Consider the following 57,671-nt stretch of genomic DNA (forward strand, 5'->3'; position numbering starts at 1 on the left):
CGAACTTCGTCCAACTGGGCGCTGGTGCTGACCGCGTTGTCCTGCTGGGTAACTATGTTGCCGGTACGTACAACGTTGTTGAAAACGGTGTGAACCTCAATACACAATCCACAGCAACTGCTGTTGCTCGCGTTGTGACAGACACGATCAATCTGGGTGCAGGTAACGATACACTGGTGACTTACGGTGCGATCAATCTGGCTGGTGCGACTTTGTCTGGTATCGAAACAATTCAGGCAAACTCTGCTGTTGTGATCACTGCATCTCAGTACGCTGCTCTGGTTGCTGCCCGTGCTGCTCTGTCCCTGAGCACGCCAGTTCTGGTGTTCTCTGGCAATGTCCCACATCAACTGACGATCGTTGATGACATCGCTGGTGCAAACAACATCGATCTGTCTTTGATCTCTGTTACAAGCGGTACTTTGGTGATTGACACAGCGTCTTCTTCCAATGCAACTGGTGGCGGCGTGAACAACACAACGACATCCAATGCAGTGACTGTATCTGGTGGCGCAACAGTAACAACAGGTGTTGTCGGTACATCTCCAATCAACGGTGGTGGTTCAGCATTGACCCCTATCACGCTGACTGCAGGTGGCATATTCAACAGTGCGGCCAATGTCAATGATAACTTCACAGGTAATGCGGCTGCTCTGGTTGGTACTACCATCAACGGCAATGCCGGTGATACAGACGTGATTACCTTTACTGGGGGCGGCAGTATTGTTATCGGCGGCGGTAATACCATCACTAATATCAAGACTGTGACAACAGACAATACGTCCAGCGACGTGTATTTCAATGTTGCTACTGCTGGCGTGACTACCATTAACGGCGGTACAGGTAATGACCGCGTCTTCCTGGCCAACTCTGGCAGCTCCATGCTGGCTGGCAACATCAACCTCGGCAATGGTAATAACCAGCTGACACTGGAAGGGAAGACTTATAGCGGTACTTTTACTGCCGGCTCTGGTACAACTGACTTGCTGATATTTGCCAATGGCAGCAATATTTCTGCAGCCAATATCACTGGTTTTGAGCAAGCATTGTTCACAACAAATGGTTCATTCACGATGACCGCCGCGCAGTGGGCTGCTTTCGCTACGGTGACTGCCGCAGGTACAGAAACCCTCACACTGACAACAGCGGGTACGGTTACAGCTCTGCCTAACACTGAAAACTACAACCTGGCTAACGGTACCAATACATTCACCGCTGCTATTAATACAACGAGCGTTGTTGGTGGTACAGGCGATGACACACTGAACATCAGCGAAGCAATCTACAATGCTACCATCGCTACTATCAACGGTGGCCTGGGTAATGATGTGCTGAACGTTGGTGCAGTAACAGCATCAATCAACTTGAGTACAAAAACAACTGGCATTGAAACTGTCAATGTCACTGGAGGCACCAATGCTGCATGGACAGTGACAAATGAAAACGGTGCTGGCGTGACTTTGAACTTCACTAAATCTGCTGCTACTAACATCAGTAATGTTGTTCTGGGCACAGGTGGTCAGACTCTGAATATTCTGGGGGCTGGTACAGGTAACACAACCATCACTGGTGGTTCTGGTGCTGATACGATCAATTTGTCCACCACTGCAACTGGTGCTGATGTGATTGCTTCTGGTTCTGTATTGGCTAACATCGATACAGTGGCAAACTTCAAAGTCGCTGGTGCTGACGTATTCAAAACTGGTACAGCAGCAACTACATTGAACTTGTTGTCCATCGCTACTGCTGATGTATCCACTCTGGCAGCAGCAATTGCTACAGCAGCAACGGCCGCTGGAGCAACACTGGCAGCCAATACCCAGGCCTACGTGATCACGGTAGCGGCAGGTACAGCAGCTGGTACTTATGCCTTCCAAAACATCGGTGGCACTGTAGGTACTGTTGATGCAACTGACTTTATCGTTAAACTGGTTGGCGCAGGTTCCATCGTTGCCGGCGACTTCATCGCTTAATTCCGTAGCAAGCAATATACCGCGGTAGCCCGCTACCCACTGGCAAAAAACCACCTTTATGGTGGTTTTTTGTCTTTATGACCAGGTTGAGAAAATGCAGAAATCAGTCAATCATTGTGAATAGTCGTGAAAAAGGAGGGGAAAAGGTAAAATGCCGGTATTCCGTCACTTCGAGCCAACATGACTGCCTCTACTACTGATTTCTCCCCGCAACAGATCACGATTACCCGCCCTGATGACTGGCATCTGCATGTACGCGATGGTGCTGCCCTGGCCAGCGTACTGCCACATACGGCAGCGCAGTTTGCCCGCGCCATCATCATGCCTAACCTGAAGCCACCTGTGACTACAACAGTACAGGCCGCAGCGTATCGTGAGCGTATCCTGGCTGCCTTGCCAGCTGGTATGCAATTTGAACCACTGATGACGCTGTACCTGACCAATAACACGCCGCCCGATGAAATCCGCCGCGCCAAAGACAGCGGCTTTGTCCATGCGGTGAAGCTGTATCCGGCCGGTGCCACGACGAATTCCGACGCGGGCGTGACTGACCTGAGAAACTGCTACAAGACGCTGGAAGTCATGCAGGAAGTTGGCCTGCCATTCTTGGTGCATGGTGAAGTGACGGATCCTGGAATTGACTTGTTCGACCGTGAAGCGGTGTTCATTGAGCGCGTGATGCAGCCTTTACGTTACGACATGCCCGAATTGAAAGTCGTGTTTGAGCATATTACCACGAGCGATGCGGCTGCTTATGTGGCGGAAGCGTCCGGCCCGATCGCAGCAACTATTACCGCCCACCATTTGCTGTATAACCGCAATGAAATCTTCAAGGGCGGCATACGCCCGCATTATTATTGCCTGCCTGTACTCAAGCGGGAAACCCATAGACAAGCGCTGGTGAAGGCGGCTATTTCTGACAGCAAGCGGTTTTTTCTTGGTACGGATTCTGCACCACATCCCAAGGGCTTGAAGGAACATGCTTGTGGATGCGCAGGTTGTTATACCGCGCTGCATGCAATGGAATTGTACACACAGGCATTTGAACAAGCTGGTGCGCTCGACAAGCTGGAAGCCTTCGCCAGTTTCAATGGCCCGGATTTCTACCAGTTGCCACGTAATACGGGCACAATCACCTTGCAGCGTGAAGATTGGCAAATGCCGACAGAACTGCCATTTGCTGACAGCACCATTGTGCCCTTGAACAGTGGCGAGACCTTGCACTGGAAGATGCTGGCAGCCTGAGCGGATGTTGATGAAGCCGCGTTTTTTTGATTCGATTGACTGGTCGCATGCCTGGTTTGCACCCGTGCATCAGGCTGCGCAAAAACTGCTCACTGCGGCCGACTGGCGACAGCAACTCAATCAACTGGCTAGCCAGGCAAGACTACAAAATCACCTGGGTTTGCCCTTGCAATTCATTCCGCAGGAAGCACTGCCTGAAGGCATCGCTTACGAGGCGCATATCAGCGTCAGCGGTCAAGTGCCAACCAGAGATAATCTGCATGATTTTTTTAACGCCCTGGTATGGTTGACGTTTCCGCGCATCAAACGTCAGTTGAATGCCTTGCAGGCAGCGCAAATTGCCAGCCTGGGCATAGGTAAATCACGCGGCCCGGCGCGTGATGCTGCTACCATCTTTGATGAAAATGCGGCTTTGCTGGTGGTGGAAAATTCCGTAGAAGGTTTCGCCTTGCTCGACGCCTTGCGTGCCCACGAATGGCAATCTGTCTTTGTTGTGCAGGCAGATAAATTCGAGCGCTGCGCTGAGGTCTGGAGCTTTGGTCATGCTTTGATGGAAAAACTGGTACAGCCGTATAAGGCGATTACCGCCCATACCTGGGTAGTCGTCGTAGAGGCCGATTATTTTGTTTTTGACCGTGCTGACAAGTGTAATTATCTGGATCAGCAAGTTGCCACCCAATTAATGCATCACCAATTGACAACAGCAGATTACACACCATTGCCGGTATTGGGTATACCCGGCTGGTGGTCGCAGCAAGACCCTGCTTTCTACGCCGACCAGCAAGTGTTCAGACCCAAGCGCAGGGTTTAGCAGGTGCCGGGCAATGAGCATTTCTCAATCAGGTTAACTCAGGGTTTTTCTGCGTGTCCTTGCAAAATTTGAAATAGCTGATCTTTCAGACTGATACGAACTTTTTTCAAGCCTTCCAGTACAGCGTCACCCAGATGATCCAGGTCGTTTTCTGCACGAGTGATGTTCTTGTCTGTCACTTCATACTCAGCCAGCAGTTTAGAGAAATGGGCGTTGTCCAGCTTCAATGTATGGATAAGTTCTTTGAATTCGGGGAAATCGTTGGCTAGCGGGTGGGTTTCAACTTGCATGAGGACTCCTGATGTGAGGAAGGGATTTTCCTTGTCTCGATACTAAGCCTATACTGCCGATGCTTCCTGATATAAATCAAACCATTGTCAGGAATGCGGTGTAAAAAACAATTTTTCAATTTATTTGAAGCTGGGGGACACAGTTAAATGTTTCGCTCGTGCAAGACAAGCTTTAATTTCAGGTAGAATAATTGTGCATCGCGATGTATCTGGTCGCGCCTATCTGCTCCCCATGAAGTCTGATCGGGTATTGGTGCCTGGTCTAAAATGCCAGGGCAGGTAGCTGATATTCGCCTGTTGTGAACATTACCTGATTGATTACAATCAAATATTCATGGATTGCCCTGGCTACAAATTCGGGTAAATTCTGCCAGTTAGCCGCTGAAGCCTTAACCCTGGGATTAGCAGTAGCGATGCAAATCAAAAAAGTTCATCCACCTGCCGCGCCGGCCAGTCGTGCTGGCACCTTGTCGCTGCGAAATGCGATAGTGTTGGGTATCGCTTTGGGTATAGTCGTGCCTGCGCTCTTGCTGGGATCTCTGCTCGCGCGTGACAGTTATCAACGTGATCTCGATGTGCGCGTGCGTGGCCCATTGATGCAATATGCGAGCATGCTGGAGCAGACCATGCCCATCCCGCTGTGGCAGGTCGATGCCAGTGCTGCCCAAAGCTTTGTCAATTCCGTCATGCTGAACCCTGATGTCAGACGTATCGTCGTCGAAGATGCGGCTCTCGGCCGGTTTATTCAGGCAGGGCAGCAGCAACTGCCGAAAGAAGGTGTGATCACCGAGAGCCGTGATATCCACAAGGATGGTGCAGTCATCGGGCGGGTGACAATATCGATGAGCAGCCAACTTGTTGAGCAGGAATTCATGCACAAATTGCTGCGCGCCGGTACGGCCATCATGCTGCAATTGCTGATTTCATTTTTTCTCTTGTGGCTCTTATTTCAAAGACGCATGATGCAACCTCTGCGGCAATTGCAGCATGATGTTGATCGCCTCGGTGAGGGGCAGTTGACTGAACCGGTCAGGGTAGATCGTCCAGATGAACTGGGCAGTCTGGCGCTGGGGGTGGATTCCATGCGGGTGCGTCTGGGCGAATTAATGAACCTGCAAGCCAGTCACAATACAACTTTGGAGCAGCGGGTGGATGACCGTACCCGCGAATTGCATGACTCCAACCAGGAACTGCGTACCGCACTGGAAAACCTCAACAATGCGCATATGGAAATTCAGCGTACCGACCGCCTGGCGGCACTGGGTTCTTTGGTGGCAGGGGTGGCGCATGAACTCAATACGCCTATAGGTAACTCAGTGACCGTCGCCAGTACTGTGCAGGACTTGAGTAAGGAATTCAAAAGAAAAATGGAAAAGGGTGTGACCCGTGCCTACCTGCAAAGCTATGTAGAAAACAACTTGCAGGCCAGTGATATCCTGCTGCGCAACCTGCACAGTGCAGCCGACCTGATCGGCAGCTTCAAGCGGGTAGCTGTCGACAGAACCAGTGCGCACAGGCGTGAATTTCTACTGGATGAAGTTGTCCGTGAAACGGTGCTGACCATGGGGGCCAGCATCAAGCGTAGTGTGCAGGATGTACGTATTCAGATACCCGAAGGCATCTCGATGGATGCCTATCCCGGCTTGCTGGGGCAGATTATCAGTAACCTCATCAATAATGCCGTGCTGCACGGATTTGAAGAGCGCGATAATGGGGTGATTGAGATTCAGGCACACTTGCTCGATACCCTGCCAGCCTCAGTCGAGCTATGCGTCAGGGACAATGGTGTTGGTATTACGGAGATCAATATGGGACGTATCTTCGACCCCTTTTTTACCACCAAGTTGGGGCAGGGTGGTAGTGGGCTGGGGTTGAATATTGTCTATAACCTTGTACGCGATGTGCTTGGGGGCAGCATACGGGTAGACAGCAAACCCGATCACGGGGCCAGTTTCATCATGATACTGCCGCTGAATGCGCCGCGTGATGCCGCGACGGAACAAGAGCAAAGCGCATACTGATGCCCTGTCAGGTACTACTCTTTTGTCTTGGCCACGTCCGACCAGCCCTGGGGGCAGTTTACCTGCGCCAGCAATTTCTGATATTCACCTGATGCCCTCAATTTTTTCAGGCCATTGTTGAATGCTGCTATCCGCACGGCACTGGCAGGCAAACTGCGTGGCAGCATCAGATGAGTGGTAAAGCTTTCCGTCATAAGTTTGGGATGGGCCGACAGCTGTGCAGCCTCTGCTGGTGAAAAATTACGGGCCAGCAAATCGCAGGTGACATTGCGTTCCATCGGCGCGACATCAACCCGCTTTAACAGCAGCATGCGCAGGGCCGCCATATCATTCGGTAATTTCTCAGCCTTGAATTCTGCCTTGTTGGCCATTGCCCAGATTTCGGGCGTGTACGTATAGTCCTGTATCATCGCCACACGGTAGGCTTGCAGATCGCTGAGCTGCTTCCATTTGAAGTCCAGCGCAGTCCGGTAGACGAACACCCATTGCTCGGTGATGACATTGTCACTCAGGAAAAAACTGGTGTCATGCTCAGGCTTGTGGCCCCAGTATGCCGTACCATCCCACTTGCCATTACGACTCTCTGCCAGTGAACGTGACCAGGGCAAAAATGTGAATTCAACCTGATAGCCTTCGAGCTCAAAAGCCCGGCGCACGATGCTTAAGGCAATACCTTTGTCAGGACGGCTTTCAGTGGCATAAGGTGGCAGCTCGCCGGTGGCGATGCGCAATACCTGCGGTGCCGATTTTTGCGCCCCGGCAAGGCTGGAAAACATCCAAAGAAATATCGTGAACAGGCAAAGCCAGGTTTTTTTCATGATACTGCTTCCATAAGGAGGGCAACAGACCCTGGTGACAATGGGTGAGGGGCTGCAACTATCATGTTCCTTATTGATATTTCTGGCAAGCCAGCTGTGGCGCAAAGACTTCAGTGCGGTTGGTATATATGTATTTCTCATAAGAAATGAAGAAAGCCTTGGCAAAGAATTAAGAAGGGGAAAATTTTTTACATTTCAGGTATAATCCGCGGTTCTGTCCAAAATTTCCTCTTCAAGTCGTTTGATCGTTTGAATTTTCGTCTGGATTGAAAGTCCTTACGGAACAGGTTTTTGTGGATTCTTTCTCTCTTAGGTTGGTGCAAATTAATTTGGGGGGTGGGGATGTCCGATCTGGCTTCTTTGTCTACACTCGCGCGTTCTGACGCGCAACTTCCGGTTCACGTGTATTTTGATGAGACGCTTTTACAGCGTGAAATCAAAGATTTATTCCAGTCTGGCCCACGTTATGTCGGCCATGAACTGATGGTGCCCCATGTCGGCGATTTTGCCACGCTTGCTTCTGAAAACGAAGGACGCATGCTGGTGCGCAGCGCCCAGGGCATAGAACTGATGTCCAATGTCTGCCGTCACCGCCAGGCGCTGATGTTCAATGGCCGTGGCAACAGCAAGAATATTGTCTGTCCGCTGCATCGTTGGACGTACGACCTCAAAGGCGAACTCATCGGTGCACCGCATTTTGCCGATACCCCCTGCCTGAATTTGCAACGCACGCCACTGCAAAACTGGAATGGCCTGCTATTCGAGCAAAACGGTTATAACGTCATGGAGCGCATGTCGCGCCTCAGCGTCACGCAAGACCTTGATTTCAGTGACTACATGCTCGACCATGTCGAAGTGCATGAATGCGATTACAACTGGAAGACTTTTATCGAAGTCTATCTGGAAGATTACCATGTCGAACCCTTCCATCCTGGCCTGGGCAGCTTTGTATCCTGCGATGACCTGACATGGGAATTCGGCGAAGATTACAGCGTCCAGACCGTTGGCGTGCACAAGGGTTTGCTGAAGTCAGGTTCACCCACTTATCAGCGCTGGCAAGAACAGGTGTTGAAGTTCCGTAATGGCGAAACACCAAAATATGGCGCGATCTGGTTGACCCTGTATCCCAATATCATGGTCGAATGGTATCCGCATGTGCTGGTGGTCTCGACACTGTGGCCAACCGCGACCGGCAAGACACGTAATGTTGTTGAGTTTTATTATCCTGAAGAAATCGTGCTGTTTGAACGCGAATTCATAGAAGCTGAACGTGCAGCCTATATGGAAACCTGCGTCGAGGATGATGAAATCGCCTTGCGCATGGATGCTGGCCGCAAGATACTGTTCGACCGTGATGTCAGTGAAGTCGGCCCCTATCAATCACCAATGGAAGATGGCATGCAGCACTTTCATGAGTGGTATCGAAGAAAAATGACTTTCTAGTAAATTGCTTATAGGGGAGGCGCGTGCCTCCCTTATTTTTTTGGAGCTCAGTTTTTATGCAGTCTTTATGGATGCTGGTTGCCAGTTTTCTGTTTTCCATCATGGGTGTCTGCGTCAAGCTGGCATCGGCCGATTATTCTACCGCTGAAATTGTCGCTTATCGCGGTGCCATAGGCATGCTGATGATCGCCATGCTGGTCAGGTTGCAGGGTGGCACTTTAAGAACAGGCATGCCTTACCATCATCTTGTGCGTGGTGGTGTTGGTGTCATCTCATTATGGTTATGGTTTTATGCCTTGGGCAAATTGCCACTGGCGATGGCGGTGACACTGAATTATATGTCCCCCATCTGGATCGCTGCCATCTTGCTGACAGGCGCATGGTGGCGCAAGCAGCGTGGGCTGACCTGGCAACCCATCGCCGCCATCCTTATGGGTTTTGTCGGCGTGGTTTTGTTGCTACGCCCCAGCATACATACTGACCAGGTCATGGGTGGCGTTCTTGCCCTGATATCGGGCATGCTCGCAGCTTGGGCCTACATGCAGGTCAGGCAAATGGGCTTGATGGGCGAGCCTGAATACCGCGTGGTGTTTTATTTTTCCACGACCTGCGCATTGGCGGGCCTGCTGGGCACGATGTTGGGAAAATTCTTCGCCAGCGAAGGCGGCCAGCAAATCATCTGGCATACGCTCAGTAACAAAGGTATCTGGCTGTTATTGGCGATAGGTCTGACAGCTGCATCGGCACAAATGGCCATGACACGGGCCTATCGGCTGGGTAATACTCTCGTTACTGCCAACCTGCAATATGTGGGCATTGTGTTTTCCAGCGTGTGGGATATGCTGGTCTGGAAAGAAAGCCTGGCCTGGCTGAGCTGGGTCGGTATCGCGGTGATTCTATGCAGCGGCCTCATCGCTACCTTTTATAATGCAAGAACCAGTCAGCCGGCAATTGCCAGCGACGCCATCAGTACGGAATAAAACTCTAATACAATAGTTTGCGGCTTATTTTCAGGAGAAAAAGATGTACACAACTTTGATCAGTGCAGCAGATCTGGCTTCTCATACCGATGATAAACAATGGGTCGTGCTGGATTGTCGCCACGATTTGATGGATACCAATGCCGGGCAGGCAGCGTATGACCAGGGCCATATTCCTGGGGCACAATTTGTCCATCTTGATCAACGCCTGTCGGCCGAAAAAGTGGGGCCAGATGGTGTTTTTCGCGGTCGTCACCCTCTGCCAGAAAAAGCTGATTTCATCGCCACGCTGCAAAGCCTGGGTATCAATAATGATAGTCAGGTCGTTGTCTATGATGCGCATGGCGGCATGTTTGCAGCGCGTCTGTGGTGGATGTTGCGCTGGGTTGGACATCGCGCTGTGGCTGTGCTGGATGGCGGCTTGCCCGCCTGGCAGGCTGCCCAACAAGCCTTGACAAGAGAGGTGCCGGTAACCAGTGCGGGTACGATCAGTGAGCTGCCTGCGCTGGTGCATACGCTGGATGTGACACAGGTGCTGAGCAATATCAGCAGTGCTGCGAAAACCCTGGTGGATGCACGTGCCGCAGACCGTTACCGCGGCGAAAATGAAACCATGGACCCGGTTGGCGGCCATATTCCCGGCGCAAAAAATCGCTTCTTCAAAGACAACCTGCAAGCCGACGGCCGTTTCAAGCCCGCCGCACAATTGCATCAGGAATGGTCACCCATCGTCAGCGATGCCAGCCAGGCCATCATGCAATGCGGTTCAGGAGTGACGGCCTGCCATAATTTGCTGGCGCTGGAAGTGGCAGGCATGTCGGGTGCCGCCCTGTATCCTGGTTCATGGAGCGAATGGTGTGCAGATACGTCACGTCCGGTAGAGCGGTGATCTGAAATCCTGCTTTTCAGGATGCCGCTGTAAGCGCCGCCCGGTTGTTGGCACCGTGGCGGCATTGTTGTATGTAAAGCCGCTATGCGGCTTAGCCAACACTGCCCGTAATAGGCAGTACTATGCCGGTGATATAGTTGGAGCAGCTGGGTGCAGCTAAAAATACATAGGCTGGCGATATTTCTTCAGGCTGGGCAGGCCGGCGCATGTCGGTATGTTTCCCAAAATTCTGAATGTCTTCTGGCGTCTTGTCTGCCGGATTCAGCGGCGCCCAGACCGGCCCTGGCGCGACGACATTCACACGTATGCCCTTATCCAGCAAATTGAGGGCCAGTAATTTCGTAAAGGCATGAATCGCTCCTTTGGTGACTGAGTAGTCGAGCAATTCCTTGTTGCCGCTAAGGCCCGTTGTCGATCCGGTATTGATGATGGTATCGCCTTTTTTCAAGTGAGGAAGCACCGCTTTCGCCATGTGAAAATAACCGTAAATATTGGTCTTCATGGTTTCATCGAAATGCTCTTCAGTCAAATCCAGCAGCTAATCTGCATGCTCCTGGAAGGCAGCATTATTGCCGAGAATATTGATTTTGCCAAATTTTTGCATGACGCTGGCCGCCACTTTTTCGCAGAACTGCATGTCCCTGACATCACCCTGTATCAACAGGCAATGCTGCCCTTCCTGATTCACATGCATTTCGGTTTTCTCAGCATCCTGTTTTTCTTCTGGGCTTAAATACACGATGGCGACATCGGCTCCTCCCTGGCAAACAGGACTGCCACTGCACGCCCAATACCCAAATCACTGCCGGTGATAATAGCAACCCGGTCTCTGAGTTTTTTACTTCCGGTATAGGTCGGTGCCAGAAAGCGCGGCTGCAATTCCATATCAGCTTCTACACCCGGTTTTTTAAATGCTGGTCTGGTAGCGGAGGCGCTGGCTGTTCGGGGCTGGTTTGTACTGCGGTTCTCTTTTCGGTTTTTCTTCCGGTAGGCCGGGCATCCTTGGCATCTTGTTGCTACTGGATGGCGCGTTGCCTCTCTACAGCAGAAATGATTTCTGTATGTGTGTTATTCGATGGCGAAAGCATGGAAATAGTCATGAGATTTCCTGTGAAACCGCCTGTGCCGATAACTAACAGGGAATGGGAATTACCATGGATGCCGGAGGCTTCGTCACAGCAATCTTTTTGAATTGCCAACCCTGTTAGTGGTACTGCATGCAAGCGTTTTACTTGCTGTTATTCATGATGAATAACGTTTTGATTAGCGATGTTTCGAATCCGAACTGGATTTGGAATCGCTACGTTGGGATTTGCCAGAGCCTGTGGAATTGCTGTTGCTGCCACTTGCCGATTTCGAATTCGAAGCAGATCCGCTACCATCATTTTTGTGACTTTGCTGACCAGCTTTAACGTGTTGTTCGTGTGTGCCGCCTTGAGTGGTGGCAGATTTGGAACCTTGGTTATTACCAGAATTAGTCGATTGTGTAGGCATAGTAAACTCCTCAAATTTTCCGCTGAATGCCGCGGTCGCATTTCACTGATTTGATGTGAATCAGTGAATTCATCATAACGACAATGGTGTGTTGAGGGAGTAGGACAGGAGTAGGAGAACACGCACAAAATACGTCAGAAAATTGACGAATGAATTTCCATCATTGTTATGTGCGCTGCAGGACTTTGCATGTGGTTTTTGATGCGCATGCTGCATTGAGCATGCACTTTTTTCAGATGAAAAAAGATCCGGATGCTGAAATGAATTCCAGCGAATGGTGAATAATTAAATGTGTTGCGGTTAATGATGACGCGTGACAAACAGCACCAGCACTACGCCCAGGGCAATCAATAAAATCTGCGGTATGGTTTCTTTCAAGGTCGCACGGCGCTGCATTTGCGGCATCAGGTCACTGACGGCAATATAGATAAAACCGGAAGATGCAAAGACCAGCACATACGGGATCATCCCACTCGCATGCTCAAGCGTGAAGTAACCGACCACGCCACCAACCACACCCATCATGCTGCATATCAGGTTATATAAATAGGCGCGCATGCGGCTGAAGCCGGCATTGAGCAAGACGATGAAATCACCAATTTCCTGAGGAATTTCATGCGCAATAATTGCCAGGCCAGTCACCAGGCCCAATTTGGGATTGGCCAGGAAAGCCGCGGCGATCAATATGCCATCAGTGAAATTATGCATGCCATCACCGACCAGTATCATCCAGCCGGCGCGACCGGCTTCATGCGCGTCATGACCGTCTTCATGATGGTGACCGTCGCCCTCGTGGTGATGTGAATGACGCAGGATAGCGAATTTTTCCAGCAGGAAGAAGGCCAGTAATCCAGCCAGCAGGCAGGCAAACAGGGTACGCGTATCTGCCTTGGATTCGAAAGCTTCAGGCAAGGCATGCAGCAAGGAAGTCGACAGCATGATGCCCACCGACAGGCTGACCATGCGTTCCACCACTTTCGACAAGAGAGAAAACGAAAAGATCGCAGCGGCACTAATGCTCAACACACCAGCAATCGTGGTGGCAAACAGGATGGATAACAACGTGGAGTGAATTTTAAACCTCGGGAATTTGCAACCAGGTTGCAAATTAGAACATATACCAGGGATTTCTGCAAATTACCAAGGGGCTGGTGCAGATGCTGCCAGCTATCTCGGCCAATCGTGCGTGTGGGTAAAACGCAGTTTCACTAAATGCCATCAGGGCGTCAAGTCAGATGCCAGGACTGCTGCGAGACGCCGCGCAGCCTGCGCAGGTCGACTGATGCCTGGCCCGATGTTTGCCAACACTGCGTTCAATATGCAGTTGCCAGAGCCTGCATACGTCCTATTGATGCATCGGAATCATTGCGATTGTCACGTGGCGATCGATTTTCAGGTATCGAAATTAGATGGTGGGCATATCGTTGCATTTTTGCAACCGCTCATATAAGAGAAATATTTATCAAATATATGACATTTCCTCTATGAACGAGGCAAACGGTCGAAGCCGTTAATCTTAATAAAAGATATATATTCAAGCTTAAGTAATTAATTTTTTTGACATATTGTTAAAGAATGTTAATAATCGGCTTTCGTTACAAAAATAACACACTGGTATTGGAACTTTTTATAGGATTTTAAATTTTTTCATAGGTAGATGATGTCTTGTATGGCGTTTTTGCATGCAAGTGGTATTTCTATTGCCTAAAAGAATTTCTATGCAGATGATTTGATCAATTGCCTGCATAGCAATAGGGAGCAGATGAAAAGGCCACGCGCAGCCTGATCAGACGTTCCAACGGTGAATTGGCTAAGCCGGCTCAAACAAACCGGCTTGTTCAATTTGCCAATCCCTGATCAATAGGGACAGGGATCAGTGACTGAGTCGATCGGTTTAATCAACCATAAAAATTAAGCGGATCACATTCTTCGAATCAAAAAAAAGAGGGAGAGAAGTAATGAGAATCAGTGGTAATTTAAAACTACTATCAGGCATCACGATGGCTCTGGCCGTGCTAAGCGGCACTGCTCAGGCTGAACAATGGGCGCCAACAGCGACCAAAGCAACGAGGATACCTGCTACCGTCTCATCGGCATCAACAGCGACACTTTTGCAGGCGGGCGCACCGACGCATGTGGTGGTGTCACTCAAATTGCGCAACAAGGCTGACCTGGATACGCTGACTGCCGGGATTTTGAGCGGCAAGAACGTTAAAACCATCTCTAATGCAGATTTTCTGAGCCGCTATGCACCAACGGCAGCCCAGGTGCAAGCCGTGGTAGATCACTTGAAGAACAGTGGTTTCATCAATGTGCAGGTATCCGATAACCGCATGCTGGTCAGTGCCGATGGTGCTGCGTCGACGGTGAAAACCGCCTTCAATACCGACTTGCATACCTACACGGTCAATGGCCGTACTGCCCAGGCCAATCTGACGGATGTTTCCATACCGCAGTCTCTGAGCGATACGGTGCTGGCAGTGCATGGTTTGCAAACCATTCATTTGCATCACACCAACCTGGTCAGACCCAAAGCGAATACGCTGGCAAATTCGGGCCACAACCCGACAGAATTTTCTGCCATCTATAACGCCACGGGTTTGCCCAGCGCGGTCAATGCCACCATTGGTATCATCACTCAGGGCAGCATGACACAGACCATTACTGACCTGAACACTTTCACCAGCCGCGCTGGTTATCCGGCTGTCAATGTACAGACGGTGACAGTCGGTGCTGCCAGTTCGGATACTGCCGGTATCGGTGAATGGAATATGGATACGCAAGATGCGCTGGCAGCTGCGGGCGGTACCATCAAGAAGATGATACTGTACACAGCCACCACGCTCAGTGACGCGGATCTGACGGCTACCTATAATCGCGTCATCAGCGACAATGTGGCAAAGTCCATCAACGTCTCGCTGGGTGAATGCGAAAACGATGCCTACAATTCAGGCATCATGGCCAGTAATGACCAGATCTTCCAGACCGCCGTCGCCCAGGGCCAGACCTTCTCGGTCTCTTCGGGTGATTCGGGTGCCTATGAATGTGGTGGGCCTGGTACTTCGCAAAGCTATCCTTCGGTATCACCATATGTGATTTCCGTCGGCGGCACCTTGCTCAATACCTCCGGTAGCACCTGGGTATCTGAATCCGTCTGGGCTTGCACGACAGCCTCAAGCTGCCAGCAAAGCGCAAACGGTGGCGCAGGTGGCGGGCCATCCCTGACTGAAGCTGCACCAAGCTGGCAAATCAGTTCCGGCGTCCTGGGTTCTTCTACCAAGCGCGGTACGCCAGACATCTCTTTTGATGCAGATCCGGCCAGCGGTGCTTTGGTGATTGTCAATGGTTCCAACGAGCAAATCGGTGGCACCAGTCTGGCAGCACCGATCTTCACCGGTTTTTGGGCCAGGGTACAATCGATGAACGGCAATGCCTTGCCTTTCCCGGCTGCTGCCATCTACCAGAAAGCGGCCAGCACTCCAGGCATGTTCCATGACATCACATCTGGCAGCAATGGTGGTTATACCGCCAAGGCAGGCTGGGATTATGCCAGTGGTTACGGTAGTCTGAACATGGCCAATTTTGCTGCTGCCATGGGTTCCACACCGCCACCAGGCAATACGGCATTGACCAAGGATGTTCCGGTGACAGGCATTGCTGTTGCTACCGGCGGCAACCTGATCTATACCTTTGCCGTACCTGCCGGTGCAACCAACCTGACGTTCAAAACAACGGGCGGTACAGGGGATGCCGATTTGTATGTACAACTGGGTTCAGCACCAACGACCACGACCTACCTGCAAAAATCAGATGGTTCCACCACGACTGAGTCCATCACCATCGCTGCTCCCGCATCCGGCACATATTATGTGCTGGTACATGGCTATACCGCTGCCAGCGGCATCAGCCTGGTTGCCAGCTATCAGGGTTCCAACCCTGGTACGGTGTTGAACAATGGCGTTCCTGTCACAGGCATCACGCTGGCATCTGGCGCTTCAACTGTCTACACCTTCGTGGTGCCTGCCGGTCGTCCGTCAGTAACGTTTAAAACCAGCGGTGGTACCGGTGATGCTGACCTGTATGTACAAGTAGGTTCAGCACCAACGACATCGTCTTACCTGCAAAGATCCAATGGTCCGACTACTGCGGAAAGCATCACCATTACATCTCCCGCAGCAGGTACTTACTATGTCCTGGTCAAAGCTTACAGCGCCATCAGCGGCGTCAGCCTGGTTGCCAGCGACTAAGTCCTTACCCATCTGGTTTCATCGCACGAAAATGTAGTGAAATCAGTGTGGCGAAGTAAAAATAACGCCCCTGTAAAGGGGCGTTATTTTTTAAGCTTGCGAATTACAAATTACGAATTACAAATTGCGTGACTACATGACCGGTGTCCGCATCGTCACAAATTCTTCCGCCAGTGTAGGATGTACACCAATGGTGGCATCAACTTGCGCTTTGGTGACGCCGCATTGCATGGCCACAGCAAAGCCCTGTATGACTTCACCGGCATCCGGGCCTACCATATGAATGCCCAGCACACGATCCGTGTCAGCATCAACGATCATCTTCATGAGGCAGCGTTCGTCAGAGCCAGACAGGGTATGCTTCAATGCCTTGAATTCACTTTTGAAAATTTTCACATGAGCGTGTTTTTCACGCGCTCTGGCTTCAGTCAGGCCAACAGTTGCCACATTCGGGTGGCTGAAAACTGCCGTCGCAATATTGTCATATGACATCAGGCGCTTGCCATGCTGGAATAGATTGGCCGCCACTACCATGCCCTCTGCCAGCGCCACCGGTGTCAGTGCCACACGGTCAATCACATCACCTATCGCATAGATATTATCGACATTGGTGGCGAAATGTTCGTTGACGATGATGGCACCGTTTTCGCGTACTTGTATGCCGACATTTTCCAGGCCCAGACCACGGGTATTGGGTTGACGGCCAGTGGCAAACAACACGCAATCACTATCCAGCGTACGGCCATCGCTCAGCTCGACTTTTTTCTTTTCGCCATCCTTGCTGATGGACAGGATTTTGCTATCGAGTACCATGTCCACGCCCTTCTTGCGCATTTCGCTGATCAGGAAATGACCGAGGTCGCTATCCATATTGCGCAATATCTGCGCGCCGCGCTGCACCAGGCTTACCTTGCAGCCCAGGCCATTCAGAATCGATGCCAGCTCAACCGCAATATAGCCACCACCTTTGACGACGGCATGCGCAGGCAGCGCAGGCAGGTGGAAGAAATCATCTGAAGTAATGCCCAGTTCACTGCCTGGCAGATCGGGTCGCGTGGGATGGCCGCCAGTTGCAATCAGGATATGGTGCGCAGTATAGGTTTTTCCGTTCACGGCAATGGTGTGGGCATCAATGATCTGTGCATGACCGTGAATGGTATGTACCTTGGCGTTGGTCAGTATCTGTGCATAAATACCATTGAGACGGGATATCTCGCGGTCTTTATGGGCCACCAGTGTGGCCCAGTTAAAATGCGGTTCTCCAGTCTGCCAGCCAAAACCTTTTGCTTCGGCAAAGTCCTCATGATAATGCGCGGCGTAGGACATCAGTTTTTTGGGGATGCAACCGGCATTGACGCAAGTGCCGCCCAGCGGCCCCGATTCTGCCAGGGCAACGCGGGCACCATATTGCGCAGCAAAACGGCTGGCGCGCACACCGCCCGAACCGCCGCCTATGGTAAATAAATCATAGTCGTAAGTGTGCATGGTTATCCTTGGAATGATGAACACTGACAGATGCAAACCCGCAGCGTTTCTGGCTGTTCAGGCAAGCGCGGTGCAAAGTGTCCGCGTCTGCCTGAACAGATGATACAAAGCGTCAAAAATAGGAGATCAAACTACGCCATTGGCCTTGAACCAGGCAAGACAACGGCTCCAGCCATCTTTGGCATCGGCTTCATTATAGCTGGGGCGGTAATCGGCGTGGAAAGCATGACCGGAATTGGGATAAATATGGAATGTCGAATTGCTATTGCCTTTTTTCAATTCGACTTGCATCTTGAAAACAGATTCTGCATTGATGCCGGTATCTTTCGCGCCATACAGGCCCAGCACTGGCACTTTCAGGCCAGCGGCAATGTCAACAGGGTGCTTGGGTGTCAGTGCGGTAGCATCACCAAGCAGGCGGCCATACCATGCCACGCCAGCCTTGACGGATGGATTGTAGGCAGAATACAGCCAAGTAATACGACCACCCCAGCAAAAGCCGGTAATGCCCAGGCGCTTGATATCGCCACCATTATTGGCCGCCCACGCGACAGTCGCATCGAGGTCACCCATGACTTGCGCATCAGGTACTTTGGAAATGATATTTGCCATCAGTTCAGCCATGCTGGCCGTATTCTTGGCATCGCCCTGACGCACAAATAATTCTGGTGCCAGTGCGAGGTAACCCTGCTTGGCGAAACGGCGTGCCACGTCGGCGATATGCTCATGCACACCAAAAATCTCGGAGATCACCAGTATCACCGGTAAATTGCTTTTGCCTTCTGGCTTGGCATAATACACAGGCACATTTTGCCCATCGACAACCAGGGTCGCTACGCCATCTGTCAGGCCAACCCGGTCGGTCTTGATCATGGTTTGCGCGCACACAGGCGCTACTGCCGCTGCAAAGCCGACACCTACGGCGGTCTGGATGAAACTGCGTCGGCTCACGCCGGCATCATCTCCATCGTGATTGATGAGGCTATTGATATCTTCGCGGTATTGCATGGCGTTCTCCTGTATGTTTTCTTCGGGGTTGTACCTGTTTGAATGAAACCTTGGACAAGCAGCGATGAATTATACAGGCAATCCATAAGATATATTTTTGATATATTAATGATAAAAAGAGATTAAGGTTCGGCCAAAACAGGTGGTGTACTGTCAGCAAAGCTCAGATAGGCCTTCCAGATATCATGGGTACGCTGCTGTGACAGATCAATCTGACATTGGGCTGACTGCCGGTAGCGTATGCTGCCCTCCGCCCAATAGGTGTACACATCGGCGCAATGGGTCGTGCGGTATTGTTCCCAGGCTTTTTGCGCCTCATCCAGATTGAGTTTGCTGTCTGAGGTTTTTGCCAGTTGTGCTCTGGCAGTTTGCAGATAGGTCACCAGTTTCTTATCTGCCTTGGCCAGTTCCGCTATCATGCATTGCTGCTCTTCCACTGTAGTTTTACTTGCCTGGCATAGTATTTCTGCGTGTGCTGGCAGGTTCAGTGTAAGGGTGCAAGCGAGGGGAAGTGCGATTGAGCGTAATAATTTCATCAGATCCACCTTGATTGGTTAAGGATGAAAACAGTGAAATTATCATAGCATGAATGGCTATCCGGCTAATTTCGCCCGCTCTGGCCGCAACACCAGCCACACTGCCAGGCCTATCAACGCACCGCCGGCGACGTGGGCAGCGGTAATGCGCTCATTTAAAAACACCGCTCCCCACAGGACGCCAAACAGGGGAATCAAAAATGTCACCGTCAGCGATTTGACCGGGCCAATATCGGCAATCAGGCGGAAATACAGGATATATGCCAGCGCCGTGCAGACCAGGCCCAATGCCGCCAGTGTCAGCCATACCGTACTGTTACCCCATGATGCAGGCGCCTGCGTTGTGCTGCTGTAGGCAAACACCGGCAGGATCAAGGTCAAGGCACCGAGCTGGCTGCCAAACGCCACCAGTTTGCTGTCCAGTCCGCCTTTTGCAGATATCCACTTCTTGGTGAGAAAACTGGCCAGCCCATAACAGGTAGTGGCAAACAGGCATTCTGCGGCAGCGATCAATAATTGCGTATTGAATTGCACAGGCCCGGTCGAGGTCAGCACGGCGACACCGGCTATGCCGATAAAGACACCCATGATTTTAAACCCGTTGGGACGCTCGGAAAAAAACAGGGCACCGATCACCACGCCCATCAGCGGTGTTGTGGCATTCAAAATCGCCGAATAACCGGCTGGCAACACCTTGGCAGCCAGGCTGAACATGACAAAGGGAATGCCCGAATTGATGACGCCCAAGGCCATTGCTGCACCCAGTTTTTTCTTGAAATCCCAGCGCACACGCATGATCAGCAAGATCAGGGCCAGCCCGGCAGTGCCAAACAGTACGCGAAAAAAAGCGGTGGGTATGGCACCCATGACAGGCACCACCATGCGCATGAACAAAAAGCTGGCACCCCAGATCGCCGCCAGACTGATGAGCCGGATAATGTCAGTAGTTTTCAAGAAGTAGTCCTTTCAAATTTGGCAGCAAACCTGTTGCCAGTGTGTGTCGCAAGAGATGGCAAGCGGCAAGAATGATAACTAAGAAATTCTTATTAAATATTGCTGCCATTCCATGATTAGATCACTGTAACATGCCATATTACAATTCATTTTTTATGTTAATAGATTAGAAAAACTAAACAATCATGAAGCGACTTCCTCCTTTGAAAGCGTTGCACTACTTTGAGTGTGTAAGCCGTCACATGAGCGTTAAAAATGCAGCTGCCGAATTGAATGTGACACCAGCCGCGGTGAGCCAGCAAATCGCCAAATTGACCGATCTGCTGCAAATCACCTTATTCAAGAAAGACCAGCGCGGTATTGCGCTGACAGTTGAGGGTGAACAGTTCTTTCTGGATCTTCGCACCGCATTCCGGCAACTGGAAGAAGCCACCAGACGCTTGCTGGAGCAAGGGTCACATGCAAAGATCACCGTCAGTTGCACGACAGGGTTTGCGATGCAATGGCTGATGCCGCAATTGCCAAAATTCCACGCTGCCCATCCCACCATTGATGTACGTATCAGCACCTCAAACAGACTGGCTGATTTTTCCCGCGACGATGTCGATTTCGCCGTCAGGCATGGGCTGGGCCGTTATGCCGGATTAAAATCTGAATTGCTGATTGACGATCCCTTGCAGCCTGTCTGTAGCCCGCACCTGCTGAAGAACAATAGACAGTTCAAGTCAACCAATGAGTTGAACAAGCTGACCTTGCTGCATGATGAAGGCAAGCAAGACTGGCGGCTATGGCTGGAAGCGACAGAGACTGAAGGCGTCGACTGGAATTCTGGCCAGGTGTTTGACGATTTGAGTGCCACCATCGCAGCGGCAAAGAGAGGGCAGGGGGTTGCCCTCGCCAGAAAAACATTGGTCAAAGAAGAATTGAAAAATAAAGAACTGGTCATGCCCTTCAAGGCCGCCATCAGGACGGGTATTGCCTATTATCTTGTCTATCCATCTGCAGTATTGCTAAGGGGCGAGGCGCAATTATTCCATGACTGGTTATGTAGTGCGGTGAAGGCGAATTGATTTGGCCGTCAGCATGTGGATAGCTATTTCTGTCGCAATTCCAGATAATATTTTCTCTGCTTGGCCAGCTCACGTTCCAGGTATTTGTCTTTCACTTCTTCACTGCCTACGCGCTTCCAGACGCTGGTGTGTTTTGTGTTGGTGGTCTCCATATAACGGAGTAAGGTGTCGCCATCAAGCTTGAATTGCTTGATTGATTCATCGCAACAGATCAAACCGCTCGCCGTGTAGATCGCCTGGACAATTTTCCCTTGCTTGATCTGATAATTTCCCATGTAGCCTATAGTACCGACGTCTTTAGTCGTACTGGCTTCCAGGAATAAGTAGGACTTGTCCGGCAAAATTTCGATGTGCAGTTTTCCTTTGACTGTCTTGCATTCAAATATACTGCCATCACGGTTTTTGGCGCAAGGGAAAGGCGATCCGTCAAGCTTGGTCATGGTTTCGCTGATGAGCCGGTAGTCACCGGCAAGATTGGCGTACTCGTCCTTGCTAGGCGCAACTGGAGGCGTATCTGCGGCCTTTGCGACAGTGGCATGGCAGATAATTGCAATAACTGCGAATATCAAGAATGTGGGAAAGCGTGCTGTCATATTGAAATCGGTTTGCAAGTAAGTGAGCAAGTAGGTAAGCAAGCAAGTAGGTAAGCAAGCAAGTGAGACATGCCAGAGTCTGGCAAATCATATACAAGAGATCATATAGTACAAATTTAGCAGGTGCGCACTGATGGTAAAAAATGGAAAACTATCCGGCTTTTCCCACGCCAATTCAGATTTGGACTAAACTGCAGATATCATGTCAGATACGAAAACCGACAAACAGCCTGAAGCACCTGTTCAGAATCAGACACTGGAAATATTTCCAGCATCACCAGCGTAGCAGGCCGATCAAATTACTGCAGGACCACAAAGTACGCCAAGACTGCAAGGTGCGCAAAGTGCTCAGGCAGCGTTTGGTGACGAAGGTAAAGCCAGCGGTCGTTCTATTGAAGAGCGACTCTGGCGCAATTTAATTGATCTGGTTTCTGCACGTTTGCGTGCCGTATCTGACAGAGCCGCGCGTGGTATGACCAAGCGTACTTTGAAGATTGGTGTATCGGCCAGAATTTTCCATCCACAGGCCGGTTCTAAAGGTTTGTCCAGCAAAACCTTGCAATATCTGGAAGAATCGATTGCACAATGGGTCATGTCACGCGATGTCATGGTTTTCATGATCCCTTCAGTCAATACCAATGGCTTGATACGCCCCAGCAATATACGCTTGCGTGATTACGCGAAGCATCTTGATGGGCTGGTTTTGCAAGGCGGTGCCGATGTGGCACCTGAAAGTTATTCGCTGCAAACCACTCGCCCTGAATGGCCGGGTGATCGCACGCGTGATATGTATGAACTGGAACTGCTGCATGAATTTATCGAAGCGGGGAAACCCTTGCTGGGTATCTGCCGTGGCTGCCAATTATTGAACGTGGCCTTCGGTGGTTCGCTATATCAGGATATTGCCAGCGAAGTACCCGGTGCTATCCGCCATGTCGATGATTTGTATGACCAGCATTTTCATGAATTGCGTTTTACCGAAAAATCAACGCTGGCAAAAATGCTAGCCATGCCTGCCGTGGCAAGGGTGAATTCCATCCATCATCAGGCCATCAAGAACCTGGGGCGCGATATGGTGGTAGAAGCTGTCGCCGCCGATGATAATATGATAGAAGCGATACGCTATCAGAAGGCTGAATTCGTGGTTGGCCTGCAATGGCATCCTGAATTTCATCAGGCGCATCAAACTGAATTGCTGGACTGCACACCGATACTCGACAGTTTCTTGCGGGCAGCGCGTCAGACCAGGTTTTGAGTTGCCCTGGCTAACTTAAGCATTGACCTGCATTGGCCACAGTCGTCACCGGTAATGGCCTGCCATGTATCAGATTTACTCTGAATCACCAGTTAGTCCGGGCAGGTCAGCAATCACAAAAAATCAGAAAAAGAGAAATGAACCCTATTGAAATTATCGGTGCTGTCATCTTTGCCTTGGCGCTGCTACATACTTTCAGCGCCAAATTTTTTGAAGTGCTGGCGCATCGCCATGCCAGTCATGCCGGCTTGTTGCATTTGTTGGGTGAAGTGGAAGTGGTGTTTGGTTTCTGGGCGTTTGTTCTGATTCTGCTCATGGCACTGGTATCAGGTGGCGACGCCGCAGTCGCTTATGCAGAATCACGCCAATATACCGAACCGCTGTTTGTCTTCGTTGTGATGGTGGTGGCGGCCTCGCGCCCCGTACTTGAAATTGTCGCAAAGATACTTGCCGGGCTAGCGCGTGTGACGCCAGTGCCCGATGCCATCGCCTTGATCTGGTTTGGCCTTGCTGTGGTGCCGCTATTAGGGGCGCTGATCACCGAACCAGCCGCAATGACCCTGGCGGCCCTGATGCTGGCACCCAAAATATTTAGACAAGACATGCCTGAATGGCTTAAATATGGCGCGCTGGGCGTGTTGTTTGTCAATGTGTCCATCGGTGGCACACTGACCTCTTATGCAGCTCCTCCAGTATTGATGGTAGCCTCTGCATGGCAATGGGACAGCAATTTCATGGCAAGCACGTTTGGCTGGAAAGCTGCGCTTGCCGTCGTATTCAATGCCAGTGTCATCACCCTGTTATTGCGCCGACATATCACTGCAGAACCTGGCAAGACCAAGCAGGATGAGCGCCTGCCCGTGCCTTTGACGGTCAGTCTGATCCATCTGGCATTTCTGGCAGGGGTGGTCATGCTTGCGCATCACCCGGTATTTTTTCTGGGTTTGTTTTTGTTCTTCATGGGTTATACCCAGGCGTATGAGCGTTACCAGAACCCGCTGATACTGAAAGAGGGTTTGCTGGTTGGTTTCTTTCTGGCTGGCCTGGTGGTACTGGGTGGGATGCAGCAATGGTGGTTGCAGCCGATTGTTTCCAGCTTGAGCCCTTTCGTGTTGTTCTTTGCAGCGCTGGGCCTGACGGCCATTACCGACAATGCAGCGTTGACGTATCTGGGGTCGCTGATCGTTGGCCTGAGCGAGCAGGCCAAATACCTGCTGGTGGCTGGTGCCGTTGCCGGAGGCGGTTTGACAGTGATAGCCAACGCACCCAATCCGGCTGGCGTGGCATTGCTAAGACGCGGATTTAATGATGAGTCGATTGGTGCACTGGGTTTGTTACTGGGGGCTTTACCACCTACTGGCGTCGCTGCTTTGGCATTTCTGGTGATGTAAAACCGGGCCGCGCTGAGGGCATGGCTAACGCGGCGAAACAGCTTTTTTGGTTTTTAAAAGTAAGGAGAGCACCATGTTAAGTACACCTGAAATACTGGATTTGGCAGCGCAGCAAACTGCGGTCATCCGCCTGACTATCAAGCGTGAAGAATGTCCGCAAGAGATGCGACCAGCCATTACCGAATTGATGGCTGCTCTGGCAGAGCAAGGCATTACCCCTGTGGGGCCGCTGTTTTCGCATCACCTGAGCATGCCTTCAGCAATCTTTGATTTTGAAGTGGGCGTACCCGTCAATGCAGTGATCACTGCCACTGGTCGCGTCATGCCATCACAATTGCCGGCCAGTAAGGTCGCACGTACCGTTTACCAGGGGTCCTATGAAGGCTTGGGAGCAGCCTGGGGTGAATTTGCCACCTGGATCAGCGTCAATGACAATATGCCAGCGCCCAGTCTGTGGGAATGCTATCTGGCAGGGCCAGAATCTGGCGGCGATGCAACGCAGTGGCGCACGCAATTGAATCGCCCTCTATTGGCTTAAATTTTTTTATCCAATCAATATTTTGAAAGGCAGACTATGACAAATTACTGGCACCCCGATATGTTTGCGAAAGCCTGGGTATTTTCATCGCGGCATCACCATGGCCAGACCTATGGCGGCACTGTCGAAGGCGAACAGGTCGAATACATCAATCACATTGCCAGTGTAGCGATGGAAGTCATCTGGGCCTTGCAGGCCAACCCTGAAGCGAACAGTGCTTTGGCCGTGCAGTGCGCGCTGCTGCACGACACGATAGAAGATACCAGCGCCAGTTATGAAATGATCGCAGCAGAGTTTGGCCAAGATGTTGCTGATGGCGTGCTGGCCTTATCGAAAGATGACAGCCTGTCAGACAAGGAAGAAAAAATGCGCGACAGCCTGCGCAGGATAAGGCAGCAACCGCATGAGATATGGATGGTGAAAATGGCGGATAGGATCACCAACCTGTATCACCCGCCGCATTACTGGAATAATGAAAAGATTCTGGCTTACCGTGATGAGGCGCAAATCATACATCGCGAATTACATACTGCCGATGCCGGTCTGGCGCAAAGACTGCAAGAAAAAATCGATGCTTATCCGCAGTTTTTACGGGTTTGAATTTAAGTTTGCCGGTACGATGAAAATCGTATCAGATTGTAGTTTTGCAGGGTACGCCCCACGTACCCTGCAAAACTCTGCTGTGTCGAACTCTGCTACGTCTGGACATCCACATCAAATTCCCGCTCCGCTGGTGTCGGGTCTGACTTGCCTAGCTGGTACCAGTCAACCTTGCGCGTCACTATCATGAAGGCAGACAACACGGCAAACAGTAACAGGCTACCCATGACCAGGGCATTGCTTTCTGATTGCAGCAAGCCAAACAGGATGCCATATAACATCGTCAGTGCCAGCCCGAAACCCAGCCCACGTTTCCAATTGTGCAAGGCATAGCTGAGGTAAAAGCCGATCAGCAATATACAGGCAATGCTGGCCACCAGATAAGCGCGCAAGAAGCCGATTTTTTCCGCCAGACTGACCAGTAGAAGAAAGAATATCGCCAACGCCAGGCCAACCAGCATGTATTGGACAGGATGTATCGGCAACTGCTTCAAGACTTCAAACAGGAAAAAGGCGGCAAAGGTTAGTGCTACAAACATCAGCCCGTATTTGACGGCGCGGTCCGCTTCAGAATAGACATTGATGGGTTCGATAAATGCCACGCTGAAAACATCAATACCTGCGATACCATCGGGTGTTGCATCTTTGGCTTTTGCGCTATTGTTATATTCGAGTTGAGTCAGTTGCTGCTGGGCGTTGCTCGACAGCGATGAGATATTCCAGCTCGCACCAAAGCCATTATCGCTACGGGTGCGCCCCTTTGGCGACGGCAGGAAGCGACCACCATATTGCGGATGTGGCCAGTTTGAACTTAGGCTGACCTGATTATTCCTGGCGATGGGTACAAAACTAAGATGTTCCACGCCATCGAGCATCAGGTCCAGTTTAAATTTGACGGTGACAGGCACATGGTTTTCATGGAAATTGCCAAGAATCGCATGTATCCCTTGCGACGCCGAACTCAGCTTGCTGCCCTGTCTGAAGTCATACGTTTTACCATCCCATTCCAGTTTGGGGAAGTTACGCAAACCACGTGTGTCGCTAAGGCCAAATGAGACATAGGCAGCTTCGTTAAACGTGATCGTAGCCTTGCTCTTGTCTTTCGATATCAGTTCGTCCGTGTCAGGCATGATAAAGTCACCGTTGATGGCATGTGTGCCTGAATACACCAATACCTTATGAATCCCACGATAGCGCTGGTCGGTCTCTATGTTTCCCTTGATCTGTAAATCATTGGGATAGACATAATATTTCTTGTTTTTATACATTGGACGTATTTTGGACACTTTGGTAGTTTTGTCTATCTCCTCCTCTTCCCATGTTTCGGTATAGGGTATGACCAGTACCGGCCCCAGTATGGTTTGTTCGCCGACAGAGTCTGCGGTGATGCTGCGTACGGCTTCTTCGCGATAACGCATGCGTTCCCAGATGGTGGATTGAATCATCATCAAGGATATATAGATCAGTATCGCCAGCAGGCCGACGATGCCGGTTTTTAACATCCAGTTTTTTTCCATGGCAGACTCCGTATTGTTGGAGTCGTCACTGTAAAAAACTTGTGTGCGTTGTTGATGTGTTTTGTGTGAAGTGCGGGCGAATTCTGTTCCCGGTTTGCCGCAAGCCTTATTCTGGCAACTGCGGTAAGCGCAAGCAGGCGCGGGTGCCGCCTTCGGGTTGATTGCTGACGGTGACAGAGCCGCCATGCAGTAGCGCTACTTCATGAACAAAAGGCAGGCCCAGTCCAGTGCTTTTGGCTGCGTCCGGGCGTGGCAGGGAATAAAAACGTTCAAAGATTTTTTCTTGCGCATAATCGGGTATGCCTGGTCCCTGATCGCAGATGCGAATAGTCAGCCAGGACAGGGTGCTGTCTGTACTTGCCTGCATGCTGATGCAACTGCCCGCAGGTGAAAAAGCAATGGCATTGTCAAGTAAATTACCCAGTGCCTGGCGCAATAATAATTCATCGCCCATGACGTGCAACTGCTTGCTGTCAGCAGGAAAATCTAATTGCAAAGTGATGGATTTTTTATGCAGGCTGGCCTGGGTATCATCCATTACCAATTGCAATAGTGCACCTACATTGAGTTGCTGTGCGTGGCTCAGGTTTTGCTGTTTTTCCAGCTTCACCAGGGCCAGCAGTTTTTCTATCAATTGTTTCTGGCGCTGGTTTTGTTCAAGAATGTTATTCAGGAAGCGTTGACGGTCTGCTGTGGGCATGTCTTCGCGCAATAGTTCGGCTGAGCCCTGTATCGCGGCAATCGGGCTTTTCAGTTCATGTGTCAATGTGTGCATCAACTGTTCTACGTATTGCTTGCCTTCGAGCTTGTTGCGCATGGCTTCCAGCGCCTTGCCAAGGCGGCCGATTTCATTATTGCCCAGTGAAGGCAGGCTGGCTTTTTCACCATTTTCTACACTGCTGGCATAACGCTGCAATTTGCTCAGGGCATTACTGAGCCACCATGAGACAGCGATACCTATCAGTAAGGACCCCAGCAGCAACCAGAAGCTGCGTTGCAAAATCTTGCGCTGGCTGCGTTCTATAAAAGGGCTGATCGTGGAGATGGCCTTGGCGACCGTCAGTGAGCCTATGATCTGCCCCTGGTGCTGGATGGGCGCAGCCACATGCATGACGCTACTGCCTTCATCGGCGGGATCATGGCGGGTACTGCGCGCACCATATTTGCCGCGCAAGGTCAGGTAGACATCATTCCAGCGAGAATAATCCTGGCCGGTGGCCAGCCCTTCGCTGTCGAAGATGACGATGCCTTTGATATCGGTGATATAGACGCGGTAGTCAAGGCTGTTTTTTCGTATGCCGCTGATTTTTACATCGACACTGCGCTGCGCATAATTGTGTATGCGGGCCATCAGTGCTGAATCAGCCAGATTACCATTGGCGACATCTTCTGCTACCAGTGTCGCCAACATTTGCGCGGTATCAATGAGGGTATCTTCGAGGGTGGCACGCACACCCGGTTTCACTTCTTCGACCACTACATTCAAGACCAGCCAGGCGGTCAGGCCCAGTATCAGGAAATAACCCAGCAATATGCGCAGGCCTATTTTCATGTGGGTGTCAGGCTATAACCCATGCCACGGTGTGTTTGTATGCCTTCGTCATTGCTGTCCTCACTTGCTGTGCCGTTCGCATTGCCCTGATGACTGAGACGTGCCTGACGCAGTTTTGCGCGCAACGACTTGATATGGGCATCCACCGTGCGTTCCAGTGTTTCAGGTGCATTCACCCAGACGATTTCCATCAGTTGCGCGCGTGAAAATAACTGGCCTGGTCGTTCCATCAAAGTTTTCAGCAGCAGGTATTCATAGCGTGTCAATGTCAGTGCCTGGCCGTAATACAAGATACGTGCTTCGTCTGCGCGCAGTTCCAGGCGTAATATTGATCTGGTGGTTGCGGGTGTGGCGGCATGCATCTGTGCCGCCTTGTCCTGGCGACGCAAGATGGCACGTATGCGCGCCACCATCTCGCGTGGGGAAAAGGGTTTGCTAACATAATCGTCCGCACCTATTTCGAGACCGACTATGCGGTCAATTTCATCATTACGCGCCGTGAGGAAAATGACAGGCACATCAGAAAACTGGCGCAACTGGCGGCAGACATCGAAGCCGCTCATGTCAGGCAAGCCGATGTCAAGCACCACCAGGGCTGGTGGGCTAGCGCTGGCGGGGTTGTTAGCTGATTCATTCGCTGAGTCGCGCAACAAACTCAGTGCACTTTGTCCCAGACTGACATGCAGAGGATGAAAGCCATCGGTGGACAGGGCATAGGCCAGGTTTTCAGCAATGCTGACTTCGTCTTCGACGATCAGTATGGTTTTCAACATAGGGCCAGACTGGTCGATGGTAAACGCTTAGTCACTTATTCTGGCTTCAGATAAAACGCATCTGGCAATTGCTCGCCGGCGGTGGTGGTTTTCAGATCACCTTTCAGGTTTGTCAGCAATACCTGCAAATCCGGCCCACCCATTTCGATGATGACCTGGCGGCAGGCGCCGCATGGAGCGATAGGGCCATCGGTATCACCAGTGACGGCAATCGCAGCAAAATCGCCAGGGCGATAGCCTGCAGCAACGGCGCTGAACAGTGCAGTGCGCTCAGCGCAATTGCACAGGCCATAAGATGCATTTTCTACATTGCAGCCATGGAAAACCTTGCCATCTTTCGTCAGCACAGCAGCACCAACCTTGAATTTGGAATACGGCGCGTAGGCAGATTCGCGGGCAGTGTTGGCAGCTTGTAATAATTGTTCTTGAGTCAGCATAATTGTCTTTCGTTAAGATAGGCGATATTGTATTCGCAAACACTGTTGTGGGCGATAGGTAGGCCTCTTGTCTCCAGCGATAATGCATTCAATGTGAGCTAACGAACTGAATAAGTATCTCGCATGTGTTCTGATGTATTTAACAGAAGTCTGATTTGCGTGGCAATACGGCTGCATGCTTAAAATCGGCTCTATGTCAGTCATGCATGAATTTATTGCATTGCAGCGTCATCGCCGCCCACAGGAAAGTCAGATTGCTTTAATTCAGGCGATACTATTTCGCGCACATGCTTACAGTTTCCCGCTTACGCGCCGATAACGAACTGTCTTGATGTTTTTCATTGCCGTTCACCAGAGGAACATAAAATGAGCGTTACTATTTCTACACTGGGTACATCTGCCCAAAGCCTGACCGCCAGCCCGCTGACACAGCGCCAGTCTGCTACCGATACTGCTGCGGCCACCAATACCAATACCAATACCAGCACTAGCGTCGCGACTGACAAAGTCAGTCTGAACAGTTCCGACAGCGACAATGTCGTTTATAGCGATCCGCGCCTGAATAAGCCAGCCCAGGCTGATTTGCAGGCATTGCTGGAAGAATCGGACCGTAAAGCCCAGGCCATTATCGATTTGATCAGGCCCTTGGTAGAGCAGCAAGGTTTACAGTTTGATAAGGTTGCCAGTGGTGAACAAAAAGTGTCTGCCAGCCCAGAAGCCATCAGTGCTGCCAAGGCCGCAATTGCTGATGGCGGCGAATTCAGTGTGCAAAAAACTGCCGAACGCATTTTAAGTTTCGCCAAGGCATCAATAGGGGATGATCCATCCAAACTTGAAAAAGTGCGTGCTGCCGTTGAGCAGGGCTTTAAAGAAGCTTCCGATATCCTGGGTGGCAGTTTGCCTGATATCAGCAAGCAAACACTGGCAGCCATACGCACAGAATTTGATAGCTGGGCAGCCAATGGCATCCCATCTGGCGACACCGTTACATTGTCTAAACCTGTGACTGTCACCGCAGCAAAGGCGGCCTGACTTCAGGTGATTGTCCTGCATGGCGCAGTAAGTCAAAGAGCATGAAGACACTCGGTGCGTCATGAAAAAAAGCCCGCAGCAGTTACCTGTTGCGGGCTTTTTCTTGCAGAATTGAACTCTAAAAAATTTACTTCTTCACACCCAGTTCACGCAAACGTTCTTGCAGATAACTACCCGAGGTATGACGTTCAGACAACACCACATCAGCCCGTGGATGCAGGAACAGAGGCAAAGAAATGCGGGACTTTTTCGCTTCTTCACCGGTAGGGTTTAGTACGCGGTGGATAGTCGATGGGTAGTAGCCAGCAGATGCTTCATCGAGCATGTCGCCAATGTTCACGATCAGCATGCCAAAATCACAAGGTACGTCATGCCATGCATCATCCTTGCCTTGTACCTGTAAGCCAGCCTGGGTTGCTGCAGGCAGCAAGGTCAGCAGGTTGATGTCGCCATGCGCCGCAGCGCGCACTGCGTCCGGCTCTTCATCGCCACGCAGCGGTGGGTAATGCAGAACGCGCAGCAGGGTCAGGTCGCTGTCGGTGATCATGTCTGACAGGGGCATGGAATACCTGGCCTTGACGTCAGCAGGAGAATGATCTTCTACCCATTGCAGCAACTCTGCTGCCAGCTTGGCACCATCGTCATAATATTTGCGAGCAGCATCCGACACTTCAGACGGATAACGGCCGGTAGGGTAGATATGATAAAACTCTTTCAGGTCACGCTTGGTCTGGCCCTTGGCTGTCTCGGAAATTTTTGGCGAAAAATAGCCATCCATTTTCTCGGCATCAAAGTCATACTTGTTTTTCGCATCGGTCTGGAAAAACTCATACCATTCCTTGTAGATGGTTTCCAGTGTGCTTTGCGACAAGGGGTGGTTGGTCAATACACCAAAGCCAGTGCGGTGCAGGCTTTCAGTGAATTTTTTCGCAGCATCGGGTGCGCGATAATCAACTGGTTCGATAAACATGATGGTCTCCCCTTATTGCGCCAGCGGTGCCTGCAACCAGTTTGACGCCAGGGTTGCATCGATCAATTGTTTACATGCTTCTGCATCCACTTTCATGCAAACGCGCGTTTCTGGTTTGCTGGCTTCCCAACCTGCCTGTGGATAAGGGATAGGCAGTTTTGCCATCATGGTCTGGCCATTGCCTATGCCCTCTTTGGCAACGCGTACGCGGCCAGAGCTGGTTTCAAAAATCTGCGGTGCCACCAGCCAGACAAATGCCAGTACATCATGACCGTAGCAGGCATGGCCCAGGTCCGGGCGTATGCTTTGGTAGAAGTTGGCATAGAAGTTGACTGCATGTGACAGGGTATCCATCGCCACGTGCTTGTGTTTTTCTGCCAGAGCTGCAAAGAAGGTCGAAGGCAAGACCACGCGGTGTGTGACATCCAGCCCTACCATGGTCAGATCCCAGCCTGCTGTGAAGACCAGGTCCGCTGCGTCAGGATCATTCCAGACATTGGCTTCTGCCACTGGCGATACATTGCCTGGTTCATCGACGGTACCTGCCATCAGCACGACCTGCTTCAGCAGTTTTGGCAGTTGTGGTTCCATCTTCAGGGCCAGGCCCAGGTTACCCAATGGGCCGACTGCAACCAGGGTGATTTCACCCGGGTGCTGGCGTGCCATTTTGACGATAAATTCTGCTGCGCTTTCTACTTCCGCCTTGCCACCGACTTCAATACGGCTGTTCAGGTTACCTAGACCATCAGCACCGTGGATGAAATCTGGCGGCATGCCAGGCGCTTTGGCGAAAGGTACAGGTACACCATGTGCGACAGGGATATGACGGCCAGCGATGCGCGTCAGGTACAAGGCATTGATGGTTGCCTGTTCAACATGGACATTACCAAAAGTAGTCGTGATACCAACCACTTCGATATCAGGATGGGCCAGGGCGAAATACAAGGCCATTGCATCATCGACGCCTGGATCAGTATCAAAGATGACTTTGTGTTTTGTTGACATGAATGCTCTCCAAAATTACATCGGCTGGCCATTGAGCAGAACCCAGTCGCGATGTGAATTGTTGCAGTTGACCCGGTTCAAGGAGGTCGAAATTATGTTGTGTAGTGCAAGACCGAAAGGCTTACCACAGAGACACGGAGAAATAGAGGAGGCGCAGAGAAAGACGGAATACTCATGTAGGTTGCAAACACGTAGGTTGGGCCGGGCCACGCATGGCTACGCTTCATCAGCCCAACACTTAGCCTACAATCGACGAATACCTTATTGAAACGCCGAGCGTTGGGCTGGTAAACCGTAGCCCAACCTACGAGAAGCCAACCTTCGTTGCTCTTCATTCGCTTTTCTCTGTGCCCTCCGTGCCCCTTCTGTGTCCCCGTGTTGAAAGGTTTTATTTCAATCAATTACCGTGACTTCACAAATGGCTGACCTATCGCTTTCGGGGCGACGGACTTTGCCATCAAGCCTGCCAATACGATCACGGTCACGACGTAAGGAATCATCTGTACCAGAGAGCCGGGTATCTTGCCTATGCCTGGAAAGATCACGCCTTCTATCTGTACCTGCAAAGCAGCGAAGAAACCAAACATCAGGCAGCCTAAAGCCGTATACATCGGCCGCCAGTTACCAAATACCAGGGCGGTCAGGGCCAGGTAGCCATTGCCAGCTGACATATCGCGCAGGAAAAAGCCGCTTTGTACGATCGACAGATACGCACCAGAGAATGAACACAAGACGCCAGCGCACAGCATGGCCATGAAGCGGGTGCGCTCAACATTGATACCTGCTGCATCTGCTGCATGCGGGTTTTCGCCAACCGCGCGCAGGCGCAGGCCAAAGCGGGTGTGATACAAAATCCAGTGCACCAGCGGTACCAGTGCAAACGCCAGGTACACCAGTGCGCTATGGCCACCTATCAGTTTCGTATAGACCCAGCCGATGAAAGGAATGCCGGCAACTGCTTCTGAACCGGGAAAGACAATGTCAAACAGGCGTGCATCTCCCAGGTCAGGCGTGCGCCCACCCTGCTGAAACAGGTACTGGGCGATAACAAAAGTCAGGCCGCCCAGCGCGATATTGAGGGCGATACCGGCCACCAGCTGATTACCCTTTTGCGTGATGCTGACAAAGCCCTGCAACAAGGCGATGGCGACGGAAATGCCGACACCTGCCAATATACCCAGCCACGGGCTTTTCGTCGCAAACGCCACGGCGGCAGAGACAAAGGCCGCGGCCAGCATTTTGCCTTCGAGTGCCAGGTCAACCACGCCGCTGCGTTCAGCAAACAAGCCAGCCATGGCCGCAAACATCAATACCGGCGCATTGCGTATGGTCGATACCAGGATGCTGGAAAATTGAAAATCATCAAACATCATTTTTCCTTACGCTTGAGCAGGGCAGACAGGGCAGGGGCATACAGGTTTTCCATCGCACCGCAGAACAGGATGATCAAACCCTGGATGAAGATAAACGTTTCTGGCGGGATATTGGCTTTTTCCAGAGACAGATCAAAGCCACCTTGTATCAATGCGCCAAACAAAATGGATGAAAGCAAAATACCGACCGGATGCTGACGCCCCATCAGCGCAATCGCAATACCGATGAACCCCGCCCCGGCAGGGAAATTCAGGTTCAGGTAGTGTGTTGAACCCATGACAGAATTCACTGCCGCCAGACCTGCCAGCGCGCCCGAAATCATCATCGTGATAATGATGGTCTTGCTGATCGAGATGCCCGCATAGTGCGCTGCATGCTGGTTCAGGCCGGTGGCGCGCAACTGATAACCCCAGGTGGTGCGCCAGACAGCCACACCATAAATCACCAGTGCCAGCAGCGCCAGGATGAAGCTGATATTGAGTGGTGTTTCACCCAGTACCGGCAAGATGCTGTTCAGCTTGGGCAACCAGGATGCATCGGCAAACTGGCGGCTGGCTGTATTTTGCTGGCCGGCCGGGATAAGGAAGCTGATGATGACAAAATTCATGAGGCAGGCAGCAATGAAATTGAACATGATGGTAGTCACCACCACATGGCTGCCACGTTTTGCCTGCAAATAACCCGGGAGGAAAGCCCAGGCGGCACCAAAGACAGCACTGCCCAGCACTGCCAGCGGTATCAGTATCCAGCCCGGCAGGCTGGAATCAAGCGCCAGCAAAACAAAGCTCAGGCCCAGACCACCGACATACATCTGGCCTTCACTGCCGATATTGAACAGGCCGGCCTGCATGGCAATCGATACGGATAATCCAGTGAAGATGAAGGTCGCTGCATAAAACAGGGTGTAGCCCAGGCCTTCTGGATTGAGCACGGCGGAATTGACCAGGATGCCCAGAGACTCTACCGGGCTTTCACCCAATAGATAAATCACGCCTGCTGCCACCAGCAGAGCAGAAAACAGGTTCAGTAGCGGCAAGGCAAAGGCGGTTGCCCAACGGGGAAGATCGGCTTGATTCATTATTGTCTGGTCGCTAGTTTTGTCACTTTTGTTTGCTTGTCTCTGGCTGGGTCTGGTCTGCGTGTCACTACGTTCAGTGTTTGTGCAGGCCGCCCATCAACAAGCCTATACGCGTTGCATCAAATTCTTCTGCCTTCAGTTCGCCGGTAATGCTGCCGCTGGACATGACCAGGATACGGTCTGCCAGGGCGCGTACTTCTTCCAACTCTACTGATACCAGCAGGATGGCAATGCCGGCATCACGCATTGCCAGCAAACGTGCATGCAGGCTTTCTATGGTGCCAATATCAACGCCGCGCGTAGGCTGGCCCACCAGCATCAATTGCGGGCTGGATGCAATTTCGCGTGCCATCACCACTTTTTGCTGGTTACCGCCAGACAGCAGGGCGATACGCAATTGCGGGTCTGCCGGGCGAACATCAAACCTCGCCAGCAGATCATTGCAATTGCTTAAAATATGTTTGTAGTCGAGCAGGCCAAAGGCCTTGCCCAGTTTTTTCTGGTAACCCAGAAAGCTGTTCATCATGACGGAGAAATTTTTGACAACGGCATCACGCAGACGGTCTTCCGGCACATGGGCAATACCCAGGTCGCGGAAGGTGGCTGGCAGGCCATCGGCGTCCTTGCGGCCCTTGCCTGGCAAATCCTTACCCTGCATTTGCAGCTTGCCACTGGTGGGCAAGCGCATGCCGCTTAAAATCTCCAGCAGTTCACTCTGGCCATTGCCCGACACACCGGCAATGGCGACGATTTCGCCAGCGCGGATTGTGAAGCTGACGTCTTTCAGCAAACTGACTTTTTGATCGTTGACAAGATTCAGGCCACTGACTTCCAGCACGGTCGCACCGGGCGCATAAGGCGCACGAGGCAGATGGGTTTCTATCGGACGGCCCACCATCAGTTCGGCCAGTTGCTCCTTGCTGGTGCCTGCGGTCGCGACTGAACCCACAACCGTGCCAGCGCGCATGACGGTGACCTGATCCGTGATATCCAGAATTTCTTGCAACTTGTGCGTGATCAGAATGATGGTCTTGCCCTGTTCCTTAAACAGGCGCAGTACTTCAAACAGGGACGCCGTTTCCTGCACCGTCAATACGGCGGTCGGTTCATCCAGGATCAGGATATTCGCGCTGCGGTAAATCTGCTTGAGGATTTCCACCCTTTGCTGGACACCGACAGAAAGGTCATGAATGGTAGCCAGCGGGTCGACATCAAGCGAATAACGCTGGCAAATCTCACGCAACTTCGCCTCGACTTCATGGCGCTTGGGTTTCAGGCGAAAGCCGCCTTCCGTACCCAGCATGACATTGTCGAGTACCGTCATGTTTTCTACCAGCATGAAATGCTGATGCACCATGCCTATGCCAAGATTGATGGCTTCCTGACTGTTACGGATATTTTGTTCCACGCCATTGATGAGCAGCTTGCCACCATCAGCGCGGTAATAGCCATACAGTATGCTCATCAGCGTGGATTTGCCGGCACCGTTTTCACCGATCACGCCATGGATGGACCCCGGCGCAATAGAAAAACTCACATCGCGGTTGGCCTGTACCGCACCAAAGCGTTTGGAGATCTGTTGAAATTCGACTGCTGGCTGCATACTTTGGCGTTCTTTAAAATGCGGTGTGCAAAAAATGGCGTGCGGGGTCTACACATCAATCAGGGCGCAAGTACTCTTTTAAAAGATACTGCGCCCCTGAGCATGACTACTTATCTGGTTTTCTGCTTGTTACTTACTCACTACTTGCTTATCACCTGCTTGCTACATCAGCTATTGCGTGACTTGTTACCCGACATCAGACTGGGCACTTATTGCCTTCACGGAAATCAACAACCTTGACCTTGCCGCTGATAATGTCCTGTTTGGCGGCATTGACGCGTTTTTCCATATCGGCGCTGACGACACTGCGGTTATCTTTATCCAGCGCCCAGTCAACGCCACCTTCTTTCAGGCCTTTGTACTGCGTGCCGTTTTTCCAGTTACCATTTTTCAGCTGCATGAAGCTGTCGTAAATGGCCTGGTCAACCCGTTTCACCATGGAAGTCAGCATGCTGCCCGGATGCATGTAGTTCTGATTGGAATCCACACCTATGCCCAGCTTGCCTTTTTCCTTGACGGCCTGCAAAGTGCCCAGGCCACTGCCACCGGCTGCGGCAAAGATCACGTCAACGCCACGTTCAAACTGCGCACGTGCCAGTTCGCCGCCCTTGGCAGGGTCATTCCAGGCAGCCGGTGTCGTACCCACCATGTTTTGTATGACTTCCAGTTTGGCATCGGTGGCTTTTGCACCCTGTGCATAACCGCAAGAGAAATTGCGTATCAACGGGATATCCATGCCACCGACAAAGCCGACCTTTTTGGTTTTGCTGGCAATTGCTGCCGCTACGCCGACCAGGTAAGAGCCTTCCTGTTCCTTGAACAATACCGAGCTGACATTGTCACCAGTGGCAATGCCATCGATCAGTACAAATTTGGTTTTAGGGAATTCCTTGGCAATGTTTTGTACTGCCTGCGCCTGGCCAAAGCCGATAGCGGCGATCAGGTCGACATTTTTACGGGCCAGGTTGCGCAAGACCTGTTCAGTCTGGGTGTCACTGGCGACCTGTACTTCCAGGAAATTCAGCTTGGTTTCTTTCTTGAAACGCTCTGCACCTTCTGAGGCCGACTGGTTGAAGGATTTATCAAACTTGCCACCTGCATCATAGATCACCGCGAATTTAAGATCCGCAGCATACGCGCTGGCGGCACCGCTGACAGCCAGCAGGGTCGCCAGGGAAAGGCAGATTTGCTTGAGTTTCATGAAAATTCCTTATTCAGATGTCGTTGTGCAAGCGAAGCGATGTATGGCGCTTCAGGCTGGCACGATTAAACTGTTCATCCGCACAATGAATCAGCCCTGGTTGCCCTGCGCTGATTCAGATACGGTAGCTTTGGACTGCGTTCGCAAGCCTAACATGGCACAGGCATTTCGTTGATGTCATGCAGGCGAAATTTTATCAAAAACCGTGTTCAGACTGGCTTGGCGCATCTTTATGCAGCGTATGCTCGTCCTGTGCACTTATTCGGGTACTGATGCTGCTGAAACCTGACGGTGTTCTCTTGTTCAGGCAGCCTTGCGTACTGCCATGAATTCCAGCACATCGTGACGGTGCGGTATGGACGTTTGCGCACCCAGTTTGGTGACCGTCAGGGCTGCCGTATATTGCGCTTCGCGGCTGGCATCCATCATGCTCAGGCCATTTGCAATGCCCACTGCAAAGGCGCCAACAAAGGTGTCGCCTGCTGCGGTGGTATCTACTACATCCACTTTGACCGCTGCAATGAACTGGCTGCCGCTGGCGTCGGTGATCAGCGCGCCATGCTCGCCCATGGTCAGCAAGACCACACTCGTGCCGCGCTTCAATATTTGTTCAGATGCTGCCTTGGCGCTGGCCTGGTCAGTCACAGTGACGCCGCTGAGTTGCGAAGCCTCGGTTTCATTGAGGATCAGGTAATCCACTTGCGCCAGCAGGCTGTCGCTTAAGTCCTGCGCCGGGGCAGGGTTCAAGATGACCTTGACACCGTTCTGGCGGGCGATTTCTATAGCACGCGTTACTGTCGCCAGGGGTGTTTCAAGCTGGCAAACCAGCAATTGTGCGTTGGCAATCGTTGCGGTTGCCGCTTCTACCTGTGCAACTGTCAGTGTCGCATTCGCGCCGGCAGCCAGTACGATACTGTTGCTGCCATTGTCATCTACCAATATGCCGGCCACGCCAGTGGCGACACCAGCCACGCTGGCGAGGTGTGTCAGTTCCATGCCTTCTGCTGCCAGGCAATCATGCGAAAAACTGCCAAAACCATCATCGCCTACTGCGCCAATAAAGCTGATGGCAGCGCCCTGGCGGGCTGCAGCGACGGCCTGGTTGGCGCCTTTGCCACCAGGAATCTGGCGAAATTCATGACCATGCAGGGTTTCACCCATGGCTGGCATGCGTGGCGTGCGAAAAACCAGATCCATATTGACACTGCCGACTACAGTTATGCGTGGCTTCATGATGCATTTTCTCGATAAAAAGGTGTCGCGCAATCGTTTGCGCAATCGATTTCGTATTTAACTATGGGCGTTCTGGCACGTCAAGCGCAATCTCGATTTTTGGTCAAAAAATGTGCAAAGACGCGGCTAGCTGGCAACCCCATAGTTAGTAATGATTTCAGTGTCCTGCGAGGTGGGCTTTATGGCGAATTTTTGTTGCGCTGCAACAGAAATGCCATCCATGAAAACCTCGGCTGATTATGATATTTATCACATTCATCGGCATCTTTGCCAGGGCGCGCTGATTGTGGGGCTGTCGCGGGTGGATGTCAAATTTGCGTGGGTAACTTAGTCATTTGGGCTAGACCTCAAAAATGCAGGGATTGCCAAAATCCCGTGCATCCACCTTGCAGTTTCACCCATAAGCCTTACTTGTTGAGTTACCATTCTCAAAACCGGAGACCCCAATCATGACTGCCCACATCGGTATCATCGGATGCTCTGCCGCAGGGGCGGCGCTGTGTTATCGCACAATTTGTGAAGAAGCTGCGCCATTGCTGGGGCCGCATGCCCATCCTGAAGTGTCCATGCATACACCCTCACTCGCTTTATATGTAGATCGCCTGGAACAAGGCGACATGCAGGGCGTGGCCGATCTGATGCTCGCGTCTGCCCACAAGCTGGCGGCAGCCGGGGCCGATTTCTTGATTTGCCCTGACAACACTATCCACCAGGCTTTTGGGCTGGTGCGGCCACATTCGCCCTTACCCTGGCTACATATCGCTGAAGAGGTGGCTAGCGTTGCAGCAGGGCGTGGCTATCGGCGGGTAGGTATTACCGGCACAGCCTGGCTGATGAACAGTGCGGTTTACCCCAGTGTGTTGCAGGAGCGGCGCATCGATTATCTATTGCCATCTGGTGACGACCAGGCAAACCTGAACCGTATCATCATGAATGAGCTTGTCTGCGGCATCATCAGGCCAGAAAGCGTGCACCAGTTCCTGCATATAATCAACAGTCTGAAAGCGGGTGGCTGTGATGCGGTGATACTGGGGTGTACTGAATTGCCCCTGATTGCCACAGACGAGAATGTCAGTTTGCCCACCTTGGATTCGACCCGTCTGCTGGCAAGGGCTGCCTTGCGAAAGGCAACCGGGACAGAATACGCTGAATTACTCTAGTGCAGGCATGACCTTGAATACACTTACGGCCTGAACCAGCGTTTGTGCCTGTTCTTCCATATCTTTTGCTCCTGCTGCAGCCTGTTCGACCAGGGCTGCATTTTGCTGTGTCATTTCGTCCATTTGCGCGACCGCCTGATTGATCTGTGCTAAACCTGTACTTTGCTCTCGGCTGGCGTTGCTGATTTCCGCAATGATGCTAGCGACACGGTCAACTGCATCAACGACTTCTGTCATGGTTTCACCGGTTTCTACCACCAGGCGATGGCCTGCATCCACTTTTTCAACTGAATCGTCTATCAGGGTTTTGATTTCCTTGGCGGCGCTGGCCGAACGTTGTGCCAGATTTCGCACTTCACTGGCAACAACGGCAAAACCGCGTCCTTGTTCGCCAGCGCGGGCTGCTTCGACTGCGGCATTCAATGCAAGGATATTGGTCTGGAAGGCGATGCCGTCGATGACAGATATGATGTCGACAATCTTGCGTGAGCTGGTTTGTATGGAACCCATAGTATCCATCACTTGCGTAACGACTGCACCGCCCCTGGCGGCAATTTTTGAGGTGGCAACCACCAGATTGTTGGCGTTTTCGGCACTCTCTGAATTTTGCTTTACCGTCCCCGTCAGTTCATGCATTGATGCCGCGGTTTCTTCCAGTGAACTGGCTTGCGATTCCGTGCGGGCAGAAAGATCTGCATTGCCGCTTGCAATTTCCCTGGATGATTGTGCGATAAGCGCCGTGTTGTTTCTGACCTGATGGACGACGGTGGTCAAACCCTGACCAATCTGGTTTATGGCTTGCATCAACTGACCAATTTCATCGACGCGTGTCACGTTCAGTGAGACGGTCAGGTCTCCACCTGCCAGTCGCATGGCAGCGGCGCTGACTTCATGCAGTGGATGGCTTAATCGACGGCGCATGGTGTAATACAATGCGGCACCCATGGTCAGCAGGACAACAATGGCCAATGCGCTGATCATGTGCATGAAATTTTTTGATTCACGCGTGAATTCATCTATATATACGTCACCTGCTATGAGCCAGTTCCAGTTCTTATTGGCTTTGTAGGCCACCATTTTTTTGCGTATGGCTGTTTCACCCAATTCCTTGTTGATCCAGGGATAGTGGGTGATGCCTTCTTTTTTCTCCAGCATTTCCTTGATGAATTCGTGTCCATCAGCATCTTTTGACGCCAGCACGTTTTGTCCTTCTTTGTCAGGATGTAGCATCAGCAAGCCATAGTCGCTGCCTTCCTTGGAGTTGATCGCATAAAAATAGCCGGTATCGCCGATTTTCAGGGGGCGTATCTGGTCCTTGATGCGTTTTGCTGATTCTGTGAAATCCGAGCCAACAAACAAGATGCCTATCACTTTGCCATCAGTACTCTTGACGGGGTCATACTGCGTCACATATTGCCTGCCGAAAAGCACGGCATTGCCGACGTAGCTGTTGCCTTCCATGATGCTTTTATAGGCGGCACCGTTTTTGTCCAGGCTGGTACCGATGGCACGTTCCCCATTTTCTTTTTTGAGTGAGGTAGAAATACGGACAAAGTCATTTTTTTGCCGTACAAAAATGGTGGCGACGCCACCAGTCTGGGCGGTAAACAAATCACTGGCTTTAAAGTCCATATTCAAGACCGTGCCATTACTCGTCATGGACGCTGTGGCCGTGCCATTGACATCGACGGTGGTAGCCTCATCAACGGCAAAGTCGCCATTGAAATTGCTTTTGAAAACTTTGGAAAACGCGCTGACCTGCACTTTTTGATCGCGGTCAAAGCTATCTATCATTTCCGCAATCAGATTGGTGCGTGCAGTCAGGTCTGCGGCGACCTGCTGTTCTACCTGTCTTGAAAGATTGAAGTCGATTAGCGTGATAAAAGAGATAAACATCAAAGTGATGAGCAAAAATATGACCAGCGTCAGCTTGGCGCCAACACTCCAGCTCTGTACGCTACGAAATTGAAATCGCATTTTTGTCCCCGAATGTATTAGTGTCATAAAAACTTGTGACTTGATGAAGAAGGATCAGTTTTTACTAATATTGCCTCCACCGTTTACTCATGCACGGGGTTTAGGTGCAAATGCATCAAGGATGCTCATGATGCATAAAGAAATGTTGATCTTACGCAAGTAAAAGATCGATAAAAAGTATTTTTCCGGTAAACCCGACAAATTCACAAGATTTGACTTTTTTTGAGGTGAAATAGGAATGCGTATCAGTTGCATGGTGATCTGAATCCGCGCCACTGAAGCGAGTATTATTTGTCCAGAGGTGACCTACGAATTTGAACGCAAATGCAGACGACTTCACTACCTTGAACATGACAATATTCCAGCGTAATCCGCCAAAAAAACTCTGCCATCTTGATTTTCTGACAGTGCCTATGCTGTAATGAAGACAATGCCTTCACCTGTTAACATCCTTTTGACACGCCATGATTAAATCGACGCTTGCCATATTGTTGTTTGCCTTAATTACACTGATGACCACTGATGCTCGGGCGCTAGATGGTTCTCTGCCAGACGAACGCGACACCATCCGACAGGCGCATGTGTATCACATTCTGCTGGATAATGAAGAAAAAGCCCTGCAATTGCTGGAAGCAATACGCGCCGTGCCAGCTAGTGGTCGCCTGCTTTCATTCAAAGCCATGGCCAGGAAAAACAGCCTGCATCAATCCGCAGCAGGGGAAGGGGACCTGGGTCTGATCAGCTCTGGTACCTATGATGACTATTTCGAGCGCGCCGTATTCTCGGTGCCACTTAATGATGTGTATGGCCCGGTCAGATCACGTGCAGGGTGGCACCTCATTTACGTGACCGAGGTACGCAGCCAGCCAGTTGCTGATCTGTGCACGGAAGGATTGGGCAAATATAAAAAATCCGCTGCAGATGGTGCTGCGTTGACGGCAGCATTGACATTAAGCCGGAATTTCCAGCGCGGGGAAAAAGCCTATTCACAAATTTCTGCCGTACTGGGGCCTGCATGGGGTGCGCACGTACAGGACAATGCCGGTGACGTGCACTATTTCAAGATCACGCCTGTCGCACAGTTGCCGGGCTTGCTGGATGCGATTGATCATACCGAATTCAACTTTGCCCGTTATGACACGTCAGAAAAAGTATGTGCACGTTCAAAACGCTCTATCTTCAGAATAGATTGCAATGCGGCCAGCATGGAAGAAAGAGAATTTTCCGTCTATGAATTACGCGGAGCAGCAGGCCGCGTGATATTTGCATCCGGCAAATTGCGTGATGGCCCGCGCAGCCGCAGCCGGATGGGCCGTATATACCAATACATGATGGATCAGGCTTGCCAGCCTGCGACCGCTTCCTGAGCAGAAGTCTTGGCTGCTTTGACAATTTCATACGTATGCGGTGGCCCTTCTTTGTCACTGTAGAGCCATATCGTCAAGCTATAATGCGGCCTTTTGCAAATTCCCCACTTTACTATGACGATGAAAATGAAAACCTTGTTACTGGCTTCGCTGTTAAGCTTGTTGAGTGCCTGCGGTGGGGGTGGCGGCGGTAGCAGTGCCAGTGTTGCAGTGGGAGGAGGCACAAGTACTTCTGCTGACAGCGGTGGTACAGGCGGCTCGCAGACCGATACGTCGAGTGCGAATGGCGTAGCGATGACTTTATTGCCTGCATCATTAAAAGCAAGCCAGGCGCAAGGTGATAGTCTGGTCCTGACCTTTGAGGCGAGAACAAATCAAATATTTGATGGCAAGAATGTATCTTTTGGCGTATTTGACAGCAATAGCATTGGGAACAGTATCTCGCAAGTAGGTTTGAGTCTGTCGAATTACCAGGTACAGATAGTTACTTCATCCAAGCTGGCGGTGGGTACATATAGCGGTGTATTTGAAGTGCGCGTGTGTAAAGACTTTGCCGTTGTGTGCGCTCAGCCTCTGCCCGGCTCACCATGGAAATTGCCATACACCCTTGAAGTCAAAGCGCCGAACCTGAAAGCCTTGCCGCCATTGCCCGGCGGCGCTGACTGGACTTCGGTGCAGGGTAATAGAGAACATAATGGATATGTACCGGTTACGCTTAATGTCAATAATTTTTCTCCACGGTTTTATCTGAGTCTCAGCGAAAGCAATAAGCAGTTCACCTTGATGAGTCATCAAAATGGCGCGGGCTATCTGGGTAGTAAATCGTTTGCTGGTGGCGACATGCTGGCGATAGATGAAAATACCGGCAAGCTGAAATGGACTTATTCTATGCCAGGTGACACAAGTCTGACGCAACCGGCGGCTGAAAATGATCAAGTTTATTTCGTTATGACCCGGTCGGGCAGTTCTTCCATCTTCCGTATCTCGCAACAGAGTGGGCAGGTACCCACCACGCAACCGCTGGGCACGCAAACCGTGACGGGCGGCACACCGACCGCGGATGCGCAAAGTGTGCATGGTAGCGACGGGGCGGGCACTTATCTGTATAGTTTCAGCCCGACATCCATCAGTTTCAATTGGCGCTATCTGGGTTCTGATACGGGTGTTCGCACAGGTACCTGGTCACCAGCGATAGATAATGATTTTGCCTACGCCTATACGGTCATCAATGACCGTGGGGATGCTTCGCTGTTCATTTTTGATCGTAAAACTGGGCGACTGGTGAAATCCATCGCCGGAAACGCGGCTAGCGTGCAGGGCAACATCAGTTCGACTTACCCGGCCTTATGCAACAGCAAAAATGTACTGACTTCGCTTGCAGGTACGACGTTAAGTATGTTTGACCTGGCACAGTCGACGGTGAAGTGGAAAGCCACGGGGTCATTCCAGAGCCCGCCTGTGTGTTCGCCGCTTGCTGTTTATGTACTCAACGAAAGTGGTATCGAGGTGCGCTCAGTCGACAATGGAAATGTGTTGTGGACGTGGCCTTTGCCAGCGGCGAATCATACGGTATATGCTTACAAGACGGGTATGAGCAAGAGCCTGCTGCTGACAAATAACCTTTTGTTTGTCAGCACTGAACGTAATGTCTATGCGATTGATGTAAATACCCATCAGTCAGTATGGGCATATCCAAAAGAGGGCCAGTTAAGCATGTCAAGAAATGGCGTTCTTTATCTCCAAAGCTTTTTCAATTCAGGCGGCGACATCACTGCAATCAACCTGCAATAATGATTGATGATCATTGATTTGGATGAGCGCTACATATGCTGCTAAATTTGCCGGCTCCTCCAGCACTGGTAAAATGTTTTATTTCGTACAGGTAGCAGAAAATTTATGAGCAGCAATACAGACAACAAATTCATATCACTGTGCCGCGCTGCGTTCAAGCGTCAGGGCAAGGGCATTATTGCGGCTGCCGTCATCGTCGGTGGCGCGGCGTTTTATCGCAGCAAGCAGTTTGAGATGGATGTCTTGCTGAAATTGTTGCTGGTGGCTGCCGGGTTTTTCCTCGTCGCGGTCGGTATTGAGTGGATAAGGGACAAATCCACCACGCCGAAAGCAGATCTGGAAAAATAGTAGCTGTGCGGATGTACAGGCTGTGCACAACAAGTTTTCCGGCTTGCCAATGAAAAAACCGCCATTGTGTTGAATGGCGGTTTTTTTTATTCATGCATGCGGGTACTTCAGGCAGCTACCATTTTATGAGCGGTAGCCGTATGCCCGGTATGATGCCAAATACCGACAATACTATGCCTATCAACAAAATAATGAACAGCACGTTCACGATCTGTGCGACTGGTGCTGGCAATGGCAGCATACCTATCAGCCACCATATGAGACCGAAGACAACAAGATAAATTATAAGATTGATGATCTGGTTCATGGTTTCTTCCTTTTCATGGTGTTTGCGTCATGTACCCATACGCGTTGATCAAAGAGGAGGCCCTTGCAGTTCAATTGCTGACCAACAAAGATTTCACTTGTGGTCAGCATGTCGGTCTGAAGCCGCTTTATCTAATTACTTGGCTGGTACGACTACGATAGTATCACCGGTTTTACCTGGTTCGCCGGTTTTGCCTTTGGCACCGTCATAGCCGGTTGCACCGGTCGCACCAGTTGCACCTTGCATGCCATCAGAACCTGCAGCGCCTGAAGCACCAACGGCGCCCGTTGCACCCGTTGCACCAGCTGAAGCAGGCGCGCCGGTAGCGCCTGTCGCGCCAGTCGCACCGGCAGGGCCAGGTACTGCCACTGGTACCGGGACGGCAACAACTTGCGCTGGCTGACGATCACAGGCAGTCATTGCCAAAACACCGAGAAGTGACAGCAAAAGAATTGAAATTTTCATGATAAGACCTTAAGTTGATTATGCAAAAACTGGGATGTGACCGCAAATGAATCAGATGTTCGATTTAGCCGAGCGCCGGATTTAGCCAGAGAATGCCCGTAAAATTTATCCCCTTCCGTGCGCTGGCAAACATATCAGGCATTAGTTTTGTTTTATATTGGCGATACCGGTAATAAAGAGTGTTGCTGAAGCAAGATGGGCGATGCATTCATTGATGAAGCAAATCAGCTTTGGCTTTCATGAATAAGATCAAACCCGCATACCGAAAGGTATGCGGGATTTTTTTGTTCCGGAAACTATTGATTGACAATGAAAAGACAAATGTTTATTGTTTTAAACAATTGTTTGTTTTTGTTTTGTATTAAAACCATGTCATGAATTCTGCCAATTCAAAAAAAGAACAGCTTTATCAACTCATCGCTGCCCAGCCTTTTATCTCTCAGCAGGAACTGGCTGATCAGTTGGGTCTGTCGCGCTCTGCTGTGGCGGGGCATATTGCGGCCCTGATCCGTGATAAACGCTTGCTGGGACGGGCTTATGTGTTGCCGGACGAGCGTGCCGTCGTTTGTATAGGTGGTGCGAATATAGACCGCAAGATGCGCACCCTGGGGCCTATGCAGATGGGCACCTCGAACCCGGTCAGCCAGCATGAAGCCTTTGGTGGTGTGGCCCGCAATATTGCAGAAAATCTGGCGCGCCTTGGCATGCCGGTTAGTTTGCTATGTGCGGTAGGGGACGATGCTGCCGGACAAAGCATTCTGGCGCAGGCGCAGTCCGTGGGTATAGATGCCAGGGCCAGCCTGCAAATCGTCGGTGCGCTTAGCGGCAGTTATACTGCTTTGCTCAATGACGACGGTGACATGGTGCTGGCACTGGCGCATATGGAATGCTGTGACGCCATGACGCCAGACTATTTGCGTAGACGTCAGCTACAACGCCATGTTGCTGCATTTACCATTCTCGACTTGAATTTACCCGCAGATAGCATAGCCTTGTTATTGCAGGATGCGCATGTGCATGCGGTACCCCTGATGGCGGTGGCGGTATCACAACCAAAGATGGCGCGTCTGCCTGAACAGTTGCAGGGTTTGCGTTGCCTGGTCCTGAACCGTGGCGAGCTGGAAACCACGGCTGGCCGCAACCTGCCGCAGCCGCAAGATATCGCAGCAGCCTGTCGCGCGTTGCAACAGCGCGGTGTGCAGGACATCATTGTCACGCTTGGTGATGCCGGGGTCTGGTATAGCAACGCTGACAGCGCAGAAGGCATCAGTCATTTGCCTGCGCCCGCAGTCAGGGTGCGTGATGCTACCGGTGCGGGTGACGCCTTTGCTGCTGGCGTGGCCTGGTCTTTGTGCCAGCATCCCAAAGATTTGAAACTGGCTTGCGAGCGGGGTTTGCATCTCGCGGCTTTAACCATACAAAGCGATGCGACGGTAGCCCCATCGCTTAATCCATCCATTTTTAGCGAGGAAACATGATGCAATCCTATTTGATCTTGTCTGAAGAAGTACGTGCGGCCAGGCTGGCAGCCACACCGGTCGTGGCGCTGGAATCGACCATCATCTCGCATGGCATGCCCTATCCACAAAATGTGCAGACTGCGCGTGAGCTTGAACAGATCATTCGTGATGGCGGTGCCGTGCCAGCGACCATAGCTGTCATGGATGGCAAGATACACATAGGCCTGTCGGATGAAGAACTGGAATTATTGGGCCAGTCACCAGATGCAATGAAGGTCAGCCGCCGCGACCTGGCCTATGCACTGAGCAATGGCAAACTGGGGGCAACGACCGTTGCCGCCACCATGATTTGCGCCGCGCTGGCAGGCATAGAAGTTTTTGTGACCGGCGGCATTGGCGGCGTGCACCGTGGTGCAGAAACCAGTTTTGATATTTCTGCTGACTTGCAGGAACTGGCACGCACTTCCGTGGCGGTAGTGTGCGCTGGTGCCAAGTCGATACTTGATATCGGCCTGACGCTGGAATACCTGGAAACTTATGGCGTGCCTGTGGTCAGTGTTGGTCAGCGGACCTTTCCGGCCTTTTTTACGACCGACAGTGGCTTTAATGCCGATTTTCAACTGGACACCGCTGAGCAACAGGCTGAGTTTATACACACCAAATGGAATCTGGGTCTGGCTGGTGGCGTCGTCATTGCCAACCCGGTGCCGGTAGAGGCCGCCATGCCGAAAGAAGAAATCGAAACCATCACGCGTCAGGCACTGGCGCAGGCCAGTGACCTCGGTATCAGTGGCAAGGCAATTACACCTTTCCTGCTGGGGCAGATCAAGCACCTGACCGGTGGGCGCAGCCTGGAAACCAATATCGCACTCGTCAAAAACAATGCAGTCGTGGGGACGCAGCTGGCGCTGGCTTTGCATCATTTACGCAAGCGGGCGGTATAGAGTTTCATGACAATGTGAGTATGTCTGAGTATGCCTTACTTGGCACCGCAGGCGAAGTTTGACCCCGTCCTGCTGGAGCGGGGTCAAATTGCTTAAGAAATCATTTGATGAGGTTTTATTGTTCGCGCAACCAGGTCTGGGTGCGGCCAAACATCGGCGCGCCAATATAGCCGCGCACATTCAGTTTCTTGTTGTTTTCTATGATGCTGAGCTTGCTGCTGTAGAGCTTGCCATTGCCCGGGTCAAGTATCTTGCCGCCCGTGTATTCATCACCGTCTTTTTTCAGGCCAGACAAAATCGTCAAGCCGATAATGGGCTGATCTTTGTTGGCGCCTTCACACTTGTCGCATTTCGGGTTTTTATCGGCGTCTGCTTCGATAAACAGTTTTTCTATTTTCCCCTGCAATTCACCTGCGGTTTCGGTAATGCGTATCAGGGCCTTGGGTTTGCCGGATTTATCATCGATGCTTTTCCATAAGCCTACCGGGCTTTCTTCTGCATGCGCCATCAAAGGCAAGCTAGCCGCAGCGATGAATGCGGATAATAGGGTTAACACAAGTGGAACGGTTTTTTTCATACTGTCTCCAATAAAAAACGCAGGTCTCTGAATTATCTGTTTTGATTGTACGTGGCAAAATTTTTACCACGTACAATATTTTTAGAGTACCTACTTTAACCCACGGTATTGCAACATCTTACGCTGGTGGCAGCTTGACTAACTGCTCCAGCAGCTTTTGCAGGGTGGCTTTGAAATTTGACAGACGCTCTTTCTCAACCGCGATTACCTGGGCAGGTGCCTTGGCGACAAAGCCTTCGTTACCCAACTTGGTCTCCAACTTGGTAATTTCACCTTCCAGACGGGCGACTTCCTTGCTGATACGTGCACGTTCCGCTGCCACGTCGATTTCCACCTTCAGCATCAGCTTCGATTCGCCAACGACGGATACCGGTGCTGGTGATTCAGGCAGAGCATCAACGACAGATACTTCAGACAGCTTTGCCAGTGCTTGCAAATAAGGTGCAAAAGATTGCAGGCGGGATTTGTCTTCTGCATTCGCAGCTTGCAACAGCAGTGGCACACGCAGGGCAGGGGACAATTGCATTTCGCCGCGCAGGTTACGACAGGCATCCGTCATGGCTTTCAGTGCCTGCATCCAGGCTTCTGCCGCAGTATCGACGTTTTCAGCGACGAACAACGGGTAAGGCTGGATCATGATGCTGTCGCCAGTCGGGTTCAGGGTCTTGCCTGCCAGCGGCGCTACCGTTTGCCACAGGGCTTCGGTGACGAATGGAATGATGGGGTGAGCCAGACGCAAGATCACTTCCAGCACGCGCAAAAGTGTGCGACGGGTGGCGCGCTGTTGTGCTTCATTGCCTTGCTGTACCTGTACCTTCGCCACCTCCAGATACCAGTCGCAATATTCATCCCAGACGAACTTGTAGATGGCAGAAGCGATATTGTCAAAACGGTAGTCAGCAAAACCTTTTTCTATCTCAGCCTCTGCACGTTGCAGGCTAGAGATAATCCATTTGTCAGCTTGTGAGTAGTCGAGGTCAGCATCGGTAACACCAGCACCAAAGCCGCAATCCTTGCCTTCGGTATTCATCAGCACAAAGCGGGTGGCATTCCACAGCTTATTACAGAAGTTGCGATAGCCCTCACAACGGCCCAGATCAAAATTGATATTGCGGCCCAGTGATGCATAGCTGGCCATGGTGAAGCGCAAAGCGTCTGTCCCATAGGCTGGGATGCCATCGGCAAATTCCTTGCGCGTGGCTTTTTCTATGCTGGCAGCCTGTTTGGGGTTCATCAGGCCAGCTGTACGTTTCGCTACCAGTTCATCTACCGTGATACCGTCGATGAGGTCGATAGGGTCAAGCGTATTGCCCTTGGACTTGGACATCTTCTGGCCACTGGAATCACGTACCACACCATGTATATACACGGTATGGAATGGTACTTTGCCGGTGAAGTGCGTGGTCATCATGACCATGCGTGCTACCCAGAAGAAGATGATGTCAAAAGCAGTCACCAAAACAGAGGATGGCAGGAAGTGTTTGATATCCGGTGTTTCTTCCGGCCAGCCCATGGTCGAGAAAGGCACCAGCGCAGACGAGAACCAGGTATCGAGCACATCGTCATCACGCTTCAATGCACCAGTGTAACCAGCAGCAGTTGCCTTGGCTTTGGCACCGGCTTCATCATGCGCAACAAAAATTTCACCATTGTCGCCATACCAGGCCGGGATTTGATGACCCCACCATAATTGGCGAGAGATACACCAGTCCTGGATATTGTTCAGCCACTGGTTATAAGTTGTTGTCCAGTTTTCCGGAATGAATTTGATCTCACCATCAGCGACTTTTTCCAGCGCCACTTCGGCGATGGATTTGCCAGGGAAATGCGTGCCTTCCGGTGCTGGTTTGCTCATGGCCATGAACCACTGGTCAGTCAGCATAGGCTCAATCACCACATTGGTACGGTCGCCACGTGGCACCATCAGCTTGTGTGGTTTTACTGATTCCAGCAAACCTTGTGCATCGAGGTCAGCAACGATTTGTTTGCGGGCAACGAAACGGTCCATGCCTTGATATTCAGCGGGTATTCCAAGATCATCTGCGAGAGGCTGCGTCCCTACTTTTCCAATTTTCACGCCATGCGCATTGGGCGCAATATGATCAAGAGAACGTTCCCCACCGGCTGGTATATTGTTGTCAATAATTTTTGCACCCAATGTGAAGATGCTAAATATTGGTAAACTATATTTTGCTTTGTTTCGTTCCCAAACCTGATAATCATTGAAATCATGCGCAGGCGTGATCTTCACGCAGCCAGTACCAAATTCCTTGTCGACATAGCTGTCGGCAATCACCGGGATTTCACGGTCTGTCAGCGGCAGTTTGAGCATCTTGCCAACCAGATGGATATAACGTTCGTCCGTCGGGTCAACTGCCACGGCCACATCACCCAGCAGGGTTTCAGGGCGGGTCGTCGCTACGGTCAGGTGGCCGGAGCCATCAGCAAACGGGTAGCGGATATGCCACATCGAACCATCTTCTTCTTCCGATACCACTTCCAGGTCAGACACCGCTGTGCCCAGGACTGGGTCCCAGTTGACCAGGCGCTTGCCGCGATAGATCAGGCCTTGCTCTACCAGTTTGACGAACACATCGGTCACGCTCTTCGAGCGCACGGCATCCATGGTGAAATATTCACGGTCCCAGTCGGCAGAGGCACCCATGCGGCGCATCTGGCCGGTGATCGTGGAGCCGGATTTTTCTTTCCATTCCCAGACTTTTTCCAGGAATTTTTCACGGCCCAGATCATGGCGCGAAATCTTTTGTGCATCGAGCTGGCGTTCCACCACGATTTGCGTGGCGATACCGGCATGGTCCGTGCCCGGCACCCAGGCCGTATTGTGACCGCGCATGCGGTAGTAGCGTGTCAGGCCGTCCATGATGGTCTGGTTGAAGGCGTGTCCCATATGCAGGGTGCCCGTCACGTTCGGCGGTGGCAGCTGTATCGAGAATGAGGGTTTGCCTTCATCCATGCCGGCGGCAAAATACCCACGTTTTTCCCACTCGCCACGCCAGGATTGTTCGATTTCTGCGGGCTCAAAAGACTTGGCTAATTCCATAATATGATCTGCGGTGATTGCTAAACCTTTGATTATAAGTGAGGTTAGTGGATAAGTCGGGTTTTACTGTTGCGATAGCTTGCTAAAAAGATAAATAAGCGAATTGATATCGTCGTTACCTGGCTGTTCAAAGCTAGCGTCCGGTTGCCTTTGCTCACCTGCTTATGTTGCTGTGGGGATTGGATTACCATGAACAGATAATAAAAAGAGACGCGATGAACGGAAGAGGAGTAAGCATTGAAGTCCATGACAGTGAGGCGCGCTTTACGAATCTGGCCGACTCAGTCACTGACACTCTCGACCCTGACCGTCTGCACAGAGGACAAAACAGTGAAGAATATCTGGCTTGTCACCACGACGTCATGTATGTGCGGATGCCGGATGGCAACCGTCCACCTTTCCAGGATTACATGACGCTGGATTTGACCATAAGCACACATAAAAAATCCGCTGGCTGGAATATCACTGGTTTTATTCGAAATATATTTAATGCTGGTGTACGTGAAACCAGCCCATTTACGACACCCTTTATCAATTTAGCAAATGACATGCCGCAGGCTGGAAGATTGGCGTTTTAACAGCTGGGTTATAAACTGTAATGGCATCCCTCAGCGTGATATTGCCATGTACTTTGTTAACAAAGATGACAAGTTGTTGTTTGACCAGCTAAACGACGGCGATGCGGCAACAGATTTTCATATGGACAACAGGCAAATCTGGTAATGTTTGCTGAAGAGAATCACGCTGTGCCTTGCTATGGAAAATTGTCAAAAGATTGATGCGACCTGATTTGTACTCGTTAACGCTTGCCAAGCCTGTTCTGCGTGCCTTGCGGTTTTGCTGTGCAGGCATGCTGCTGCTCGCCTGTGGTGCAAATATGGCGCAGGCACAAGCATGGCAAGCGGATTATGCAGAAAGTACGGCGCATGCTTTTCCTGAGATTGCCATGTTGCAAAATCAGGCCAGTCAGACCATTCATCAGACAGTGAATCAGCCACCTGCCATCGCGCAGGAACTGCGCATAGGCCGCACCTATGGCGAATACCTGGTATTTGCCGATGCTGTCAATCAGGCAAGGCGGCCGGACAGTTCGGCTACTGGCAGCCTGGCGGTGATATACCCTGATCTGGGTGAACCCTATCGTAGTATTTTCGCCAAGATCATTGAAGGCATAGAAGAAAAATCCAAATTGCCGGTGATCAGTATCCCCATTGGTCAGAAACTCGAAGCCAATGAGCTCAATGCGCAGTTAAAACGCAGTGGCGTCAAAGTCGTCATTGCGCTGGGCCGCCAGGGTATGAAACTGGCCAGTAGCCTCGACCGCGAGATCGCGATTGTGGTTGGTGGCGTGCTTAGCGTTCCGGAAAATGAAGGCCGTGCCATGACCGGTGTCAGTCTCATGCCGGATCCTGCACTACTGTTTTCACGGCTGAAAAGTATGTTGCCGAATGTGAAACGCGTGATTGTCGTCTACGACCCCAGAAATAATGAATGGCTGATCAAGCTGGCGCGTGATGCCGCCAAAGCCCAAGGGTTGGAACTGGTGACCTATGAGGCAAAAGACCTGGCGACAGCCGCGCATCAATATGAAAACGCTTTTGCCAATGCTGACAAGCGAGATGCCTTATGGCTGCCGCATGACGCCACTACGGTAGAAGAGGGTAGCATTATTCCGCTGGTTTTGCGCGAATCGTGGAGTCGTGGCATTCCCTTCTTTTCCAGTAGTTTTTTGCATGCAAAAAAGGGGGCCTTGTTTGCCCTGTATCCGAATAATCTGGAACTGGGCCATAGCCTGGCGCAGGCAGCCTATGGTGCGCTGACCGGTGATGGCCGCAAATCTGGTGTGTCGCTTTTGCGCGAAGTGCTGGTAGCCGTGAATTTGCGTACCGCCAGCCATATTGGCCTGAACATCGATTATCAAAGTCAGCGCAGTTTTGATTCTATTTTTCCAGAGCCATGAAGTCATGATAACAATGACTTCCCACGCAGCAGAAAGCCCTGGCCTTCAAGCATGCCTTATACCGCCCCGACGGGATAAGGTATGAGCTTGACTATTCTGAAACGAGTTGCTTTCATTGCTTTTATCAGCGCCAGCCATCAGGAACTGGCACGATATGGCAAGTCAGCAAGTATTTTGGTTAAAGCATGACTTTTTTTCGTAATTATTTCCGGCGCACGGGCTTTAGCCGCCAGTTGACCGTCATCATTACTGGTGCCATCCTGGTGCTGGCGGTGTTTTCGTCCATCATGAATTCCTGGCAGGCGAGCCACCGTATGCGCGCCTATTTTGTCGTACAGGGGCAGCAGGTAGCTGAAAATCTGGCACGCCAGAGCCGCCTGGCTTTGCTGTATCACTCGGCAGACAATGCGCGGGAAGTGGTCTCTACCACCCTGGCTTTCCCCGATGTGCTGCAAGTCGAAATTGCCAATGCCGATCACAAGATACTGCTGTCGCAAAGCAAACAGGGCGTGGTCTTGCCGCCCTTGAAAACACCACCTGTCAATTCCTTGCAAAGTGCCAGACTGGAACAGGAAAGCGATGAAGACTGGCGTTTCAGCGCGCCCGTGTTTGGAGGCGAAACCGAAGCCTCGCCTTTTGAAGTACAGGAAAGCAAGCCCCAGTTGCTGGGCTATGTGCATGTTGTGGTCGGCAAAAATACGCTGGATAAGCTGGTCTGGTCATTATTGGCCGGCAACCTTGCCATTACCCTGTCGTTTGCCTTGATACTGCTGGCAGTGATACGCCTGATGTCACGCCAGATGATACGGCCATTGAACGACTTGTCACGCCTGATGGGGCGGGCAGAAGCGGGTGAATCCGGCATGCGGGCGAAGCCGCAGGGCTCACGCGACATCATCGAAATGGCCAGTGCATTCAACCAGATGATGGCAGTGCTGGAAGAGCGGGAAGCCGAACTGAAACTGTCACGCGATCAGGCCCTGCATGCGGCAGTCATGAAGGCGCAGTTTGCTGCCACCGTCAGCCATGAGGTGCGTACTCCCTTGAATGGCGTCGTCGGCATGCTCGACATGCTGAAGGAAATGCGTCTGACCAAACCGCAGCGCGAATGTGTCGACGTGGCCTGGAGTTCTTCTCAGTCCTTGATCGAGTTGATCAACGATATTCTGGATTTTTCCAAAATGGAAGCAGGCAAGGTCGAGGTCGAAGAGATTGAATTCGACCTCAACAAACTGCTGGCAGAAGTCATCGAATTACTGGCCAAGTCGGCGCAGCAAAAAGGTTTGGAGCTGTCTTACCTGATCGCGCCTGAAGTGCCGCTACGCATCAAGAGTGACCCTTTGCGTTTGCGCCAGATACTGATCAACCTCATCGGTAATGCCATCAAATTTACCGAGCGTGGTGAAGTGGCTGTACGCGTCACGGCCAATCGTGATGATCAGCAACTGCATCTTCGCTTTGATGTCAGCGATACCGGCATAGGCATGACGCCTGAAGCTGTCGACAATGTCTTTGAATCTTTTGCACAGGCTGATCGTTCCACCACCCGTAAATATGGCGGTACCGGCCTTGGGCTGGCGATCTGCAAACAGCTGGTAGAATTGTTGCACGGTGAAATCGGCGTCAACAGCAGCCTTGGTAAGGGCAGCAATTTTTATTTCTCCATGCAATACGAGACCGTCATTCAGGACAATCCCGCCAGCGTCGTCAGTGATTTGCAGGATGAAAGGGTACTGGTAGTTGACGGCAGCGAGATCGTGCGCCGGTTTCTGGAGCAAAACCTGTCACGCCATGGCCTGATTTGCCGCACCGTTAATGACGGTCAGCAAGCCCTGCAAGAACTGGAGTTGTCTGCCAGAGCCGGTGCACCGTATTCGTTGTTGATCATGGATGTGACGGCGGTCGATGAAAATGGTGAGGACCTGGCGCAACGTCTGCGCGCTGACCGCAAGCACAGCGGTACGCGCTTGCTGGGGCTGGATCGCTATGGGGCACCGGTGGCAGAAAATACTACCACTGTCGAAATATGTCTTGGCAAGCCCGTACATATGGAGCGCGTGCTCGAAGCCATCAGGCATTTGCTGCTGGCGCAAGAAGTCGTTGGCTTTGTCGATACCGCATCTGCATCTGTGCTGTTGCAAGGCCAGCGCAGTCTGCATCACCCAAACACACAAGCCAGCCAGACCAGCCAACTCAGTCTGCCAGGTCTCCAGCATCAACACGGTCAGCGCGGTCATAATCAGCATAATCAGCCGGCCACCTGGCGTGTTCTCGTGGTGGAAGACAACCGCACCAACCAAATGGTTGCAGCGGGCATGCTGTCCCTGAATGTCTGCCACTGTGAATTTGCCGCCAATGGCCGTGAAGCGGTGGAAGCTGCCCGCCGTAATCGCTATGACTTGATATTGATGGATTGCAGCATGCCGGAAATGGATGGCTATGAAGCTACCGTCCGCATACGCAGTTATGAAGATGGCCTGGGGCGCCGCACACCCATCGTTGCCATGACAGCCAACACCCAGCGCGGGGATGCTGAGAAATGCCTGGCAATCGGCATGGATGATTATCTGGCAAAACCGATTACTCTGGTAGAACTGCGGCAAAAACTGGATCGCTGGCTGATACACGGCGGTGCCGCTGGTCGCGCCCTGAATGCAGAAGTCAGTATGCCTGCGCTTGACAACAGCCCGCTGGATCGCGTCGTGTTTGACAAATTGCGTGAAATTCTTGGACCTGGCTTGCAACAAACCGTCTCACTGTTTTTGGAAGATACGCCGCTGTACCTGGTGCAACTTGATCAGGCCTTGCAAAATGGTGACGCCGAACTGGTACGCGCGA

At 51.4% G+C, this 57,671-nt stretch carries 48 protein-coding genes and 1 pseudogene (1 of these 49 running past the window's edge); 23 read left to right on the forward strand and 26 right to left on the reverse strand.

Going from position 1 to position 57,671, the window contains the following annotated elements; genetic code table 11:
- From ACO0LH_RS08200 to ACO0LH_RS08210, 3 genes are all read left to right on the forward strand, one after another.
- Positions 1 to 1,973, forward strand: a 1,973-nt coding sequence (locus tag ACO0LH_RS08200) for a beta strand repeat-containing protein (protein WP_422940584.1), incomplete at its 5' end; no start/stop codon positions are given.
- 180 nt (positions 1,974 to 2,153) lie between these two features.
- Entirely contained in the window at positions 2,154 to 3,218 is a 1,065-nt protein-coding gene (pyrC, locus tag ACO0LH_RS08205) for a dihydroorotase (RefSeq protein ID WP_422940585.1), read from the forward strand.
- 10 nt (positions 3,219 to 3,228) lie between these two features.
- Positions 3,229 to 4,029 (forward strand): DUF3025 domain-containing protein, encoded by an 801-nt coding sequence (locus tag ACO0LH_RS08210; protein WP_422940586.1) that lies wholly within the window; start codon positions 3,229 to 3,231, stop codon positions 4,027 to 4,029.
- A 38-nt stretch (positions 4,030 to 4,067) separates the two neighbouring features.
- On the opposite strand, the gene ACO0LH_RS08215 is transcribed toward ACO0LH_RS08210, so the two are convergent.
- Positions 4,068 to 4,319, reverse strand: a complete 252-nt coding sequence (locus tag ACO0LH_RS08215; protein ID WP_422940587.1) for a YdcH family protein — start codon at positions 4,317 to 4,319, stop codon at positions 4,068 to 4,070.
- Between the two features lie 413 nt (positions 4,320 to 4,732).
- Here ACO0LH_RS08215 and ACO0LH_RS08220 point away from each other — a divergent pair, with 413 nt between their 5' ends.
- Positions 4,733 to 6,340, forward strand: coding sequence for a sensor histidine kinase (locus ACO0LH_RS08220; protein ID WP_422940588.1), 1,608 nt, complete (start codon positions 4,733 to 4,735; stop codon positions 6,338 to 6,340).
- A 14-nt stretch (positions 6,341 to 6,354) separates the two neighbouring features.
- On the opposite strand, the gene ACO0LH_RS08225 is transcribed toward ACO0LH_RS08220, so the two are convergent.
- On the reverse strand, positions 6,355 to 7,158 hold the full coding sequence (locus tag ACO0LH_RS08225) for a substrate-binding periplasmic protein (RefSeq protein WP_422940589.1): 804 nt from the start codon (positions 7,156 to 7,158) through the stop codon (positions 6,355 to 6,357).
- Between the two features lie 342 nt (positions 7,159 to 7,500).
- Between ACO0LH_RS08225 and ACO0LH_RS08230 the strand changes: the two genes are divergently transcribed.
- The 3 genes from ACO0LH_RS08230 to ACO0LH_RS08240 are packed head-to-tail and all read left to right on the forward strand — an operon-like array spanning position 7,501 to position 10,470.
- Positions 7,501 to 8,601: an aromatic ring-hydroxylating oxygenase subunit alpha gene (locus ACO0LH_RS08230; protein ID WP_422940590.1), complete on the forward strand. Its 1,101-nt coding sequence runs from the start codon at positions 7,501 to 7,503 to the stop codon at positions 8,599 to 8,601.
- Positions 8,602 to 8,657: 56 nt separating this feature from the next.
- Positions 8,658 to 9,581, forward strand: coding sequence for a DMT family transporter (locus ACO0LH_RS08235; protein ID WP_422940591.1), 924 nt, complete (start codon positions 8,658 to 8,660; stop codon positions 9,579 to 9,581).
- A 43-nt stretch (positions 9,582 to 9,624) separates the two neighbouring features.
- Positions 9,625 to 10,470: a sulfurtransferase gene (locus tag ACO0LH_RS08240; RefSeq protein WP_422940592.1), complete on the forward strand. Its 846-nt coding sequence runs from the start codon at positions 9,625 to 9,627 to the stop codon at positions 10,468 to 10,470.
- Between the two features lie 91 nt (positions 10,471 to 10,561).
- On the opposite strand, the pseudogene ACO0LH_RS08245 reads toward ACO0LH_RS08240, so the two are convergent.
- The 3 genes and pseudogenes from ACO0LH_RS08245 to ACO0LH_RS08255 form a co-directional block, all read right to left on the reverse strand.
- A pseudogene (locus ACO0LH_RS08245) lies at positions 10,562 to 11,570 on the reverse strand (SDR family oxidoreductase).
- 163 nt (positions 11,571 to 11,733) lie between these two features.
- Positions 11,734 to 11,964, reverse strand: a complete 231-nt coding sequence (locus tag ACO0LH_RS08250) for a hypothetical protein (protein ID WP_422940593.1) — start codon at positions 11,962 to 11,964, stop codon at positions 11,734 to 11,736.
- Between the two features lie 300 nt (positions 11,965 to 12,264).
- Positions 12,265 to 13,014, reverse strand: coding sequence for a ZIP family metal transporter (locus tag ACO0LH_RS08255; RefSeq protein ID WP_422941161.1), 750 nt, complete (start codon positions 13,012 to 13,014; stop codon positions 12,265 to 12,267).
- Positions 13,015 to 13,922: 908 nt separating this feature from the next.
- Between ACO0LH_RS08255 and ACO0LH_RS08260 the strand changes: the two genes are divergently transcribed.
- Positions 13,923 to 16,211, forward strand: coding sequence for a pre-peptidase C-terminal domain-containing protein (locus ACO0LH_RS08260; RefSeq protein ID WP_422940594.1), 2,289 nt, complete (start codon positions 13,923 to 13,925; stop codon positions 16,209 to 16,211).
- A gap of 132 nt (positions 16,212 to 16,343) precedes the next feature.
- On the opposite strand, the gene gorA is transcribed toward ACO0LH_RS08260, so the two are convergent.
- From gorA to ACO0LH_RS08280, 4 genes are all read right to left on the reverse strand, one after another.
- Entirely contained in the window at positions 16,344 to 17,696 is a 1,353-nt protein-coding gene (gorA, locus tag ACO0LH_RS08265; RefSeq protein ID WP_422940595.1) for a glutathione-disulfide reductase, read from the reverse strand.
- Positions 17,697 to 17,822: 126 nt separating this feature from the next.
- Positions 17,823 to 18,704, reverse strand: coding sequence for a dienelactone hydrolase family protein (locus tag ACO0LH_RS08270; RefSeq protein ID WP_422940596.1), 882 nt, complete (start codon positions 18,702 to 18,704; stop codon positions 17,823 to 17,825).
- Positions 18,705 to 18,826: 122 nt separating this feature from the next.
- Entirely contained in the window at positions 18,827 to 19,240 is a 414-nt protein-coding gene (locus ACO0LH_RS08275) for a lysozyme inhibitor LprI family protein (RefSeq protein WP_422940597.1), read from the reverse strand.
- Positions 19,241 to 19,297: 57 nt separating this feature from the next.
- Positions 19,298 to 20,194: a DMT family transporter gene (locus ACO0LH_RS08280; RefSeq protein WP_422940598.1), complete on the reverse strand. Its 897-nt coding sequence runs from the start codon at positions 20,192 to 20,194 to the stop codon at positions 19,298 to 19,300.
- Positions 20,195 to 20,379: 185 nt separating this feature from the next.
- On the opposite strand from ACO0LH_RS08280, the gene gcvA reads away from it, so the two are divergent.
- Positions 20,380 to 21,264: a transcriptional regulator GcvA gene (gene gcvA, locus ACO0LH_RS08285; RefSeq protein WP_422940599.1), complete on the forward strand. Its 885-nt coding sequence runs from the start codon at positions 20,380 to 20,382 to the stop codon at positions 21,262 to 21,264.
- 23 nt (positions 21,265 to 21,287) lie between these two features.
- Here the strand turns inward: gcvA and ACO0LH_RS08290 are convergent, their stop codons facing one another.
- The gene (locus tag ACO0LH_RS08290) at positions 21,288 to 21,857 is read right to left on the reverse strand and encodes a hypothetical protein (protein WP_422940600.1); all 570 of its coding nucleotides are present in this window, start codon (positions 21,855 to 21,857) and stop codon (positions 21,288 to 21,290) included.
- Positions 21,858 to 22,155: 298 nt separating this feature from the next.
- Between ACO0LH_RS08290 and ACO0LH_RS08295 the strand changes: the two genes are divergently transcribed.
- The 4 genes from ACO0LH_RS08295 to ACO0LH_RS08310 all read left to right on the forward strand — a co-directional run bounded on the left by ACO0LH_RS08295 (position 22,156) and on the right by ACO0LH_RS08310 (position 25,641).
- A complete protein-coding gene (locus tag ACO0LH_RS08295) occupies positions 22,156 to 23,112 on the forward strand; it encodes a gamma-glutamyl-gamma-aminobutyrate hydrolase family protein (protein WP_422941162.1) in 957 nt (318 codons plus the stop codon).
- Positions 23,113 to 23,249: 137 nt separating this feature from the next.
- A complete protein-coding gene (locus tag ACO0LH_RS08300) occupies positions 23,250 to 24,503 on the forward strand; it encodes a putative Na+/H+ antiporter (protein ID WP_422940601.1) in 1,254 nt (417 codons plus the stop codon).
- A 73-nt stretch (positions 24,504 to 24,576) separates the two neighbouring features.
- A complete protein-coding gene (locus ACO0LH_RS08305) occupies positions 24,577 to 25,041 on the forward strand; it encodes a GyrI-like domain-containing protein (protein WP_422940602.1) in 465 nt (154 codons plus the stop codon).
- Between the two features lie 36 nt (positions 25,042 to 25,077).
- Positions 25,078 to 25,641, forward strand: a complete 564-nt coding sequence (locus ACO0LH_RS08310) for an HD domain-containing protein (protein WP_422940603.1) — start codon at positions 25,078 to 25,080, stop codon at positions 25,639 to 25,641.
- A 95-nt stretch (positions 25,642 to 25,736) separates the two neighbouring features.
- Here the strand turns inward: ACO0LH_RS08310 and creD are convergent, their stop codons facing one another.
- The 4 genes from creD to ACO0LH_RS08330 form a co-directional block, all read right to left on the reverse strand.
- Entirely contained in the window at positions 25,737 to 27,158 is a 1,422-nt protein-coding gene (gene creD, locus ACO0LH_RS08315; protein WP_422940604.1) for a cell envelope integrity protein CreD, read from the reverse strand.
- Between the two features lie 106 nt (positions 27,159 to 27,264).
- Positions 27,265 to 28,710, reverse strand: a complete 1,446-nt coding sequence (gene creC, locus ACO0LH_RS08320; RefSeq protein ID WP_422940605.1) for a two-component system sensor histidine kinase CreC — start codon at positions 28,708 to 28,710, stop codon at positions 27,265 to 27,267.
- The gene (gene creB, locus ACO0LH_RS08325; RefSeq protein WP_422940606.1) at positions 28,707 to 29,483 is read right to left on the reverse strand and encodes a two-component system response regulator CreB; all 777 of its coding nucleotides are present in this window, start codon (positions 29,481 to 29,483) and stop codon (positions 28,707 to 28,709) included. Before creB ends, creC begins: the two co-directional genes overlap by 4 nt.
- Before the next feature lie 35 nt (positions 29,484 to 29,518).
- Positions 29,519 to 29,920 carry a cytidine deaminase gene (locus ACO0LH_RS08330; protein ID WP_422940607.1) on the reverse strand — a complete coding sequence of 134 codons (402 nt, stop codon included), beginning with the start codon at positions 29,918 to 29,920 and terminating at the stop codon, positions 29,519 to 29,521.
- A 366-nt stretch (positions 29,921 to 30,286) separates the two neighbouring features.
- Between ACO0LH_RS08330 and ACO0LH_RS08335 the strand changes: the two genes are divergently transcribed.
- Complete coding sequence (locus ACO0LH_RS08335) at positions 30,287 to 30,952, forward strand: DUF5610 domain-containing protein (RefSeq protein ID WP_422940608.1); 666 nt, start codon at positions 30,287 to 30,289, stop codon at positions 30,950 to 30,952.
- Positions 30,953 to 31,079: 127 nt separating this feature from the next.
- Here the strand turns inward: ACO0LH_RS08335 and ACO0LH_RS08340 are convergent, their stop codons facing one another.
- From ACO0LH_RS08340 to rbsK, 7 genes are all read right to left on the reverse strand, one after another.
- Entirely contained in the window at positions 31,080 to 31,922 is an 843-nt protein-coding gene (locus tag ACO0LH_RS08340) for a 2OG-Fe(II) oxygenase family protein (RefSeq protein WP_422940609.1), read from the reverse strand.
- Between the two features lie 12 nt (positions 31,923 to 31,934).
- Positions 31,935 to 32,927, reverse strand: coding sequence for a nucleoside hydrolase (locus tag ACO0LH_RS08345; RefSeq protein ID WP_422940610.1), 993 nt, complete (start codon positions 32,925 to 32,927; stop codon positions 31,935 to 31,937).
- A gap of 401 nt (positions 32,928 to 33,328) precedes the next feature.
- Positions 33,329 to 34,300: an ABC transporter permease gene (locus ACO0LH_RS08350; RefSeq protein WP_422940611.1), complete on the reverse strand. Its 972-nt coding sequence runs from the start codon at positions 34,298 to 34,300 to the stop codon at positions 33,329 to 33,331.
- Positions 34,297 to 35,379: an ABC transporter permease gene (locus ACO0LH_RS08355; protein ID WP_422940612.1), complete on the reverse strand. Its 1,083-nt coding sequence runs from the start codon at positions 35,377 to 35,379 to the stop codon at positions 34,297 to 34,299. Before ACO0LH_RS08355 ends, ACO0LH_RS08350 begins: the two co-directional genes overlap by 4 nt.
- 73 nt (positions 35,380 to 35,452) lie before the next feature.
- Positions 35,453 to 36,982: an ABC transporter ATP-binding protein gene (locus ACO0LH_RS08360; RefSeq protein WP_422940613.1), complete on the reverse strand. Its 1,530-nt coding sequence runs from the start codon at positions 36,980 to 36,982 to the stop codon at positions 35,453 to 35,455.
- A gap of 196 nt (positions 36,983 to 37,178) precedes the next feature.
- Complete coding sequence (locus ACO0LH_RS08365; RefSeq protein ID WP_422940614.1) at positions 37,179 to 38,183, reverse strand: BMP family lipoprotein; 1,005 nt, start codon at positions 38,181 to 38,183, stop codon at positions 37,179 to 37,181.
- A gap of 303 nt (positions 38,184 to 38,486) precedes the next feature.
- Entirely contained in the window at positions 38,487 to 39,416 is a 930-nt protein-coding gene (gene rbsK / locus ACO0LH_RS08370; protein WP_422940615.1) for a ribokinase, read from the reverse strand.
- 449 nt (positions 39,417 to 39,865) lie between these two features.
- Here rbsK and ACO0LH_RS08375 point away from each other — a divergent pair, with 449 nt between their 5' ends.
- Complete coding sequence (locus tag ACO0LH_RS08375) at positions 39,866 to 40,576, forward strand: aspartate/glutamate racemase family protein (protein WP_422940616.1); 711 nt, start codon at positions 39,866 to 39,868, stop codon at positions 40,574 to 40,576.
- On the opposite strand, the gene ACO0LH_RS08380 is transcribed toward ACO0LH_RS08375, so the two are convergent.
- Positions 40,568 to 42,553, reverse strand: coding sequence for a methyl-accepting chemotaxis protein (locus tag ACO0LH_RS08380; protein WP_422940617.1), 1,986 nt, complete (start codon positions 42,551 to 42,553; stop codon positions 40,568 to 40,570). The genes ACO0LH_RS08375 and ACO0LH_RS08380 overlap by 9 nt on opposite strands.
- A 512-nt stretch (positions 42,554 to 43,065) precedes the next feature.
- On the opposite strand from ACO0LH_RS08380, the gene ACO0LH_RS08385 reads away from it, so the two are divergent.
- From ACO0LH_RS08385 to ACO0LH_RS08395, 3 genes are all read left to right on the forward strand, one after another.
- A complete protein-coding gene (locus tag ACO0LH_RS08385; RefSeq protein WP_422940618.1) occupies positions 43,066 to 43,920 on the forward strand; it encodes a peptidylprolyl isomerase in 855 nt (284 codons plus the stop codon).
- 126 nt (positions 43,921 to 44,046) lie between these two features.
- Positions 44,047 to 45,711 carry a PQQ-binding-like beta-propeller repeat protein gene (locus ACO0LH_RS08390; RefSeq protein WP_422940619.1) on the forward strand — a complete coding sequence of 555 codons (1,665 nt, stop codon included), beginning with the start codon at positions 44,047 to 44,049 and terminating at the stop codon, positions 45,709 to 45,711.
- Between the two features lie 105 nt (positions 45,712 to 45,816).
- A complete protein-coding gene (locus ACO0LH_RS08395) occupies positions 45,817 to 46,059 on the forward strand; it encodes a hypothetical protein (protein WP_422940620.1) in 243 nt (80 codons plus the stop codon).
- A gap of 115 nt (positions 46,060 to 46,174) precedes the next feature.
- Here ACO0LH_RS08395 and ACO0LH_RS08400 read toward each other — a convergent pair whose 3' ends face one another.
- Positions 46,175 to 46,366, reverse strand: coding sequence for a Thivi_2564 family membrane protein (locus tag ACO0LH_RS08400; RefSeq protein ID WP_422940621.1), 192 nt, complete (start codon positions 46,364 to 46,366; stop codon positions 46,175 to 46,177).
- A 135-nt stretch (positions 46,367 to 46,501) separates the two neighbouring features.
- Positions 46,502 to 46,831 (reverse strand): collagen-like protein, encoded by a 330-nt coding sequence (locus ACO0LH_RS08405; protein ID WP_422940622.1) that lies wholly within the window; start codon positions 46,829 to 46,831, stop codon positions 46,502 to 46,504.
- 374 nt (positions 46,832 to 47,205) lie between these two features.
- Between ACO0LH_RS08405 and ACO0LH_RS08410 the strand changes: the two genes are divergently transcribed.
- Together ACO0LH_RS08410 and ACO0LH_RS08415 are read left to right on the forward strand one after the other, a co-directional pair.
- Positions 47,206 to 48,309 (forward strand): PfkB family carbohydrate kinase, encoded by a 1,104-nt coding sequence (locus ACO0LH_RS08410; protein WP_422940623.1) that lies wholly within the window; start codon positions 47,206 to 47,208, stop codon positions 48,307 to 48,309.
- Entirely contained in the window at positions 48,309 to 49,235 is a 927-nt protein-coding gene (locus ACO0LH_RS08415) for a pseudouridine-5'-phosphate glycosidase (RefSeq protein WP_422940624.1), read from the forward strand. The genes ACO0LH_RS08410 and ACO0LH_RS08415 overlap by 1 nt, the downstream gene beginning before the upstream one ends.
- A 115-nt stretch (positions 49,236 to 49,350) precedes the next feature.
- Here the strand turns inward: ACO0LH_RS08415 and ACO0LH_RS08420 are convergent, their stop codons facing one another.
- Both ACO0LH_RS08420 and ACO0LH_RS08425 read right to left on the reverse strand, forming a co-directional pair.
- Positions 49,351 to 49,812, reverse strand: coding sequence for a DUF2147 domain-containing protein (locus ACO0LH_RS08420; RefSeq protein WP_422940625.1), 462 nt, complete (start codon positions 49,810 to 49,812; stop codon positions 49,351 to 49,353).
- A 118-nt stretch (positions 49,813 to 49,930) separates the two neighbouring features.
- Complete coding sequence (locus ACO0LH_RS08425; RefSeq protein ID WP_422940626.1) at positions 49,931 to 52,873, reverse strand: valine--tRNA ligase; 2,943 nt, start codon at positions 52,871 to 52,873, stop codon at positions 49,931 to 49,933.
- Positions 52,874 to 53,088: 215 nt separating this feature from the next.
- On the opposite strand from ACO0LH_RS08425, the gene ACO0LH_RS08430 reads away from it, so the two are divergent.
- From ACO0LH_RS08430 to ACO0LH_RS08440, 3 genes are all read left to right on the forward strand, one after another.
- Positions 53,089 to 53,451 carry a hypothetical protein gene (locus ACO0LH_RS08430; RefSeq protein WP_422940627.1) on the forward strand — a complete coding sequence of 121 codons (363 nt, stop codon included), beginning with the start codon at positions 53,089 to 53,091 and terminating at the stop codon, positions 53,449 to 53,451.
- A 200-nt stretch (positions 53,452 to 53,651) separates the two neighbouring features.
- A complete protein-coding gene (locus ACO0LH_RS08435; protein ID WP_422940628.1) occupies positions 53,652 to 54,833 on the forward strand; it encodes an ABC transporter substrate-binding protein in 1,182 nt (393 codons plus the stop codon).
- 185 nt (positions 54,834 to 55,018) lie between these two features.
- Positions 55,019 to 57,671, forward strand: the 5' portion of a protein-coding gene (locus tag ACO0LH_RS08440) for an EAL domain-containing protein (protein ID WP_422940629.1). Its footprint extends 1,916 nt past the window's final position; 2,653 of the gene's 4,569 nt are visible here — the first part of the coding sequence; it begins with the start codon at positions 55,019 to 55,021; its stop codon lies off the right edge, out of view.

This window comes from Undibacterium sp. TJN19 (assembly GCF_049339485.1).
Lineage (GTDB): Bacteria > Pseudomonadota > Gammaproteobacteria > Burkholderiales > Burkholderiaceae_D > Undibacterium.

Excerpts from the sequence above, each read along its gene's own strand:
- ACO0LH_RS08375 (WP_422940616.1), top strand. The coding sequence starts at position 39,866 with ATGACTGCCCACATCGGTATCATCGGATGCTCTGCCGCAGGGGCGGCG.
- ACO0LH_RS08420 (WP_422940625.1), bottom strand. The coding sequence starts at position 49,812 with ATGAAAAAAACCGTTCCACTTGTGTTAACCCTATTATCCGCATTCATC.
- ACO0LH_RS08405 (WP_422940622.1), bottom strand. The coding sequence starts at position 46,831 with ATGAAAATTTCAATTCTTTTGCTGTCACTTCTCGGTGTTTTGGCAATG.
- gcvA (WP_422940599.1), top strand. The coding sequence starts at position 20,380 with ATGAAGCGACTTCCTCCTTTGAAAGCGTTGCACTACTTTGAGTGTGTA.
- ACO0LH_RS08365 (WP_422940614.1), bottom strand. The coding sequence starts at position 38,183 with ATGAAACTCAAGCAAATCTGCCTTTCCCTGGCGACCCTGCTGGCTGTC.
- ACO0LH_RS08355 (WP_422940612.1), bottom strand. The coding sequence starts at position 35,379 with ATGAATCAAGCCGATCTTCCCCGTTGGGCAACCGCCTTTGCCTTGCCG.
- ACO0LH_RS08260 (WP_422940594.1), top strand. The coding sequence starts at position 13,923 with ATGAGAATCAGTGGTAATTTAAAACTACTATCAGGCATCACGATGGCT.
- ACO0LH_RS08250 (WP_422940593.1), bottom strand. The coding sequence starts at position 11,964 with ATGCCTACACAATCGACTAATTCTGGTAATAACCAAGGTTCCAAATCT.
- ACO0LH_RS08225 (WP_422940589.1), bottom strand. The coding sequence starts at position 7,158 with ATGAAAAAAACCTGGCTTTGCCTGTTCACGATATTTCTTTGGATGTTT.
- creC (WP_422940605.1), bottom strand. The coding sequence starts at position 28,710 with ATGAAAATAGGCCTGCGCATATTGCTGGGTTATTTCCTGATACTGGGC.
- ACO0LH_RS08215 (WP_422940587.1), bottom strand. The coding sequence starts at position 4,319 with ATGCAAGTTGAAACCCACCCGCTAGCCAACGATTTCCCCGAATTCAAA.
- ACO0LH_RS08335 (WP_422940608.1), top strand. The coding sequence starts at position 30,287 with ATGAGCGTTACTATTTCTACACTGGGTACATCTGCCCAAAGCCTGACC.
- pyrC (WP_422940585.1), top strand. The coding sequence starts at position 2,154 with ATGACTGCCTCTACTACTGATTTCTCCCCGCAACAGATCACGATTACC.
- ACO0LH_RS08240 (WP_422940592.1), top strand. The coding sequence starts at position 9,625 with ATGTACACAACTTTGATCAGTGCAGCAGATCTGGCTTCTCATACCGAT.
- ACO0LH_RS08415 (WP_422940624.1), top strand. The coding sequence starts at position 48,309 with ATGCAATCCTATTTGATCTTGTCTGAAGAAGTACGTGCGGCCAGGCTG.
- ACO0LH_RS08400 (WP_422940621.1), bottom strand. The coding sequence starts at position 46,366 with ATGAACCAGATCATCAATCTTATAATTTATCTTGTTGTCTTCGGTCTC.
- ACO0LH_RS08395 (WP_422940620.1), top strand. The coding sequence starts at position 45,817 with ATGAGCAGCAATACAGACAACAAATTCATATCACTGTGCCGCGCTGCG.
- ACO0LH_RS08425 (WP_422940626.1), bottom strand. The coding sequence starts at position 52,873 with ATGGAATTAGCCAAGTCTTTTGAGCCCGCAGAAATCGAACAATCCTGG.
- ACO0LH_RS08390 (WP_422940619.1), top strand. The coding sequence starts at position 44,047 with ATGAAAACCTTGTTACTGGCTTCGCTGTTAAGCTTGTTGAGTGCCTGC.
- ACO0LH_RS08275 (WP_422940597.1), bottom strand. The coding sequence starts at position 19,240 with ATGAAATTATTACGCTCAATCGCACTTCCCCTCGCTTGCACCCTTACA.
- ACO0LH_RS08380 (WP_422940617.1), bottom strand. The coding sequence starts at position 42,553 with ATGCGATTTCAATTTCGTAGCGTACAGAGCTGGAGTGTTGGCGCCAAG.
- ACO0LH_RS08330 (WP_422940607.1), bottom strand. The coding sequence starts at position 29,920 with ATGCTGACTCAAGAACAATTATTACAAGCTGCCAACACTGCCCGCGAA.
- ACO0LH_RS08210 (WP_422940586.1), top strand. The coding sequence starts at position 3,229 with ATGAAGCCGCGTTTTTTTGATTCGATTGACTGGTCGCATGCCTGGTTT.
- creB (WP_422940606.1), bottom strand. The coding sequence starts at position 29,483 with ATGTTGAAAACCATACTGATCGTCGAAGACGAAGTCAGCATTGCTGAA.
- gorA (WP_422940595.1), bottom strand. The coding sequence starts at position 17,696 with ATGCACACTTACGACTATGATTTATTTACCATAGGCGGCGGTTCGGGC.
- creD (WP_422940604.1), bottom strand. The coding sequence starts at position 27,158 with ATGGAAAAAAACTGGATGTTAAAAACCGGCATCGTCGGCCTGCTGGCG.
- ACO0LH_RS08300 (WP_422940601.1), top strand. The coding sequence starts at position 23,250 with ATGAACCCTATTGAAATTATCGGTGCTGTCATCTTTGCCTTGGCGCTG.
- ACO0LH_RS08435 (WP_422940628.1), top strand. The coding sequence starts at position 53,652 with ATGCGACCTGATTTGTACTCGTTAACGCTTGCCAAGCCTGTTCTGCGT.
- ACO0LH_RS08235 (WP_422940591.1), top strand. The coding sequence starts at position 8,658 with ATGCAGTCTTTATGGATGCTGGTTGCCAGTTTTCTGTTTTCCATCATG.
- rbsK (WP_422940615.1), bottom strand. The coding sequence starts at position 39,416 with ATGAAGCCACGCATAACTGTAGTCGGCAGTGTCAATATGGATCTGGTT.
- ACO0LH_RS08360 (WP_422940613.1), bottom strand. The coding sequence starts at position 36,982 with ATGCAGCCAGCAGTCGAATTTCAACAGATCTCCAAACGCTTTGGTGCG.
- ACO0LH_RS08430 (WP_422940627.1), top strand. The coding sequence starts at position 53,089 with ATGAACGGAAGAGGAGTAAGCATTGAAGTCCATGACAGTGAGGCGCGC.
- ACO0LH_RS08345 (WP_422940610.1), bottom strand. The coding sequence starts at position 32,927 with ATGTCAACAAAACACAAAGTCATCTTTGATACTGATCCAGGCGTCGAT.
- ACO0LH_RS08290 (WP_422940600.1), bottom strand. The coding sequence starts at position 21,857 with ATGACAGCACGCTTTCCCACATTCTTGATATTCGCAGTTATTGCAATT.
- ACO0LH_RS08230 (WP_422940590.1), top strand. The coding sequence starts at position 7,501 with ATGTCCGATCTGGCTTCTTTGTCTACACTCGCGCGTTCTGACGCGCAA.
- ACO0LH_RS08270 (WP_422940596.1), bottom strand. The coding sequence starts at position 18,704 with ATGCAATACCGCGAAGATATCAATAGCCTCATCAATCACGATGGAGAT.
- ACO0LH_RS08410 (WP_422940623.1), top strand. The coding sequence starts at position 47,206 with ATGAATTCTGCCAATTCAAAAAAAGAACAGCTTTATCAACTCATCGCT.
- ACO0LH_RS08305 (WP_422940602.1), top strand. The coding sequence starts at position 24,577 with ATGTTAAGTACACCTGAAATACTGGATTTGGCAGCGCAGCAAACTGCG.
- ACO0LH_RS08220 (WP_422940588.1), top strand. The coding sequence starts at position 4,733 with ATGCAAATCAAAAAAGTTCATCCACCTGCCGCGCCGGCCAGTCGTGCT.
- ACO0LH_RS08385 (WP_422940618.1), top strand. The coding sequence starts at position 43,066 with ATGACCACTGATGCTCGGGCGCTAGATGGTTCTCTGCCAGACGAACGC.
- ACO0LH_RS08340 (WP_422940609.1), bottom strand. The coding sequence starts at position 31,922 with ATGTTTATCGAACCAGTTGATTATCGCGCACCCGATGCTGCGAAAAAA.
- ACO0LH_RS08350 (WP_422940611.1), bottom strand. The coding sequence starts at position 34,300 with ATGATGTTTGATGATTTTCAATTTTCCAGCATCCTGGTATCGACCATA.
- ACO0LH_RS08310 (WP_422940603.1), top strand. The coding sequence starts at position 25,078 with ATGACAAATTACTGGCACCCCGATATGTTTGCGAAAGCCTGGGTATTT.